Annotated in this window: 50 protein-coding genes, 6 tRNA genes and 3 rRNA genes (2 of these 59 running past the window's edge); 40 read left to right on the top strand and 19 right to left on the bottom strand. The window is 44.4% G+C overall.

What is annotated here, in order from left to right; all coding sequences use genetic code 11:
• From OCU30_RS12390 to glmU, 12 genes are all read left to right on the top strand, one after another.
• Nucleotides 1–575: the 3' portion of a ParA family protein gene (locus tag OCU30_RS12390; RefSeq protein WP_077315252.1), read on the top strand. Its footprint begins 199 nt before the window's first position; 575 of the gene's 774 nt are visible here — the last part of the coding sequence; its start codon lies off the left edge, out of view; the stop codon is at nt 573–575.
• Nucleotides 576–601: 26 nt separating this feature from the next.
• Nucleotides 602–1,483 carry a ParB/RepB/Spo0J family partition protein gene (locus OCU30_RS12385; RefSeq protein ID WP_077315253.1) on the top strand — a complete coding sequence of 294 codons (882 nt, stop codon included), beginning with the start codon at nt 602–604 and terminating at the stop codon, nt 1,481–1,483.
• A gap of 188 nt (nt 1,484–1,671) precedes the next feature.
• Nucleotides 1,672–2,061, top strand: a complete 390-nt coding sequence (locus tag OCU30_RS12380) for a F0F1 ATP synthase subunit I (protein ID WP_077315254.1) — start codon at nt 1,672–1,674, stop codon at nt 2,059–2,061.
• 8 nt (nt 2,062–2,069) lie between these two features.
• Nucleotides 2,070–2,900 carry a F0F1 ATP synthase subunit A gene (gene atpB / locus OCU30_RS12375; RefSeq protein WP_077315255.1) on the top strand — a complete coding sequence of 277 codons (831 nt, stop codon included), beginning with the start codon at nt 2,070–2,072 and terminating at the stop codon, nt 2,898–2,900.
• Between the two features lie 69 nt (nt 2,901–2,969).
• Nucleotides 2,970–3,224 carry a F0F1 ATP synthase subunit C gene (gene atpE / locus OCU30_RS12370; protein ID WP_002540812.1) on the top strand — a complete coding sequence of 85 codons (255 nt, stop codon included), beginning with the start codon at nt 2,970–2,972 and terminating at the stop codon, nt 3,222–3,224.
• Nucleotides 3,225–3,299: 75 nt separating this feature from the next.
• Nucleotides 3,300–3,770, top strand: coding sequence for a F0F1 ATP synthase subunit B (gene atpF, locus OCU30_RS12365; RefSeq protein WP_077315256.1), 471 nt, complete (start codon nt 3,300–3,302; stop codon nt 3,768–3,770).
• Nucleotides 3,771–3,783: 13 nt separating this feature from the next.
• Nucleotides 3,784–4,317, top strand: a complete 534-nt coding sequence (atpH, locus tag OCU30_RS12360; RefSeq protein WP_077315257.1) for a F0F1 ATP synthase subunit delta — start codon at nt 3,784–3,786, stop codon at nt 4,315–4,317.
• 13 nt (nt 4,318–4,330) lie between these two features.
• Entirely contained in the window at nt 4,331–5,872 is a 1,542-nt protein-coding gene (gene atpA / locus OCU30_RS12355; RefSeq protein ID WP_077315258.1) for a F0F1 ATP synthase subunit alpha, read from the top strand.
• A 43-nt stretch (nt 5,873–5,915) separates the two neighbouring features.
• On the top strand, nt 5,916–6,782 hold the full coding sequence (gene atpG, locus OCU30_RS12350) for a F0F1 ATP synthase subunit gamma (protein WP_077315259.1): 867 nt from the start codon (nt 5,916–5,918) through the stop codon (nt 6,780–6,782).
• 34 nt (nt 6,783–6,816) lie between these two features.
• Nucleotides 6,817–8,220, top strand: coding sequence for a F0F1 ATP synthase subunit beta (gene atpD, locus OCU30_RS12345; RefSeq protein ID WP_077315260.1), 1,404 nt, complete (start codon nt 6,817–6,819; stop codon nt 8,218–8,220).
• Between the two features lie 18 nt (nt 8,221–8,238).
• Nucleotides 8,239–8,661, top strand: coding sequence for a F0F1 ATP synthase subunit epsilon (locus OCU30_RS12340; protein WP_077315261.1), 423 nt, complete (start codon nt 8,239–8,241; stop codon nt 8,659–8,661).
• 163 nt (nt 8,662–8,824) lie between these two features.
• A complete protein-coding gene (glmU, locus tag OCU30_RS12335) occupies nt 8,825–10,186 on the top strand; it encodes a bifunctional UDP-N-acetylglucosamine diphosphorylase/glucosamine-1-phosphate N-acetyltransferase GlmU (protein ID WP_077315262.1) in 1,362 nt (453 codons plus the stop codon).
• Between the two features lie 106 nt (nt 10,187–10,292).
• Here the strand turns inward: glmU and fadA are convergent, their stop codons facing one another.
• Nucleotides 10,293–11,456, bottom strand: a complete 1,164-nt coding sequence (gene fadA / locus OCU30_RS12330; protein WP_077315270.1) for an acetyl-CoA C-acyltransferase FadA — start codon at nt 11,454–11,456, stop codon at nt 10,293–10,295.
• Between the two features lie 3 nt (nt 11,457–11,459).
• Entirely contained in the window at nt 11,460–13,655 is a 2,196-nt protein-coding gene (fadB, locus tag OCU30_RS12325) for a fatty acid oxidation complex subunit alpha FadB (RefSeq protein ID WP_077315263.1), read from the bottom strand.
• A gap of 186 nt (nt 13,656–13,841) precedes the next feature.
• On the opposite strand from fadB, the gene OCU30_RS12320 reads away from it, so the two are divergent.
• From OCU30_RS12320 to crcB, 13 genes are all read left to right on the top strand, one after another.
• On the top strand, nt 13,842–14,459 hold the full coding sequence (locus tag OCU30_RS12320) for a YigZ family protein (RefSeq protein WP_077315264.1): 618 nt from the start codon (nt 13,842–13,844) through the stop codon (nt 14,457–14,459).
• A gap of 38 nt (nt 14,460–14,497) precedes the next feature.
• Nucleotides 14,498–15,955: a TrkH family potassium uptake protein gene (locus tag OCU30_RS12315; protein ID WP_077315265.1), complete on the top strand. Its 1,458-nt coding sequence runs from the start codon at nt 14,498–14,500 to the stop codon at nt 15,953–15,955.
• A 9-nt stretch (nt 15,956–15,964) separates the two neighbouring features.
• Entirely contained in the window at nt 15,965–16,489 is a 525-nt protein-coding gene (gene hemG / locus OCU30_RS12310; protein WP_077315266.1) for a menaquinone-dependent protoporphyrinogen IX dehydrogenase, read from the top strand.
• A gap of 504 nt (nt 16,490–16,993) precedes the next feature.
• Nucleotides 16,994–18,534 (top strand): 16S ribosomal RNA (locus OCU30_RS12305).
• A 72-nt stretch (nt 18,535–18,606) separates the two neighbouring features.
• Nucleotides 18,607–18,682: transfer RNA gene (locus OCU30_RS12300), tRNA-Glu, on the top strand.
• A 2-nt stretch (nt 18,683–18,684) separates the two neighbouring features.
• Nucleotides 18,685–18,760, top strand: a tRNA-Lys gene (locus OCU30_RS12295).
• 27 nt (nt 18,761–18,787) lie between these two features.
• Nucleotides 18,788–18,863, top strand: a tRNA-Val gene (locus OCU30_RS12290).
• Nucleotides 18,864–18,867: 4 nt separating this feature from the next.
• Nucleotides 18,868–18,943: transfer RNA gene (locus tag OCU30_RS12285), tRNA-Ala, on the top strand.
• A 323-nt stretch (nt 18,944–19,266) separates the two neighbouring features.
• Nucleotides 19,267–22,160, top strand: a 23S ribosomal RNA gene (locus tag OCU30_RS12280).
• 131 nt (nt 22,161–22,291) lie between these two features.
• Nucleotides 22,292–22,407 (top strand): 5S ribosomal RNA (gene rrf, locus OCU30_RS12275).
• Together the 16S, 23S and 5S rRNA genes with 6 tRNA genes alongside form the textbook arrangement of a ribosomal RNA operon.
• Before the next feature lie 50 nt (nt 22,408–22,457).
• Nucleotides 22,458–22,534: transfer RNA gene (locus tag OCU30_RS12270), tRNA-Asp, on the top strand.
• A 57-nt stretch (nt 22,535–22,591) separates the two neighbouring features.
• Nucleotides 22,592–22,668 (top strand) — tRNA-Trp (locus tag OCU30_RS12265).
• Between the two features lie 614 nt (nt 22,669–23,282).
• Nucleotides 23,283–23,666, top strand: a complete 384-nt coding sequence (gene crcB / locus OCU30_RS12260) for a fluoride efflux transporter CrcB (RefSeq protein WP_077315415.1) — start codon at nt 23,283–23,285, stop codon at nt 23,664–23,666.
• Nucleotides 23,667–24,012: 346 nt separating this feature from the next.
• Here crcB and choV read toward each other — a convergent pair whose 3' ends face one another.
• The 7 genes from choV to OCU30_RS12225 all read right to left on the bottom strand — a co-directional run bounded on the left by choV (nt 24,013) and on the right by OCU30_RS12225 (nt 32,968).
• Complete coding sequence (gene choV, locus OCU30_RS12255) at nt 24,013–25,248, bottom strand: choline ABC transporter ATP-binding protein (protein ID WP_077315416.1); 1,236 nt, start codon at nt 25,246–25,248, stop codon at nt 24,013–24,015.
• Nucleotides 25,245–26,093: a choline ABC transporter permease subunit gene (choW, locus tag OCU30_RS12250; RefSeq protein WP_077315417.1), complete on the bottom strand. Its 849-nt coding sequence runs from the start codon at nt 26,091–26,093 to the stop codon at nt 25,245–25,247. The genes choV and choW overlap by 4 nt, the downstream gene beginning before the upstream one ends.
• A gap of 64 nt (nt 26,094–26,157) precedes the next feature.
• Nucleotides 26,158–27,099: a choline ABC transporter substrate-binding protein gene (locus tag OCU30_RS12245; protein ID WP_077315418.1), complete on the bottom strand. Its 942-nt coding sequence runs from the start codon at nt 27,097–27,099 to the stop codon at nt 26,158–26,160.
• Nucleotides 27,100–27,140: 41 nt separating this feature from the next.
• On the bottom strand, nt 27,141–28,832 hold the full coding sequence (gene betA, locus OCU30_RS12240) for a choline dehydrogenase (protein ID WP_077315419.1): 1,692 nt from the start codon (nt 28,830–28,832) through the stop codon (nt 27,141–27,143).
• A gap of 9 nt (nt 28,833–28,841) precedes the next feature.
• Nucleotides 28,842–30,302: a betaine-aldehyde dehydrogenase gene (gene betB / locus OCU30_RS12235; protein ID WP_077315420.1), complete on the bottom strand. Its 1,461-nt coding sequence runs from the start codon at nt 30,300–30,302 to the stop codon at nt 28,842–28,844.
• A gap of 11 nt (nt 30,303–30,313) precedes the next feature.
• Nucleotides 30,314–30,916 (bottom strand): transcriptional regulator BetI, encoded by a 603-nt coding sequence (gene betI, locus OCU30_RS12230; RefSeq protein WP_077315421.1) that lies wholly within the window; start codon nt 30,914–30,916, stop codon nt 30,314–30,316.
• Between the two features lie 261 nt (nt 30,917–31,177).
• Nucleotides 31,178–32,968 carry an aminopeptidase P family protein gene (locus OCU30_RS12225; RefSeq protein WP_077315422.1) on the bottom strand — a complete coding sequence of 597 codons (1,791 nt, stop codon included), beginning with the start codon at nt 32,966–32,968 and terminating at the stop codon, nt 31,178–31,180.
• Between the two features lie 380 nt (nt 32,969–33,348).
• On the opposite strand from OCU30_RS12225, the gene OCU30_RS12220 reads away from it, so the two are divergent.
• Nucleotides 33,349–34,560, top strand: a complete 1,212-nt coding sequence (locus OCU30_RS12220; RefSeq protein WP_077315423.1) for a multidrug effflux MFS transporter — start codon at nt 33,349–33,351, stop codon at nt 34,558–34,560.
• Between the two features lie 95 nt (nt 34,561–34,655).
• Nucleotides 34,656–34,937 carry an H-NS-like global regulator TsrA gene (gene tsrA / locus OCU30_RS12215; protein WP_077315424.1) on the top strand — a complete coding sequence of 94 codons (282 nt, stop codon included), beginning with the start codon at nt 34,656–34,658 and terminating at the stop codon, nt 34,935–34,937.
• A 41-nt stretch (nt 34,938–34,978) separates the two neighbouring features.
• On the opposite strand, the gene asnC is transcribed toward tsrA, so the two are convergent.
• Nucleotides 34,979–35,452, bottom strand: coding sequence for a transcriptional regulator AsnC (asnC, locus tag OCU30_RS12210; RefSeq protein ID WP_077315425.1), 474 nt, complete (start codon nt 35,450–35,452; stop codon nt 34,979–34,981).
• Nucleotides 35,453–35,610: 158 nt separating this feature from the next.
• Between asnC and OCU30_RS12205 the strand changes: the two genes are divergently transcribed.
• Both OCU30_RS12205 and OCU30_RS12200 read left to right on the top strand, forming a co-directional pair.
• Nucleotides 35,611–36,396, top strand: coding sequence for a class I SAM-dependent methyltransferase (locus OCU30_RS12205; RefSeq protein ID WP_077315426.1), 786 nt, complete (start codon nt 35,611–35,613; stop codon nt 36,394–36,396).
• Between the two features lie 38 nt (nt 36,397–36,434).
• A complete protein-coding gene (locus OCU30_RS12200; RefSeq protein ID WP_077315427.1) occupies nt 36,435–36,866 on the top strand; it encodes a hypothetical protein in 432 nt (143 codons plus the stop codon).
• 53 nt (nt 36,867–36,919) lie between these two features.
• Here the strand turns inward: OCU30_RS12200 and OCU30_RS12195 are convergent, their stop codons facing one another.
• Complete coding sequence (locus tag OCU30_RS12195) at nt 36,920–37,345, bottom strand: universal stress protein (protein ID WP_077315428.1); 426 nt, start codon at nt 37,343–37,345, stop codon at nt 36,920–36,922.
• Nucleotides 37,346–37,507: 162 nt separating this feature from the next.
• Here OCU30_RS12195 and ftnA point away from each other — a divergent pair, with 162 nt between their 5' ends.
• The 4 genes from ftnA to gntR all read left to right on the top strand — a co-directional run bounded on the left by ftnA (nt 37,508) and on the right by gntR (nt 40,726).
• Nucleotides 37,508–38,035, top strand: coding sequence for a non-heme ferritin (gene ftnA, locus OCU30_RS12190; RefSeq protein ID WP_077315429.1), 528 nt, complete (start codon nt 37,508–37,510; stop codon nt 38,033–38,035).
• A gap of 64 nt (nt 38,036–38,099) precedes the next feature.
• Nucleotides 38,100–38,420, top strand: a complete 321-nt coding sequence (gene uspB, locus OCU30_RS12185) for a universal stress protein UspB (protein WP_077315430.1) — start codon at nt 38,100–38,102, stop codon at nt 38,418–38,420.
• Between the two features lie 104 nt (nt 38,421–38,524).
• Complete coding sequence (locus tag OCU30_RS12180) at nt 38,525–39,712, top strand: BaiN/RdsA family NAD(P)/FAD-dependent oxidoreductase (RefSeq protein WP_077315431.1); 1,188 nt, start codon at nt 38,525–38,527, stop codon at nt 39,710–39,712.
• A 6-nt stretch (nt 39,713–39,718) separates the two neighbouring features.
• Nucleotides 39,719–40,726 (top strand): gluconate operon transcriptional repressor GntR, encoded by a 1,008-nt coding sequence (gene gntR, locus OCU30_RS12175; protein ID WP_077315432.1) that lies wholly within the window; start codon nt 39,719–39,721, stop codon nt 40,724–40,726.
• Between the two features lie 79 nt (nt 40,727–40,805).
• On the opposite strand, the gene gntU is transcribed toward gntR, so the two are convergent.
• Nucleotides 40,806–42,152, bottom strand: coding sequence for a gluconate transporter (gntU, locus tag OCU30_RS12170; RefSeq protein ID WP_077315433.1), 1,347 nt, complete (start codon nt 42,150–42,152; stop codon nt 40,806–40,808).
• A gap of 158 nt (nt 42,153–42,310) precedes the next feature.
• On the opposite strand from gntU, the gene OCU30_RS12165 reads away from it, so the two are divergent.
• Entirely contained in the window at nt 42,311–42,799 is a 489-nt protein-coding gene (locus OCU30_RS12165; protein WP_077315525.1) for a gluconokinase, read from the top strand.
• Between the two features lie 102 nt (nt 42,800–42,901).
• Nucleotides 42,902–43,300, top strand: a complete 399-nt coding sequence (locus OCU30_RS12160; protein ID WP_077315434.1) for a YbaN family protein — start codon at nt 42,902–42,904, stop codon at nt 43,298–43,300.
• Between the two features lie 72 nt (nt 43,301–43,372).
• Here OCU30_RS12160 and yjfF read toward each other — a convergent pair whose 3' ends face one another.
• The 7 genes from yjfF to OCU30_RS12125 form a co-directional block, all read right to left on the bottom strand.
• On the bottom strand, nt 43,373–44,374 hold the full coding sequence (gene yjfF, locus OCU30_RS12155; RefSeq protein ID WP_077315435.1) for a galactofuranose ABC transporter, permease protein YjfF: 1,002 nt from the start codon (nt 44,372–44,374) through the stop codon (nt 43,373–43,375).
• Nucleotides 44,367–45,392, bottom strand: coding sequence for a galactofuranose ABC transporter, ATP-binding protein YtfT (gene ytfT / locus OCU30_RS12150; protein WP_077315436.1), 1,026 nt, complete (start codon nt 45,390–45,392; stop codon nt 44,367–44,369). The genes yjfF and ytfT overlap by 8 nt, the downstream gene beginning before the upstream one ends.
• A 9-nt stretch (nt 45,393–45,401) precedes the next feature.
• Nucleotides 45,402–46,913 (bottom strand): galactofuranose ABC transporter, ATP-binding protein YtfR, encoded by a 1,512-nt coding sequence (ytfR, locus tag OCU30_RS12145; protein WP_235861886.1) that lies wholly within the window; start codon nt 46,911–46,913, stop codon nt 45,402–45,404.
• Nucleotides 46,914–46,994: 81 nt separating this feature from the next.
• On the bottom strand, nt 46,995–47,957 hold the full coding sequence (gene ytfQ / locus OCU30_RS12140) for a galactofuranose ABC transporter, galactofuranose-binding protein YtfQ (protein ID WP_077315437.1): 963 nt from the start codon (nt 47,955–47,957) through the stop codon (nt 46,995–46,997).
• Between the two features lie 326 nt (nt 47,958–48,283).
• Complete coding sequence (gene araH / locus OCU30_RS12135; protein WP_077315438.1) at nt 48,284–49,267, bottom strand: L-arabinose ABC transporter permease AraH; 984 nt, start codon at nt 49,265–49,267, stop codon at nt 48,284–48,286.
• 17 nt (nt 49,268–49,284) lie between these two features.
• Nucleotides 49,285–50,799, bottom strand: a complete 1,515-nt coding sequence (gene araG / locus OCU30_RS12130; RefSeq protein ID WP_077315439.1) for an L-arabinose ABC transporter ATP-binding protein AraG — start codon at nt 50,797–50,799, stop codon at nt 49,285–49,287.
• A 75-nt stretch (nt 50,800–50,874) separates the two neighbouring features.
• Nucleotides 50,875–51,885, bottom strand: coding sequence for an arabinose ABC transporter substrate-binding protein (locus OCU30_RS12125; RefSeq protein ID WP_077315440.1), 1,011 nt, complete (start codon nt 51,883–51,885; stop codon nt 50,875–50,877).
• Between the two features lie 373 nt (nt 51,886–52,258).
• Here OCU30_RS12125 and OCU30_RS12120 point away from each other — a divergent pair, with 373 nt between their 5' ends.
• The 5 genes from OCU30_RS12120 to araC all read left to right on the top strand — a co-directional run.
• Nucleotides 52,259–53,962 carry a ribulokinase gene (locus OCU30_RS12120; protein ID WP_077315441.1) on the top strand — a complete coding sequence of 568 codons (1,704 nt, stop codon included), beginning with the start codon at nt 52,259–52,261 and terminating at the stop codon, nt 53,960–53,962.
• Entirely contained in the window at nt 53,955–54,707 is a 753-nt protein-coding gene (locus tag OCU30_RS12115; RefSeq protein ID WP_077315442.1) for an L-ribulose-5-phosphate 4-epimerase, read from the top strand. Before OCU30_RS12120 ends, OCU30_RS12115 begins: the two co-directional genes overlap by 8 nt.
• Before the next feature lie 15 nt (nt 54,708–54,722).
• A complete protein-coding gene (araA, locus tag OCU30_RS12110; protein WP_077315443.1) occupies nt 54,723–56,228 on the top strand; it encodes an L-arabinose isomerase in 1,506 nt (501 codons plus the stop codon).
• A gap of 61 nt (nt 56,229–56,289) precedes the next feature.
• A complete protein-coding gene (locus OCU30_RS12105) occupies nt 56,290–56,811 on the top strand; it encodes a hypothetical protein (RefSeq protein ID WP_077315444.1) in 522 nt (173 codons plus the stop codon).
• A gap of 68 nt (nt 56,812–56,879) precedes the next feature.
• Nucleotides 56,880–57,671 carry the 5' portion of an arabinose operon transcriptional regulator AraC gene (araC, locus tag OCU30_RS12100; RefSeq protein ID WP_077315445.1) on the top strand. Its footprint extends 48 nt past the window's final position, so 792 of the gene's 840 nt are visible here — the first part of the coding sequence; the start codon lies at nt 56,880–56,882; its stop codon lies off the right edge, out of view.

Below are 57,671 nucleotides of genomic sequence, written 5' to 3'. Positions count from 1 at the left end.
ACGCTGCATTTGATGATGTGGTATGTCGGAATACAACAGGACATTATGATTTGATTGCTGCTAACGGTGATGTTACCGCTGCAGAGATTAAGCTAATGGAAGTCTTCGCCCGTGAGGTACGTCTAAAGAATGCAATCTCAGCTGTGCGCGATAGCTACGATTACATCTTTATTGATTGTCCACCAGCCTTGAATTTGCTTACTATTAACGCAATGGCCGCTGCAGATTCGGTATTAGTACCGATGCAGTGTGAATATTTTGCGCTTGAAGGGTTAACCGCGTTGATGGATACCATCAGTAAGCTGGCGGCAGTGGTGAATGAAAATCTAAAAATTGAGGGGTTGTTGCGTACTATGTACGATCCCCGCAATCGATTGTCCAACGAAGTGTCAGACCAATTAAAGAAACACTTCGGTGAGAAAGTCTATCGAACGGTGATCCCACGTAATGTTCGTTTGGCCGAGGCGCCTAGTCATGGCAAGCCGGCGATGTATTACGATAAATATTCGGCTGGTGCGAAAGCCTATCTAGCATTAGCTGGCGAAATGTTACGTCGTGAGCAAGTCCCCGCATAAAGTTTTAATTTAAGGAATTCGTTTACATGTCTAAACGTGGTTTAGGAAAAGGGTTGGATGCCTTGTTGGCCACCAGTTCAATGTCTCGTGAAAACCAACACGAGAGTCCAAACGCTCAAGAAGTCTCTATAGACGGTGAGCTTGCTGAGTTAGCGATTAACAACTTAAAGCCTGGTATTTATCAACCGCGTAAAGATATGTCTTCAGAGGCGTTAGAGGAGCTTTCCGCTTCTATTCAATCGCAAGGTATCATTCAACCTATTGTTGTTCGTCCGGTACAATCGGGGGGCTATGAAATCGTTGCTGGTGAACGTCGTTGGCGCGCTGCTCGTCTCGCTGGATTGAATAAAGTCCCATGTTTGATTAAGCAGGTTGCTGACAATGCAGCCGTTGCTATGGCTTTGATTGAAAATATCCAACGTGAAGATCTCAATGCTATCGAAGAAGCACAAGCTTTAGAACGTTTACAAAACGAATTCAAACTTACCCACCAACAAGTCGCAGATGTGATTGGTAAATCGCGTACGACGGTCAGTAACTTGTTACGCCTCAATCAATTGGCGGATGAAGTTAAGTATTTTGTTGAAACTAAACAGCTTGAAATGGGGCATGCTCGCGCATTATTAATGCTCGAGGGCGAACAACAAGTCGATATTGCCCAACGCGTTGCTAAAAAACAAATGACCGTTAGACAGACCGAGCAATTAGTTAAAAAATGCCTTTCTGATGTATCTGATGACAAAAATGTGGTAGAAGACGTAGAAATTAAACAAATATCACAAAATTTGAGTACGAAGTTAGGAGGTAAAGTCTCCATCGTACGGGGGAAGGGAGGTAAATCGAAACTCACGATTAACCTTGATGAACCTGACAAATTACAACAAGTCATTGCCAAACTAGAAAGCTAAATGACATAATTGAGCCGTATCAATTGTAAAAAATGACTTTTTAAATGAAAAGTTGTCGACTTGTAAGCAAAACTGTAACTTTTTGTGGTATTTGCATTGCCAAGCTTTATGGCAAATGTATACAATTTTCAGCATAGTCTTCGATTTTATTTGTTGTTAATCGAAGCACACTACGCGAGGTAGAATACATGGTAGCTGCGTTAGCTAGACCGGGACGAGAGCTTGCTAAGCAATTGTTATTGATCCAGCTGTGCGCAGTTATGGTTGTGGCAACAGGAATGGCTGTTGTGGTGAATGCTGAATGGGGATTTTCAGCGCTAATAGGGGGTGGCATTTGTGTCATCGCTAATGCTGTATTTGCGTTATGTGCTTTTTTGTTTAGTGGAGCTCGCGCTGCCAAGCGTATCGCGGCTTCGTTCTATACAGGTGAAGTACTGAAAATTCTCATTACTGTAGCGCTATTTTCTGTCGCTTACATGTATATTCAGGTGGAACTTGTTCCTCTGAAAATAACCTATTTGCTGGCACTGGGTGTTAATATTTTTGCGCCAGTATTATTTATCAACAACAAAAAATAGGATGAGTTATGGCTGCGCCAGGTGAAGCGCTAACACCGTCCGGTTATATTGATCACCATTTGGCAAACCTGTCATTGGCTCGTATTTCAGAGCATTATGATTTGGGATGGCAAATTAGTGAAACAAGTTTCTGGAACGTTCATATCGATAGCCTGTTTTTTTCTTTGTTTACAGGACTGATTTTCCTAGTGATTTTCCGTTCTATTGCAAAGAAAGCGACAGTGGGTGTACCAGGCAAGCTACAGTGTTTTGTTGAAATAGTGGTTGAATTTGTCGATCAAAACGTCAAAGAGACCTTCCATGGACGCAATCCTCTTATAGCTCCGCTGGCACTAACTATCTTTTGTTGGATATTGCTGATGAATATCATGGACCTTGTGCCTATTGATTTCATGCCGTATTCAGCACAGCATCTGCTTGGAATTCCTTATTTAAAAGTGGTTCCTTCTGCTGATGTGAATATCACCATGGCTTTAGCTCTAGGTGTTTTTGCTCTGATGATTTTCTATAGCATCAAAGTAAAAGGCTTTATGGGTTTCGTGAAAGAGTTGACATTACATCCGTTCAACACGCCTATCATGATCCCGTTCAACCTTCTTATTGAAGTGGTATCGCTACTTGCGAAGCCTCTATCATTAGGGATGCGTTTGTTCGGTAACATGTTTGCGGGTGAGGTTGTATTCATTCTTTGTGCGGCAATGTTGCCTTGGTGGCTACAATGGATGGGTTCACTACCGTGGGCTATTTTCCATATTCTGGTAATTTTGATTCAAGCATTTGTATTTATGATGTTGACGATAGTATATCTATCAATGGCTCATGAAGACGCGGATCATTAATTTTTTATACTTTATTTTTAAAGCTTTTATTGGGCACTTTAGCCAACAATTCTTATATTGGAGATAGTAATGGAAACTTTACTGAGCTTTTCTGCAATCGCCGTAGGTATCATCGTCGGTCTTGCTTCTCTAGGTACTGCGATTGGTTTCGCGCTTCTAGGCGGTAAATTCCTTGAAGGTGCAGCACGTCAACCTGAGATGGCTCCTATGCTGCAAGTTAAGATGTTCATCATCGCTGGCCTGCTGGATGCGGTTCCTATGATTGGTATCGTTATTGCACTTCTATTCACGTTCGCAAACCCATTTGTAGGCCAACTAGGTTAATCACGTTTTTCCGTAGGCAAAGCGAAGGTTTTGCCATTGATTAACACGAGTCTGTCCAAATAGGGGGTAGCTGTTGTGAATATGAACGCAACTCTGCTAGGTCAAGCAATCGCTTTTATTATGTTTGTTTGGTTCTGCATGAAATATGTATGGCCGCCACTCATTAAAGCGATCGAAGAACGTCAGCAAAAAATTGCCGACGGTTTGCAAGCCGCTGAGCGAGCAAAAAAAGACTTAGATCTAGCACAAGCTAACGCTTCTGAACAAATGAAAGAAGCGAAGCGCACAGCAACTGAGGTCATCGAGCAAGCGAATAAACGTAAAGCACAGATTTTAGATGAAGCACGTGAAGAAGCTATGACGGAACGTCAGAAGATTCTTGACCACGCTGATGCTGAAATTGAAGCAGAACGTAATCGTGCACGCGATGAACTGCGTAAACAAGTTGCAACTCTGGCAATAGCTGGTGCTGAGAAGATTCTTGAGCGTTCTGTCGATAAAGACGCGCATAAAGATATTCTCGACAACATTACTGCAAAACTTTAAGGGTGGGGGCGCTATGTCTACTTTGACTACAATTGCACGCCCCTATGCTAAAGCAGCATTCGATTTTGCGGTGGAGAAGCAGCAGTTAGACCAATGGTCTGAGATGTTGACATTCGCTGCTGAAGTGACAAACAACGAGCAAATGCATGAGCTATTAACAAGCTCAATGTCTGCAAAACAACTTGCAGAAATATTTATCGGTGTTTGTGGCGAACAGTTTGATGAATTCGGTCAAAACCTAATTAAGGTAATGGCTGAAAACGGACGTTTAGACGTCATGCCTGATGTTTGTGTTGAGTTCCATGCTTTGAAAAAAGAGCATGAGTCGAAAATTGATGTAGATGTTATTTCTGCAACAGAACTTTCTGAACAACAAAAAACAGATATTAGCAGCAAACTGGAGCAGCGCCTTGAGCGTAAAGTTCTGCTGAACTGCAGTATAGATGAGACCCTACTAGCTGGGGTTGTAATTCGAGCCGGAGACTTAGTCATTGATAACTCAGCACGTGGTCGTTTAGGCCGCCTGAGCGATGCATTGCAGTCTTGATGGGGATTGGAGCATGCAACTTAATTCCACGGAAATTAGCGATCTAATTAAACAACGTATTGAATCATTTGACGTTGTCACTGAAGCTCGCAATGAAGGTACTATCGTTTCTGTAAGCGATGGTATTATCCGTATTCACGGCCTAGCGGACGTGATGCAGGGTGAAATGATTGAATTACCGGGTGGCCGTTACGCGCTAGCACTTAACCTTGAGCGTGACTCAGTAGGTGCAGTTGTAATGGGCCCGTACGCTAACCTAAAGGAAGGCGATAAAGTTACAGGTACTGGTCGTATTCTTGAAGTGCCTGTTGGTCCTGAATTGCTTGGCCGTGTTGTTAACACGCTGGGTGAGCCTATTGATGGTAAAGGTCCAATCGACGCTAAACTGACTTCTCCTATCGAAGTGATTGCACCAGGCGTTATTGATCGCCAATCGGTTGATCAACCTGTACAAACAGGTTACAAATCGGTTGACGCAATGGTGCCAATCGGCCGTGGTCAACGTGAGTTGATTATCGGTGACCGTCAGACAGGTAAAACTGCGATGGCGATTGATGCGATCATTAACCAGAAAGATTCTGGTATCTACTCGATTTATGTAGCGATTGGTCAGAAAGCGTCTACGATTGCGAACGTTGTTCGTAAACTAGAAGAGCATGACGCTCTACGTAACACTATCGTTGTGGTTGCGTCTGCGTCTGAATCTGCGGCATTACAATACCTTGCACCATACTCTGGTTGTGCAATGGGTGAGTATTTCCGTGACCGCGGTGAAGATGCACTGATTGTTTATGATGATCTATCTAAACAAGCGGTTGCTTACCGTCAGATTTCTCTATTGCTACGTCGCCCACCAGGCCGTGAAGCCTTCCCAGGTGACGTATTCTACCTTCATTCACGTCTACTAGAACGTGCATCTCGTGTTAGCGCTGAATATGTTGAGCGTAAAACAGGTGGTGAAGTGACAGGTAAAACGGGTTCTTTAACGGCTCTGCCTATTATCGAAACTCAGGCTGGTGACGTATCTGCATTCGTACCAACCAACGTAATTTCGATTACGGATGGTCAGATTTTCCTACAGACTGAACTGTTCAACGCTGGCGTTCGTCCTGCGGTTGACCCAGGTATTTCTGTTTCTCGTGTTGGTGGCTCTGCGCAAACCAAACTCATCAAGAAATTGGCGGGTGGTATTCGTACTGCTCTTGCTCAATACCGTGAATTGGCTGCGTTTGCTCAGTTCTCATCGGATCTTGATGCTGCGACGAAGAAACAGTTAGATCATGGTCAGAAGGTGACTGAACTGATGAAACAACATCAGTACGCACCAATGTCTATTTTCGATCAAGGTTTATCAATCTTCGCTGCAGAGCGTGGTTACCTTGAAGATGTAGAATTGAACAAAGTTCTAGATTTTGAAGCCGCATTACTATCGTACGCCCACTCTCAATATGCTGAATTAGCAGAAGAGATTGGCAAGGCGGGTGCTTATAACAAAGAGATCGAAGAGAAGTTGAATAAACTTGTTCAAGATTTCAAGGCAACCCAAACTTGGTAAAGAAGTTGGTGGCAGCAATGCCACCTACTAATGGAGAGTAATGATGGCCGGCGCAAAAGAAATACGTAGTAAAATCGGTAGTGTTAAAAGCACTCAGAAAATTACGAAAGCAATGGAAATGGTAGCCGCTTCTAAAATGCGTCGTTCGCAAGAGTCGATGCGGGCTTCCCGTCCATATGCGCAAACGATGCGTAAAGTGATCGGTCATGTCGCCAACGCGAATCTAGAGTATCGTCATCCTTACCTAGAAGAGCGTGAAGCGAAACGTGTTGGTTATATCATTGTTTCTACTGACCGTGGCTTATGTGGTGGTTTGAACATTAACTTGTTCAAGAAAGCCCTTGTTGATATGAAGTCATGGCAGAACAAAGGGGTTGAAGTTGAGCTCGGTCTTGTCGGTTCAAAAGCAACGTCCTTTTTTGCACAGTCTGGCGCAAAAGTGGCCGCTCAAGTATCGGGTCTTGGTGATTCACCAAGCCTAGAAGACTTGATCGGCTCTGTTGGCGTGATGCTGAAGAAATATGATAATGGTGAATTGGATCGCCTGTACGTTGTGTTTAACGAGTTTGTTAATACGATGGTACAACAACCAACGATCGATCAATTGCTGCCTTTGCCTAAATCAGACAGTGAAGAGATGCAGCGTGAGCACTCGTGGGATTATATCTACGAGCCAGAGCCACAACCTCTTCTTGATGCCTTACTACTACGTTACGTAGAGTCTCAGGTTTATCAAGGCGTTGTTGAGAACCTTGCCTGTGAGCAAGCGGCTCGGATGATTGCGATGAAGGCTGCTACAGATAACGCGTCTAATTTAATTGATGATTTAGAACTTGTGTACAACAAAGCCCGTCAAACGGCGATTACACAAGAACTGTCAGAAATTGTGAGTGGCGCAGCTGCGGTTTAAGCTTAGGTAAAACAAACAGTTTAGAGGATTAACGATGGCTACAGGTAAGATCGTACAGATCATCGGCGCAGTAGTCGACGTGGAGTTCCCACAGAGCGGAGTACCTAGTGTTTACGATGCTCTTAACGTTGTTGAAGCAAAAGAACGTTTGGTTCTTGAAGTGCAACAGCAACTTGGCGGTGGCGTAATTCGCGCAATCGTTATGGGTAGCTCAGATGGTTTACGTCGTGGAATGACAGTTGAAAATACTGGCGCTCCAATTTCAGTGCCAGTGGGTACAAAGACCCTTGGTCGTATCATGAACGTCTTAGGTGACGCGATTGATGAACGTGGTGAGATCGGTGCTGAAAACCAGTACTCAATCCATCGCGCGGCACCAAGCTACGAAGAACAGTCAAACTCGACTGCTCTTCTAGAAACAGGTGTTAAAGTTATTGACCTAATTTGTCCATTTGCTAAAGGTGGTAAAATCGGTCTATTCGGTGGTGCCGGTGTAGGTAAAACCGTAAACATGATGGAACTTATCAACAACATCGCACTGAAGCACTCCGGTCTTTCAGTTTTTGCGGGTGTTGGTGAGCGTACTCGTGAAGGTAACGATTTCTACTACGAAATGCAGGAAGCGGGCGTTGTTAACTTAGAGAATCCAGAGGAATCGAAAGTTGCAATGGTCTATGGCCAAATGAACGAGCCACCAGGTAACCGTCTACGTGTTGCTTTGACTGGTTTGACTATGGCTGAACGTTTCCGTGATGAAGGTCGTGACGTGCTACTGTTTATCGATAACATTTATCGTTACACATTGGCGGGCACAGAGGTATCTGCACTGCTAGGTCGTATGCCTTCAGCGGTAGGTTACCAGCCAACATTGGCTGAAGAGATGGGTGTGCTTCAAGAGCGTATTACGTCAACAAAAGATGGTTCTATCACGTCTGTACAGGCGGTATATGTACCAGCGGATGACTTGACTGACCCGTCTCCAGCGACAACATTTGCTCACTTGGATGCAACCGTTGTATTGAACCGTAGTATCGCATCTATGGGTCTATACCCAGCGATTGACCCATTGGATTCGACATCACGTCAGCTTGATCCATTGGTTGTTGGTCAAGAGCACTACGATATTGCACGTGGCGTTCAGCAGACTCTACAGCGTTATAAAGAGCTAAAAGACATCATCGCTATTCTTGGTATGGACGAACTGTCTGAAGAAGATAAGCGTGTTGTTGCTCGTGCGCGTAAGATGGAACGTTTCCTAACTCAGCCTTATCACGTAGCCGAAGTATTTACTGGCGACCCGGGTATTTATGTATCTCTAAAAGATACACTGAATGGCTTTAAAGGTCTGCTAGAAGGCGATTACGACGATATTCCTGAGCAAGCCTTCATGTACTGCGGCGCGATTGAAGACGCAGTAGAAAAAGCGAAAAAAATGTAAGGCTAATTAGGAGGCGATATGGCAGCAATAACCTTTCATCTGGATGTAGTCAGTGCTGAGAAAAACCTGTTTTCTGGTCTGGTAGAAACATTTCAGGTGACCGGTAGCGAAGGTGAGCTTGGAATTTTCCATGGCCACACTCCGCTGCTGACCGCTATCAAGCCTGGTATGGTGCGTATTGTGAAGCAGCACGGCCACGAAGAAATTATTTATGTTTCTGGTGGTATTGTTGAAGTTCAGCCCGGTACTGCGACAGTACTGGCTGATACGGCGATTCGTGGTGAAGATCTTGACGCAGCGAAGGCTGAAGAAGCCAAACAGCGTGCTGAGGAACATATTAAGAATCAGCATGGTGATATGGACTTTGCACAAGCGGCAAGTGAACTAGCTAAAGCAATGGCTCAAATTCGAGTCATTGAGCTGACCAAAAAACGTCGTTAATGCTTGTTAACAGCGTGATGTAAAAAGAAAGGCGGCCTATGGTCGCCTTTTTGTTTATTTTTTTTATAAATTGACACGTAGGAAATTAACTATTGTAGAGACAGTGGTTAGAATACGAGTGAATATTTTTATTTTTTTAATTAACGTCATACGTAGGTAATTCATGAAATTCAGCGCAGTGATTCTTGCCGCAGGCAAAGGCACAAGGATGCATTCGGCTTTACCCAAAGTACTGCATACTTTGGCCGGTAAACCCATGGTAAAACATGTTATCGATACTTGTAATGGTATTGGTGTCAATAACATCCACTTGGTCTATGGACATGGTGGCGATCTCATGCAGAAAACGCTTGAAAACGAGTCTGTTAATTGGGTTCTCCAAGCGGATCAATTAGGCACCGGTCATGCGGTGAATCAAGCCGCACCTCATTTTTCTGATGACGAAAAAGTACTCGTGCTTTACGGGGATGTACCGCTAATTTCTGAAGAGACATTAGAACGTATGTTAGACGGCCAGCCTGAAGGTGGTATTGGTCTATTAACACTCGTGATGGATAATCCTACGGGCTATGGACGTATTGTTCGTGAAAATGATTCTGTAGTTGCGATTGTTGAGCAAAAAGATGCGACTGACGCACAAAAAGCGATTCAAGAAGTTAATACAGGTGTCATGGTTGCTGACGGTCGTGACTTAAAACGTTGGTTAAGTGGATTAAGTAATGATAACGCACAAGGTGAGTATTACCTGACGGATATTATTGCCGCCGCTCATGATGAAGGCCGTGTTATTCAATCTATTCATCCGGTAAAAGACAGTGAAGTGGAAGGCGTGAATGATCGCGTACAACTGGCTCGTCTAGAGCGAGTGTACCAAGCAGAATGTGCCCACAAATTATTGGTTCAAGGCGTAATGCTACGCGATCCAAGCCGTTTTGATTTACGTGGTGAACTGCAGTGCGGTAAGGATGTGGAAATTGATGCTAACGTTATTATTGAAGGCAAAGTAAGCCTGGGCGATAACGTTGTAATTGGTGCTGGTTGTGTACTGACTGATTGCGAAATCGATGATAATACAGTTGTCCGTCCGTATAGCGTTATTGAAAATGCCACGGTTGGTGAAACTTGTACTGTCGGTCCGTTTGCTCGTTTACGACCAGGTGCTGAGTTACATAACGATGCTCACGTGGGTAATTTCGTTGAAGTGAAAAACGCCACGCTGGGTGAGGGGTCGAAAGCCAATCACTTAGCCTATGTAGGTGATGCACAAATTGGCCAGCGCGTAAACTTAGGGGCGGGTGTGATTACCTGCAATTATGATGGTGCTAATAAACATCAAACTATTATTGGTAATGATGTATTTGTTGGGTCTGATACCCAATTAGTCGCGCCAGTTAAAGTCGCTGATGGTGTAACGATTGGTGCGGGAACGACAGTAACAAAAGACATCGACAATGATGGTGAATTGGTTATCACTCGCGCGCCAGAGCGTCGTATTGCTGATTGGCAGCGACCAGTAAAAAAATAATCGATATGAACGTGTGATTGTCGTGAGTGATCACGCTTAGTCATGAGTTGCGACAATGAACAAAAGCCGTCAATAATGGCGGCTTTTTGCTATTTATCTTCCAAGGTTAGGGACGCTCAAAAATGGTCGCAATACCTTGTCCCATGCCAATACACATAGTCGCGAGACCAAATTGTGCATTCTTTTCTTCCATCACATTGATGAGCGAAGTACAGATACGCGCACCGGAACATCCTAAAGGATGACCGAGTGCAATCGCTCCACCATGCAGATTGATTTTTGTATCGAGTACATCCTCTAAACCTAATGCTTCAATACATGCCAGTGATTGCGCGGCAAACGCTTCGTTAAGCTCGATAGCATCAATATCTTGTAAGGTGAGTTTGGCTCGTTTTAATGCTTTATGAGTGGCGGGAATTGGCCCTAAACCCATAGTAACAGGTTCACATCCAGCGACAGCCATGGATCTTATTATCGCTCGTATAGGGAGATTATGTTGTTTGGCATGTTGCTCGGTAGTAATGAGCATAACCGATGCTCCGTCGGAAATAGCCGAGGAGTTCCCCGCGGTTACGGTGCCTTTATGCGGATCAAACGCTGGTGATAGGGTTTGCATTGTATTGAGCGTTGCATCGTGTCGAATGACTTCATCTGTATTAATTGAGGCGAATGTTCCATCGGTTTGGTGTCCCCATATAGGTAAGATTTCTTTATCAAACTGGTGGTTTTGTGATGCTTGACTGGCTTTTTGGTGTGACGATAAAGCAAATTCGTCTTGTCTAAGGCGTGAGATAGCATAATGCTGAGCGAGAACTTCGGCTGTTAATCCCATCATTGCCGATGCTTTAGAAACTGCATGATTAAGTTGTGGATGAATATCAATACCATGATTCATCGCAACGTGTCCCATGTGTTCAACGCCGCCTGCAAGGCAGAAGTTACTGTCGCCAACCATGACAGATCGCGCTGCGTCATGGAGCGCTTGCATCGATGACCCACATAAGCGATTCACCGTAACAGCTCCAATTTGTTTTGGAAGCTGAGCGAGCAGCGCCGCATTTCTGGCAATATTAAAACCTTGCTCTAGGGTTTGTTGTACACATCCCCAATAAATATCTTCGATCCAATGGGGATCAAGTTGAGGGTGTCTTTGGAGGATCCCTGACATAAGTTGTGCGGAAAGATCTTCAGCACGAATGTGTCTAAAAGATCCTTGCTTAGATCTCCCCATCGGAGTGCGTAGACAATCGACAATCACAATTCGGTTCATCACTCAGTGCTCCTTTTCTATGGATGGAACTGATGGTAAATCTGCTTGATAGCGTTGGTGATAAAAGCGCGAATGTGCTTTTTGCATAGCTTTCAACGAAGCTGGCTGATGATAAAGCGGCCCTAAATCCTGATACTTAGTTAATTGTTGGATAAAAGTATCTAACCCCAATGTATCGAGATATTGACAAGGGCCTCCATGGAAAGGGGGGAACCCTAATCCATAAACTAAAGCGGTGTCGGCTTCTTGTGGGGTGGCGACAATATTTTCATCTAAACATAACAACACTTCGTTGAGCATAGGAATCATCATACGCTCAATGATCTCATCATCTGTGATTGTACTCGTTGATATAGGTAGAGACTTAATCAAGCTGGTGGCATTTTCATTCGGTGTTTTTTGAACGTTGCCTTTTTTATCCGTCGTATAAGCATAAAAACCTGCTTGTGTTTTTTTACCCCATAACTTTTGTTCATAGAGCAATGTTAGTACATCGTGCTCGATGGTATAAAAACGAGTAGGGTATCCTTGGTTCATAACTTGCTGTGCATGATAGGCGGTATCTAAACCTACCACATCAAGTAAATAAGCGGGTCCCATAGGCCAGCCAAAGCGCTCCTCCATAATGGTGTCGATCCTTACGAAATCGACACCATCGCGAATGAGCAGCCGAAACGCTGCGAAATAAGGAAATAAAACGCGATTGACAAAAAAACCTGGGCAATCATTAACGACGACCGGGGTTTTGCCAAGCGACATTGCTAACGACGTTATATGGTCAATGGTTGCTTGTGAGGTTTTCTCACCACGAATGATCTCGACAAGTGGCATGCGATGCACAGGATTAAAAAAGTGCATACCGCAAAAGCGTTCTGGATTATTTAGAGATTTCGCCAGTTCGCTAATTGGAATCGTTGATGTGTTCGACGCCATAATCGCATGTTCAGAAACTTGTGTTTCTATCTCACTAAGCACTGCGCATTTTACCGTCGGATTTTCTACCACAGCTTCAATAATAGTGTCAGCAAGTCGAATATCTTGATACGACAGGGTCGGTTGGATATGAGTTAAAACATGAGCTTGACGAGGCCCATCAATCTTACCTCGAGAAAGCTGCTTATTAAGGAGGCCAGACACTTCGTTTAGGCCTAAGGTTAATGCTTCTTGTTGAATGTCTTTCAGTATGACCGGAATATCATGAGAGGCGACTTGATAGGCAATACCACCCCCCATGATGCCAGCGCCAATCACGGCGATTTTTTTATCAGCTGGTGGAGTTTTATTGAGTGTATAGCGGTTTTTAATAAATTGATCATTGAGAAAGAGCCCGACTAATGCATGAGCAGAAGGAAGTTTTACCAAGGTGACAAAAGATTGGGTTTCTATCTGTTGTGCTTGGTCTCGAGATTGGTTCGCCGCCTTCATTATGGTATCAATCGCTGCTAGTGGAGCAGGATAGTGAGCACCCACTTTCATTTTAACGAGAGATTTGGCCATACTAAAGCTTAATGCCTGCTCTGATTCAGCCAATAACAGAGGTTTGGTTTTACGTGCACGACGTGCTTGCCATATTTCAGGATGCTTGATGGCTTGGGATAAAGTGGTGATGGCAGAGTTGAATAAGGAGTCTGACTCTACAATTGCATCAAGTAGTCCAGCAGATAAAGCTTGATTAGCTGTGAGTTGCTTCCCTTGAGTGATCGCTTCTAACGCGTTATCGACACCAATTAAGCGTGGCAGGCGTACCGTTCCCCCGAAACCGGGAATAATACCTAATTTTGTTTCTGGTAAACCAATCTTGGTCGTTGTATCCCCAATACGGAAATCTGTAGTAAGTACACACTCACATCCGCCCCCCAGTACATAGCCACTCAATACTGAAATGGTCGGTATTGCGAGATCTTCTAAGCGATTAAATACGTGATTAGCATATTGTAGCCAGGCAATGAGCTCTGCTTCAGGGGCGTTAAATAAGGTAAGGAATTGGGTGATGTCTGCGCCAACAATAAAGCTTGCTTTGTTTGAAGTCAGAATCACACCGCGACAGTCGTCATAAGTGTTAATGACATCAAGGGCACTGTTTAAAGACGTCAATGTATTTAAATCCAATTTATTCACAGAACCAGAAGCGCAAAAACATAATTCAATAATGCTATTAGGATGGAGTGTTAAGGTGATACCGTTGTGCTGATAGATCATTATCTTTCTCCGCTTTTGGGGTTAGCAAGACAACACCTAGAATCTGGTTTGACCAGTTCTTATAGTGTGTACGCCTTTTATGGTTTTTTCAATCTAACGGTTACCTTTTTTTAACATCTTCAATCTTATTTATCGGCTTGAGCATGTTACACTTCATTTATCCTATCATTGAGTTTTCATCACCTTATGAGTTTGCAGCCTTTTCTAATTCCAGCGTCACCAGTACGTTTTGAAGAAGAAATAAAAAAAAGTACTTTTATTACCTACTTAGCCCATACTCCGAGCATTGAGGAGGCGAAGGCTTTTGTCGATAGCATCAAGTCTCAGCATAAAGATGCGCGGCATAATTGTTGGGGATTTGTAGCAGGTAGAGCTGAAGATTCTATGCAATGGGGATTTAGTGATGATGGAGAACCATCGGGTACCGCGGGTAAACCTATTTTAGCTCAACTGACAGGCTCCGGTGTGGGTGAACTTACTGCTGTCGTGACTCGCTATTTTGGGGGTATTCGACTGGGTACTGGCGGATTAGTTAAGGCGTATGGTGGCGGGGTCCAACAAGCACTAAAACAATTAAAGACTATTGAGAAAAAAGTGACTACTCACTTAGAACTTAAATTAGACTATCCTCTAATACCTCTAACACAGTCTATAATGGCTCAGTTTGCGGCAGTAGAAGTGAAAGCTGACTATAGTGAAAAGGTAGAGTTAGTGATTGAACTAGAATGTCTTCAGGTTAGCGCCTTTACAGAAGCTCTCGTCAATAAAAGCGGTGCAAAGGTTCTAATAAACCAGCCAAAATAACAAGGAAGCCACTCGCTTAGCTGGGTAGCCATAACATCATGCAGTTTCGTTCTATTATTCGTATCGTCGGCCTATTATTGGCACTTTTTAGTCTTTCAATGTTGGCTCCAGCATTGGTTGCACTTATTTATCGAGATGGTGAAGGTGTTCCTTTTGTTTCTACCTTCTTTATTTTGTTGTTTGCCGGAGGTGTGGCATGGTTTCCAAACCGCCAATATCGACACGAACTTAAATCTAGAGATGGTTTTCTCATTGTGGTTTTATTCTGGGTGGTCATTGGCAGTGCCGGTTCGCTACCTTTCTTATTATCCGATCGTCCAGAAGTGTCTCTTACCAATGCTTTTTTTGAATCCTTTTCTGCCCTAACGACGACAGGCGCAACGGTCATTGTTGGTTTGGATGATTTACCTAAAGCGATTCTCTTTTATCGTCAATTCTTACAGTGGTTCGGTGGCATGGGGATCATTGTACTTGCCGTTGCAATTTTGCCCGTATTGGGAATTGGTGGAATGCAGCTTTATCGGGCTGAAATTCCGGGCCCCGTTAAAGATACCAAAGTCACCCCGCGGATTGCCGAAACTGCGAAAGCGTTATGGTATATCTATTTAAGCTTAACGCTTTCATGTGCGCTTGCGTATTGGTTTGCCGGTATGACAGCTTTTGATGCGATTTGCCATAGCTTCTCGACGATTGCGATTGGTGGTTTCTCGACTCATGACGCGAGCATGGGGTATTTCAACAGTCACACCATCAACCTTATTACTGTCTTCTTTCTCTTAATTTCCGCATGTAACTTTACTTTGCACTACGCAGCATTCTCGTCTGGTGGCGTACATTTAAAATATTATTGGAAGGACAGTGAGTTTCGCTCGTTTTTTCTTATTCAAACAGTATTGTTCGTGTTGTGCTTTAGTATGTTATTGGCTCATGAAACTTATGGCTCGTTCTCGGATACGTTTAATCAGGCGCTCTTTCAAACCGTATCAATATCGACCACTGCTGGCTTTACTACGACAGGCTTTTCCCAGTGGCCATTATTCCTCCCGGTATTATTACTTTTCTCTTCTTTTATAGGCGGCTGTGCTGGTTCGACTGGAGGTGGGATGAAAGTGATACGTATTCTATTGTTAACGCTACAAGGGGTACGTGAAATGAAGCGTTTAGTGCATCCTCGCGCTATTTATCCTATAAAGTTTGGCCATGCTGCTCTACCACAACGTGTTATTGATGCGGTTTGGGGGTTCTTTGCTACTTATACATTAGTGTTTATCGTCTGTATGCTGGCACTAATGGCAACAGGTATGGAAGAACTGAGTGCGTTTTCTGCTGTTGCTGCGACTCTAAATAACTTAGGACCCGGACTTGGCGATGTCGCGGTTCATTTTGCGGACGTGAATGATGCGGCGAAATGGATTCTAGTCGTTTCTATGATATTTGGTCGACTCGAGATCTTCACATTACTTATTTTGTTTACGCCGACTTTTTGGCGAAGCTAAGGATTTCTTTTGAAAACATTGTACCTATACTCGACCCGTGAAGGACAAACACAAAAAATCATTAAGACAATTGCCGAGCAATGTAATCATCAGCAGGCAGATTTTATTGATTTACACGATTACAAAGATGTGGACTTAGCTCAGTACGATAAGGTATTGATTGGGGCTTCTATTCGTTATGGACATCTTAATAAAGCACTATATCGTTTTATTAAACAACATTTAGAGCAACTCCAAGCTAAGAAAGCGGCTTTTTTTTGCGTGAACTTAACTGCACGTAAAGAATCTGAAGGGAAGGATACCCCTGAAGGTAGTCGCTATATTCAGACATTTCTCGAGAAGTCTCCGTGGCAACCGCAACTGATAGGTGTGTTTGCGGGAGCGCTTTATTATCCTCGTTATGGATGGTTCGATAAAATGATGATTCGTTTCATTATGAATATGACGGGTGGAGAAACGGATACAAGCAAAGAAGTAGAGTATACCAATTGGGAAAAAGTGGCTTTATTTGCGTCACAGTTCGACCAATGGTGATAAAAACTAGTATATTTAAAGCGTTTTGACTCTTTTTTATTCGAAAGATAAAAAAAAACCAAAAAATGGAAAAAACCTATTGCCATTTTTTTTGTGAAACCTATAATGCGCACTCACTGACACGGGGAACGTTCTTAAAGAACACAACGAGTTAGTGGGTCATAAGCCTCATTAAATATGATGAGAAAAAGTTTCAAAAAAGTGGTTGACACTGAAACTTAAATCGCTAAAATGACCGTCCGCTTTGAGATGAAATACGAAGCGCAGCTCTTTAACAATTTAAACCTATCAATCTGTGTGGGCACTCGTTGATGATAATCAATAGCTTCTTAGGAAGCACAATTGGTTTCAATGAACTGAGTGACCAATCGAGATTAACTGAGTTAATCTTGGCACAGTCAATTCATTATCATTCTGTTGGAATGATAATAGCTTTAAGATTACATGTTTGTTTTTAAACAAATATTAGTTTTGAAGTCAGTATTCATTGAGCCGAAAAAACTTTAATTGAAGAGTTTGATCATGGCTCAGATTGAACGCTGGCGGCAGGCCTAACACATGCAAGTCGAGCGGTAACATTTCTAGCTTGCTAGAAGATGACGAGCGGCGGACGGGTGAGTAATGCCTGGGAAATTGCCTTGATGTGGGGGATAACCATTGGAAACGATGGCTAATACCGCATAACGCCTTCGGGCCAAAGAGGGGGACCTTCGGGCCTCTCGCGTCAAGATATGCCCAGGTGAGATTAGCTTGTTGGTGAGGTAAGAGCTCACCAAGGCGACGATCTCTAGCTGGTCTGAGAGGATGATCAGCCACATTGGGACTGAGACACGGCCCAAACTCCTACGGGAGGCAGCAGTGGGGAATATTGCACAATGGGCGCAAGCCTGATGCAGCCATGCCGCGTGTATGAAGAAGGCCTTCGGGTTGTAAAGTACTTTCAGCAGTGAGGAAGGGGTAACGTTGAATAGACGTTATTCTTGACGTTAGCTGCAGAAGAAGCACCGGCTAACTCCGTGCCAGCAGCCGCGGTAATACGGAGGGTGCGAGCGTTAATCGGAATTACTGGGCGTAAAGCGCATGCAGGTGGTCTGTTAAGTCAGATGTGAAAGCCCGAGGCTTAACCTCGGAATTGCATTTGAAACTGGCAGGCTAGAGTACTGTAGAGGGGGGTAGAATTTCAGGTGTAGCGGTGAAATGCGTAGAGATCTGAAGGAATACCAGTGGCGAAGGCGGCCCCCTGGACAGATACTGACACTCAGATGCGAAAGCGTGGGGAGCAAACAGGATTAGATACCCTGGTAGTCCACGCCGTAAACGATGTCTACTTGAAGGTTGTGGCCTTGAGCCGTGGCTTTCGGAGCTAACGCGTTAAGTAGACCGCCTGGGGAGTACGGTCGCAAGATTAAAACTCAAATGAATTGACGGGGGCCCGCACAAGCGGTGGAGCATGTGGTTTAATTCGATGCAACGCGAAGAACCTTACCTACTCTTGACATCCAGAGAACTTTCCAGAGATGGATTGGTGCCTTCGGGAACTCTGAGACAGGTGCTGCATGGCTGTCGTCAGCTCGTGTTGTGAAATGTTGGGTTAAGTCCCGTAACGAGCGCAACCCTTATCCTTGATTGCCAGCACGTAATGGTGGGAACTTCAGGGAGACTGCCGGTGATAAACCGGAGGAAGGTGGGGACGACGTCAAGTCATCATGGCCCTTACGAGTAGGGCTACACACGTGCTACAATGGCGCATACAGAGGGTTGCCAACTTGCGAAAGTGAGCGAATCCCAAAAAGTGCGTCGTAGTCCGGATTGGAGTCTGCAACTCGACTCCATGAAGTCGGAATCGCTAGTAATCGTGAATCAGAATGTCACGGTGAATACGTTCCCGGGCCTTGTACACACCGCCCGTCACACCATGGGAGTGGGCTGCAAAAGAAGCAGGTAGTTTAACCTTCGGGGGGACGCTTGCCACTTTGTGGTTCATGACTGGGGTGAAGTCGTAACAAGGTAGCGCTAGGGGAACCTGGCGCTGGATCACCTCCTTAATACGAATGATTATTGCGATGAGTGCTCACACAGATTGATATGGTTTAGACAAAGCAAAAGAGTATCTTAGTGTCCCGTTCGTCTAGAGGCCTAGGACACCGCCCTTTCACGGCGGTAACAGGGGTTCGACTCCCCTACGGGATACCATTGGGTCGTTAGCTCAGTTGGTAGAGCAGTTGACTTTTAATCAATTGGTCGCAGGTTCGAATCCTGCACGACCCACCATTCCTTCCATGGGAATTAAAATACAATGGGCGATTAGCTCAGTTGGGAGAGCACCTGCCTTACAAGCAGGGGGTCACTGGTTCGAACCCGGTATCGCCCACCATAATGGGGCTATAGCTCAGCTGGGAGAGCGCCTGCCTTGCACGCAGGAGGTCTGCGGTTCGATCCCGCATAGCTCCACCATCTTTAAGCACATTGGTGTGCAGTGTTCTTAAAAATGGTGTCTTTGTAAAAAGATACACATTGCTCTTTAACAATTTGGAAAGCTGACAAAATAATCGTATTTAGCGATAAATATGAATTATTTGTAAAAGTTCTCAATGTTTGTTGTATCAATTGATATGAACAAACACCAAACACATTCAAGTGTTCTTGGAAAATCATGCTCTTTTAGTAGAGTGTGTATTCAAAATTGAGTCCGGCAATATCGAGTCTGCAACATGTATAAAAATGCAGACAAACCTTGGTGACTTTGTTCATCAACTCAAAACTTTTTTGGGTTGTATGGTTAAGTGACTAAGCGTACACGGTGGATGCCTTGGCAGTCAGAGGCGATGAAGGACGTATTAACTTGCGATAAGCGTAGATGAGGCAGTAAAAGCCACTTGAGTCTACGATTTCCGAATGGGGAAACCCAACTGCATAAGCAGTTATCGTTGCGTGAATACATAGCGTAACGAGGCGAACCGGGAGAACTGAAACATCTAAGTACCCCGAGGAAAAGAAATCAACCGAGATTCTGGAAGTAGCGGCGAGCGAAACCGGATTAGCCCTTAAGCTTTTTATGCGTCAGGTGAAGTGTCTGGAAAGGCACGCGATACAGGGTGATAGCCCCGTAACCGGCAACGCATTTAAGGTGAAATCGAGTAAGGCGGGACACGTGATATCCTGTCTGAATATGGGGGGACCATCCTCCAAGGCTAAATACTCCTGACTGACCGATAGTGAACCAGTACCGTGAGGGAAAGGCGAAAAGAACCCCTGTGAGGGGAGTGAAATAGAACCTGAAACCGTGTACGTACAAGCAGTAGGAGCCTCCTTTGTGGGGTGACTGCGTACCTTTTGTATAATGGGTCAGCGACTTATATTCAGTGGCAAGGTTAACCGTTTAGGGGAGCCGTAGCGAAAGCGAGTCTTAACTGGGCGCACAGTCTCTGGATATAGACCCGAAACCGAGTGATCTAGCCATGGGCAGGTTGAAGATTGAGTAACATCAATTGGAGGACCGAACCGACTAATGTTGAAAAATTAGCGGATGACTTGTGGCTAGGGGTGAAAGGCCAATCAAACTCGGAGATAGCTGGTTCTCCCCGAAAGCTATTTAGGTAGCGCCTCGGACGAATACTACTGGGGGTAGAGCACTGTTAAGACTAGGGGGTCATCCCGACTTACCAACTCTTTGCAAACTCCGAATACCAGTAAGTACTATCCGGGAGACACACGGCGGGTGCTAACGTCCGTCGTGGAGAGGGAAACAACCCAGACCGCCAGCTAAGGTCCCAAATTATTACTAAGTGGGAAACGATGTGGGAAGGCTCAGACAGCTAGGATGTTGGCTTAGAAGCAGCCATCATTTAAAGAAAGCGTAATAGCTCACTAGTCGAGTCGGCCTGCGCGGAAGATGTAACGGGGCTAAGTAATAAACCGAAGCTGCGGCAATATTCCTTTTGGAATGTTGGGTAGGGGAGCGTTCTGTAAGCCGTTGAAGGTGGATTGAGAAGTCTGCTGGAGGTATCAGAAGTGCGAATGCTGACATGAGTAACGATAATGGGGGTGAAAAACCCCCACGCCGGAAGACCAAGGGTTCCTGTCCAACGTTAATCGGGGCAGGGTAAGTCGACCCCTAAGGCGAGGCTGAAAAGCGTAGTCGATGGGAAACGGGTTAATATTCCCGTACTTCTTACAATTGCGATGGGGGGACGGAGAAGGCTAGGTGGGCCTGGCGATGGTTGTCCAGGTTCAAGTGCGTAGGCTGAGTATTTAGGTAAATCCGGATACTCATTAGGTCGAGACACGACGTCGAGCACCCAAGGGTGTGAAGTCATTGATGCCATGCTTCCAGGAAAAGCCTCTAAGCTTCAGATTGTAAGGAATCGTACCCCAAACCGACACAGGTGGTCGGGTAGAGAATACCAAGGCGCTTGAGAGAACTCGGGTGAAGGAACTAGGCAAAATGGTACCGTAACTTCGGGAGAAGGTACGCTCTATATAGGTGAAAAGACTTGCTCTTGGAGCCGAAAAGAGTCGCAGATACCAGGTGGCTGCAACTGTTTATTAAAAACACAGCACTGTGCAAAATCGTAAGATGACGTATACGGTGTGACGCCTGCCCGGTGCCGGAAGGTTAATTGATGGGGTTAGACTTCGGTCGACGCTCTTGATCGAAGCCCCGGTAAACGGCGGCCGTAACTATAACGGTCCTAAGGTAGCGAAATTCCTTGTCGGGTAAGTTCCGACCTGCACGAATGGCGTAATGATGGCCACGCTGTCTCCACCCGAGACTCAGTGAAATTGAAATCGCTGTGAAGATGCAGTGTACCCGCGGCTAGACGGAAAGACCCCGTGAACCTTTACTACAGCTTGGCACTGAACATTGAACCTACATGTGTAGGATAGGTGGGAGGCTTTGATATGCAGACGCTAGTTTGCATGGAGCCGTCCTTGAAATACCACCCTTGTAGTTTTGATGTTCTAACTTGGTTCCCTTATCGGGAATGAGGACAGTGCCTGGTGGGTAGTTTGACTGGGGCGGTCTCCTCCCAAAGAGTAACGGAGGAGCACGAAGGTGGGCTAATCACGGTTGGACATCGTGAGGTTAGTGCAATGGCATAAGCCCGCTTAACTGCGAGAATGACAATTCGAGCAGGTGCGAAAGCAGGTCATAGTGATCCGGTGGTTCTGAATGGAAGGGCCATCGCTCAACGGATAAAAGGTACTCCGGGGATAACAGGCTGATACCGCCCAAGAGTTCATATCGACGGCGGTGTTTGGCACCTCGATGTCGGCTCATCACATCCTGGGGCTGAAGTCGGTCCCAAGGGTATGGCTGTTCGCCATTTAAAGTGGTACGCGAGCTGGGTTTAGAACGTCGTGAGACAGTTCGGTCCCTATCTGCCGTGGGCGTTGGAGAATTGAAAGGGGCTGCTCCTAGTACGAGAGGACCGGAGTGGACGAACCTCTGGTGTTCGGGTTGTGTCGCCAGACGCATTGCCCGGTAGCTAAGTTCGGGATCGATAACCGCTGAAAGCATCTAAGCGGGAAGCGAGCCTTGAGATGAGTTCTCCCTGGCGCTTTAAGCGTCCTAAAGGGTTGTTCGAGACTAGAACGTTGATAGGCAGGGTGTGTAAGCGTTGTGAGGCGTTGAGCTAACCTGTACTAATCGCCCGTGAGGCTTAACCATACAACACCAAAAAGGTTTTGTAACGGACTCAATATGAGTACTTGAGTGTGTGAGAACGGCTTTTTATAGCCACAAAAAACAGCTTTCCAGATTATTGTTATGGCCCTTTGGGCGATAACAAAAAGAATTTGCTTGGCGACCATAGCATTTTGGACCCACCTGATCCCATGCCGAACTCAGAAGTGAAACGAAATAGCGCCGATGGTAGTGTGGGGTTTCCCCATGTGAGAGTAGGTCATCGCCAGGCTTGAATTTAGACATAGTGCTGCGTGCAGCATTATGGAAAAACCAGTTTGCGGAGCGGTAGTTCAGCTGGTTAGAATACCGGCCTGTCACGCCGGGGGTCGCGGGTTCGAATCCCGTCCGTTCCGCCACTAATTAAAAAACCTCAGATGATTCTGGGGTTTTTTAATATAGAATGTACCTATTTTAGGGGTGTAGCTCCAATTGGCAGAGCAGCGGATTCCAAATCCGCGTGTTGGGAGTTCGAATCTCTCCACCCCTGCCATATAAAATAGCCTCAGTCATTAGACTGGGGCTTTTTTACGTCTGTAGATAAGGCTATGGATGAAAGGGATATTTGTATAGAAGCGCAGCGGATTCGCTTTCCACAAGACAGCGCGTGTTGGGAGTTCGAATCTCTCCACCCCTGCCAGATAACGAAGCCTCAGTCGTAAGACTGGGGCTTTTTTACGTCTCTAGCTTAAGTCTAGGTGAAAAAGATGGGACGCATAGAAGATCAGCGGATTCGCTTTCCATAAGCCCGAGCGTGTTGGGAGTTCGAATCTCTCCACTTCCTTTGATATAAAAAATTCGTCATCAAACAGCTGATCTTTTCTACAGATTTATAAATTATTAACTATTTACCTTATGGTCTCAAATATCGGGCGTATTGATTGATATAGACTATAAAGTAGCGAGAGTTTTTGATCTTTAATAAAAACGACGTTATAAGACCGCTTATCGCGAATTCTCGGGTATAAGTGACTCCTGTCACTTTTTATATTTGTGATGCTTTTCGTATATGGCTACGCAGTTTTGCGGGTTTTTAAAGCAATATTTTTATGCTTATTTGTACGTTTTTTGTTTACAATGGTAAGCAAATATTTCGAGGAATTGATTATGGGACAAATTACCACTTTGCTTTGGATAGCGGCTGGCGGTGCATTAGGCGCTTGTTCACGCTACTTGATTTCTGATTTTACCGTGACTCTGTTTGGTCGTGCTTTTCCTTACGGGACATTATCCGTCAATATTATTGGTTCACTGATTATGGGAATTTTGATGGCATGTTTTCATAATGAATGGTTAAACCCATACCCATGGCGTCAAATTATTGGGCTAGGCTTTCTCGGCGCACTAACCACATTTTCTACGTTCTCCATGGATAATGTCACTATGATGGAGCAGGGGGCATTTTTAAAGATGGGACTGAATGTCGTGATGAATGTGTTTTTTAGTATTTCTGCTGCTTACATTGGCTATCAGTGGTTATTACGCTCATAACTGTCATCTTATTTATCGGGTTAATGTAATAGGATAAATACAGGTGCATCACCTTTAATACTTAGTCTTATGAGCTTGTTATGCTTTGGTTCACCTATCTAAATAGTAAGAATATTTTACAGATGACTGATATCCATGGTCGTCTCATATTCTTTTTATAACAAGTATGACTGGTTATTATGTTCCCTAGTGTTTCACGTGAAACATAGAGTGGGGACATCTTTCGTGACATTACGATCTAAACGCTGGATGTTTCACGTGGAACCTTCTGCTAACGAAAACGAAAAGGGTGACTCAATGAGTCACCCTTTATATCTTCTATCGCTAGATTCGAATTAGTACTACGTTAAGCCGCTTTTACTTTTTTGTTTGTTTTACAGAGATTGATATCACGTTCTGGCTCATCTGTAATATCATTATATTTTCCTAATAGAGCATGATAAAAATCGTGATCATTGAGCGTGCCGACTACACGATTATCTTCGACTAAAACAATAGGGTGCTCGGTTTGATAGCGAATATCGATAGCATCGCGCATAGCGATATCTGGCGTAGTAATCACAATTGTATTGGTATTAAAGATTTTATGGTCTGTTTCAGGTGACCACTCGACAACGTCATAGCCGTGCTTTCCATATACGTCCCAGCTATCTACCGTTTTTTCTAACCAAATATCTTCTCTTTCACATATCTGAACTAAATTACCTTCCAGTTTCAAGTCATGCGCTGAGTTCATTAATGAACGTCCACATAGCACATTTAATGGGTTGGTATGAGCAACAAAGTCTTTAACGTATTGTGTTTCCGGATTTAAAATAATGTCTTCTGGCTTGCTATATTGTATTAACTTACCGGATTCCATAATGGCAATACGCGAACCAAGCTTTAATGCTTCATCTAAATCGTGACTCACAAAAATTATGGTCTTATTGAGTTTCTTTTGCAGGTCTAACAGCTCATCTTGCAGTTGTGAGCGGATTAGAGGGTCTAGCGCTGAGAATGGCTCATCCATTAAAAGAATGTCACTATCCATAGCAAATGCCCGAGCTAAGCCAACACGTTGTTGCATGCCGCCAGATAACTCATGTGGTAATTTATTCGCCCATTCCCCAAGACCAACCATGTCTAATTTTTCCTGAGCACATTGACGGCGTTCGGTTTTAGTTACTCCCTGCATTTCCAAACCAAACGCAACATTATCAACCACACTTAACCAAGGCATCAGTGCGAATTTTTGAAATACCATCGAGATACGCTGGATTCTCAAATCTCGCAATTCTGTTTCACTGCATGTGGCTAAGTCGACATTAGTGTCGTCGTTTTTTATTTTGAGTGACCCACGCGTGATAGTATTTAGGCCGTTAACTGCGCGTAATAGGCTTGATTTACCTGAGCCGGATAAACCCATAAGCACACAGATTTCCCCCTCATTGACGTCTATGGATACGTTATTTACACCGACAACAAGACCTGTCTCATCAATAATTTCTTGGCGTGTTTTGCCTAGGTCTAATAATGTAAGTGCTTTTTCTGGATGTTGACCAAATACAACGTCTAAATTTTCAATGCAGATAGATTTCATGAATGCGTTTCCTTATGGCTAGGGGCTTTACAGAGACGATCAAGAATAATCGCGACAAGTACGATCGCGAGGCCAGCTTCGAATCCTTGAGAGATATTGACAGTATTGAGTGCACGGATGACCGGTTTACCTAAGCCATCAGCTCCAACAAGTGCAGCGACGACGACCATAGATAGAGAAAGCATGATGCATTGGCTCACACCTGTCATGATGCTGGGCATCGCAGCGGGTAACTCTACTTTGAACAGTAATTTCATTCGACTGGCTCCAAAGGCTTTACCCGCTTCTAGTAGCTCTTCAGGAACACGTGTCACGCCGAGATAGGTAAGACGAATTGGTGCGGCAATAGCGAAAATAATCGTAGATATAAGTCCTGGTACGACACCAAGGCCAAACAAAACTAAGGTTGGAATGAGATAAACGAAGGTCGGTACGGTTTGCATTAGATCTAGTATAGGGCGCATTAATGTATACAGTAGCGGGCGGTGTGCGGCCATAATACCAATAGGTACACCGACTAAAATAGAGATACCTGTTGCGGTAAATACCAGCACAAAGGTTTCTAACATTTCATCCCAATAGCCAAGATTTAATATCAGTAGTAAAGCCGCAATAATAAAGGCGACCAAAGGAATACTACGATGAATCCACCAAGCGAGCGCTGCGGTGATAGCGATGGGCATAGCCGCTGGCATCGACTTAAAAATATCCACTAAAAACATGATGACTGTTTCTAGAGAAATGGAGATGGCATCGAAGAACCCTGAGGCATTCATTGTTAACCAATCTACCGTTGACTCCATCCATTGACCGAGTGGGATTTTGTAATCAGTAAAAATATTCACAATTAATCCTTGTTTAATTAATGGGACATGTAAGCCCCATTTTTATTGAGGTGAGAGAGTGAGACTACGCGTTATCTTTCGAACTATTTAGGTAGGAGATAACCGCTGCTTTTGCTGGTTTCCCATCAATGGTTTTGACATTTTTAAGCCATTTATCTAGGTATTCTTCATGACTTTTAAGCCACGCACGTGCGGCGATAGCAGGTTTTTGATTGTCGTTAAGAATTCGCGACATCATATGGTTTTCCATATTGAGATCGAACTTGAGATTAGTAATTAATTCACCGACGTTAGGGCATTGTTGCAGGTAATCTTTACGTACGTTGGTCATGACTTTCGCTCCACCATAATTAGGGCCAAAGTAATCATCACCGCCAGATAGATATTTCATATCAAATTTACTGTTCATTGGATGCGGCGCCCAGCCTAAGTAGGCGATCCATTGATGACGACGTATTGCTCGTGAGACTTGTGAAACCATACCAGCTTCGCTGGATTCGACGAGATTAAAGTCTTTTAGATTAAAAGCATTCTTATCAATCATCGACTGAATAAGTCGGTTGCCATCGTTACCAGGCTCAATTCCATAAATGCGTTCTTTGAATTTATCAGCATATTTGGCTAAGTCAGCAAAAGAATGGACACCAGCATCATAAACGTACTTCGGCACCGCAAGGGTATATTTAGCACCTGTTAAGTTTGGTTGCACAATTTCTACGGTACCAGCTTCGCGGTATTTAGCTATATCACCTTCCATTGTTGGCATCCAGTTACCAAGAAATACGTCAATATCACCACTTGCCATCGATGAATAGGTGACCGGCACAGACAGTAGTTCTGTGTCAGTCTTATAACCGAGTCCTTTTATAATTTCGCTGGCGACAGCGGTTGTTGATGTGATATCTGTCCAACCTACATCGGCAAACGTTACTTTTTCGCAGTTATCCGCATACGCATTCATCGATAATAGGGCGGTTGAAATTAGACTAATGGCTTTGTATTTCATTGTGTTGTCCTTAATTTAATTAAGTAAAGTACTGTGCAGGATTATGCAGATACACGTTTGGGTGTATTGAGTCTTTGAGTGTCCTGCCAGTTGGGTGCTATCCATATAGGCACCTCGGTTGGTGGTAATAACGAACGATCTAAAATTAGGTCTGCAGCACGTTCAGCCACCATGATAGTGGGGGCATTAAGGTTTCCGTTGGGAATGGTCGGGAAAATGGAAGAGTCGACGACTCTAAGGTTATTAATACCACGGACACGACAGTGCTCATCTAAGACAGCAAGCGGGTCATCAGCAGCTCCCATTTTGCAGGTACATGATGGATGGTAGGCACTTTCTACATTGTCTTTTACCCACTTATCAATCTCTTCATCTGTGGTAACGTCTAAGCTAGGTTGTATTTCAGTGCCGCGATAATCATCCAGTGCTGGTTGGGCAAGGATTTCCCGAGTTAGGTGAATACAATCACGCCAGTCTTGAATATCTTGTGGGTGCTGTAGATAGTTAAATTTGATGGCGGGTTTCGCGTTCGCATCGTTAGACGTAATCCACACACTGCCTCGGCTAAGCGGTTTATTTGGGCCTACATGAACTTGAAAACCATGTCCGTCAAAAGCGGTTTGGCCATCGTAACGCATGGCGGCAGGAAGAAAGTGGTATTGCAAGTTTGGCCATTTCAATCCTTTGCGAGAGCGGATAAAGGCGCATGACTCAAAGTGATTGGTCGCACCTAAGCCTTTTTGCGTTAACATCCACTTAGTTCCAATTAGTCCTTTGCTGATGAGACCGAGTTTACTGTTCAGGCTAATAGGCTGAGTGCAACGATATTGAAAATAAACTTCTAAGTGATCTTGCAGGTTTTTACCAACACCTGGTAGATCGTGTACAACATCAACACCAGCTTCTTCAAGAATGTCTTTTGGTCCTATTCCTGAGAGTTGTAGAAGTTGCACGGAACCAATTGATCCTGCGCTCGAAATGACTTCTTTATTCGCACTTACTTGATGTAGGGCGCCATTTTTTTCAAATTCAACGCCAGTTGCAACATTGTCTTCGAGAAGGATTTTACGAGTCAGTACGCCACTAATAACCGTTAGGTTAGAGCGTTTCATTGCACGGCGTAAATAGGCATTTGACGTTGAGGCGCGGATACCTTTATCAACCGTCATATGCATTGGGCCGAAGCCTTCTTGTTGATAGCCGTTATAATCTTGTGTTTGTGGGTATCCCGCTTCTTGGCCTGCATCAATAAAGGCTTGGTATAGGGGGTTAAGTTCCATGTCATTGCCATTACATGTAGCTAATGGCCCATTGCCACCTCGGTAGGTATCTTCACCACCAATCCAACGTTCTGCTTTCTTAAAATAGGGTAGGCAGTTAGCATAATTCCAGCCTGTTGCTCCATATTCTTGCCATTCGTCGATGTCACATGCATGTCCACGCACGTATACCATGCCGTTGATAGAGGAGCTGCCTCCGAGAACCTTTCCACGAGGGCAATGTAGATGACGGCCATCTAAGCCGTCTTCTGCTAATGATTCAAATTGCCATGCATATTTAGGCGTGTTCATTGGATAAGAAAGTGCGGTCGGCATTTGAATAAAAATACTTTTGTCACTTCCGCCCGCTTCTAAAAGCAGTACTGAGAGCTCACCTGATTCGGTTAAACGATCCGCTAACACACACCCAGCTGAACCCGCTCCAATGACAATATAATCATAATCTTTTTTCATAGCCCCTCCTTATTCGTATGCTCCAACAAACTCGTCTAATTCAATGAGCACGCTTTTGGTTTGCGTGTAGTGGTGTAGAGTTTCCATACCGTTTTCACGTCCTACGCCAGACGATTTATATCCACCGACTGGCATTTGCGCAGGAGAATCTCCCCAGGTGTTGACCCAGCAGATCCCAGCTTCAAGTTGGTGAATAACACGGTGAGCTCGAGATAGGTTGTGAGTCACAATACCTGCCGCAAGTCCGTAGTCCGTATTATTGGCGCGAGCAATGACTTCGTCTTCGTCGGAAAATTTAAGTACGGCCATTACAGGGCCAAAAACTTCGTTCTGTACTAATTCCATCTCATCGGTGCAGTCGGTGAAAACAGTAGGAGCCACAAAGTTACCAGTGCTTAAGCCATTTTCAGTAATACGGTAACCACCCGTTAGTAGTGTGGCTTGACTACGTTTAGCCTGTTCGATGAAAGCGAGTACTTTTTCCATATGATCACGGGAAATAAGCGCACCAACTTGCGTATCTAGATGTAGAGGATTACCAATAACAAGTTTTTCTGTGCGAGTTTTTAGCTGGCTAATAAACTGATCGTAAATACTGTCATGAACAAAGACGCGGGTACCATTAGTGCAGACTTCCCCTTGCGTGTAGAAATTGGCCATCATCGCGATAGAGACAGCTTGTTCTATTTTGGCGTCATCAAAAATTATCAGTGGCGACTTGCCACCTAATTCCATCGTGACTGATTTCAACGTTTGCGAACTCGCGCCCATGACTTTTTTGCCGGTACCCACTTCGCCAGTAAAAGAGACTTTCGCAATATCTGGATGTTGGGTCAGCATTTCACCCACGCGGCCATCACCTTGGATGACGTTGAATACGCCAGCGGGTACGCCAGCTTCCGTAAAAATTTCAGCAAGTTTTAGAGCACTTAATGGGGTTTCTTCTGATGGTTTAAAAATCATTGCATTACCCGCAGCAAGAGCAGGGGCAGATTTCCACATGGCTATCTGGATTGGATAATTCCATGCGCCAATACCGGCACAGATCCCCAGAGGCTCTTTACGTGTGTAAAAAAATTGATTAGTCGAGAGGGGTTGTTGGGTGCCTTCTAAGGCAGGAGCTAAGCCTGCGAAGTATTCAATAACATCCGCACCTGTGACCACATCGACACAGTTGGCTTCTTGTAGCGGCTTACCGGTATCAAGCACTTCGAGCTCGGCCAGCTCGTCATTACGTTCACGTAATAGGGCAACGGCTTTAAGTAGGATACGGCTGCGTTCTGTAGCGGTCATGGCAGACCATACTTTAAAACCGGCTTGTGCTGCTCGAATCGCATCCTGCACATCTTGCTCACTCGCTTGCCCAAGTACCGCTAAAGTTTCACCTGTTGCGGGGTTAGTGGTCGTAAATGTGGTCCCAGATGAAGCGAGACGTGTTTCACCATTAATATATAAAGATGCATTTTCCATAACGAATAAACCTACTGAGTTGCTTGCGCGGCATGCGCTAATTGATGTTCTAAATAATCGGAAATAATAAAGCTGGCTTCTTCCGTGTTAATTCCTTGTTGATTCAAAGTTCCTCTTAACCAGAACCCATCGATTAACGCCGCTATACCTTGAGCGACACGTTGCGCTAAGGGCTTGGGAAGCAGAGGCTTAAGCTCGATTAATAAATGAGAAATGAGGCGCTTTTCGTTAATACGTTGTAAGCGCAGTAGCTGCGGGTCATGCATTGAGAAAGACCAAAACGCAATCCACGTTTTTGCGACTTCGCTTCTTGCTTGATAGCCAGAAAAATTCGCTTTGACTATCGCGTTAATGCGGTCTTTATGAGCATCAAGAGGATAATCGGCTAGCGTTGTCATCACCGTTTGCGCGTGTTCACGCAAGATGGCTCGCATCGTTTCTTCAAGCAATCCATGCTTACCACCAAAGTAGTGATTAATGATCCCCGTCGAGACACCAGCTTCACGACTGATCAAAGAAATACTGGCGGCGTGTAACCCGACACGCTCGATCACGGCCATCGTTGCTTTAACGAGCTGAGGCTTACGAATATCCGGCATCCCAACTTTTGGCATAACTATCCCTTAAGTTTTAATTGAACGATTAATTAAGTATAAGATTACGCATCAAATGTTTAGATCTCAAATCTTTTTTCTGATTTTTATGTTGGTTTTATGTGGAATTGATAATTTTTGATAATAAAAACAAATCCTTAACTTTGTGTGTTTTTTTTGTATTTTATGTTAATTATTAGGGGTGATAATGAATAAAATAGGTTTAAAAAAAATCCCTCAGTGTTCAAAACATTGAGGGATTTGAAAGCGGGAGAGAGAAGATTAGTGAGTGTTTGATAATGGTTGAGTGGCGTGTTTTAGCCACGTTTTGACATCACCTTCAACTAACGGGCTTACATCATTCCAAACGATTTCGTGATAGTGGTTGAGCCAATCGATCTCAGTCTGAGTTAGGAGTGAAGTATCAATGGCTCGCGTATCAATTGGACAACGAGTGAGTGACTCAAAACCTAGCATACTCATATCACCACTCGTTGGGATATCAACAACAAGCTCTAAGTTCTCGATACGAATACCGAAGGCTTCTGCGCGGTAATAACCAGGCTCATTAGACAACACCATACCGGGTAATAAAGCAACAGGGTTTGTCCCTTTACCAATACGCTGCGGACCTTCGTGAACATTAAGGAAATGCCCCACACCATGACCAGTGCCGTGATCAAAATCGTAACCGTTAGCCCATAGATATTGGCGAGCCATGATATCGAGGTGGTGCCCACAAGTACCTTTTGGAAAGCGAGCCTGATCGAGGCTAATATGTCCTTTGAGTACTAACGTAAACTGCTGCTTCATTTCTTTGCTTATGTCACCAATGGCGACCGTACGGGTAATATCTGTTGTACCATCGATATACTGACCGCCCGAATCAACCAAGTATAAGCTGTTCATTGGTAGCTTACCTGGTTCTGGTTGGTTCATATGGTTATAGTGACACATGGCCGCATTGCTGCCCGCGGCTGAGATAGTATCAAAGCTCAGGTCGGCTAGTGTGTCGTCTTGTTTACGAAACGCGTAGAGTGTATCTGCAAGAATAGCTTCATCTAATTGCGCTTGGCTCGCCACTTGTTTGTCTAACCAAGCTAGGAAGTTAACCATCGCGGCACCATCACGAATGTGGCAGGCTTTCATACCTGCTATTTCAGTGGCATTTTTCGCCGCTTTTGGTAACGCACAAGGATCTGAAGCTTTGATAATTTTTGCATTGGCATTTTGTAAGGTTAGCATCATCCAAGCATTGCTGGTTGCTGGATCAAGCATGACCCGTTTACTATCTAACTCAAGTAGTTTAGTCATTAACTGATCAGGATGATGTACACGAACATCTTTACCAACGTGTTCGTCAAAACCTTCGGTTAGGCGCGCTGGATCAAGGAAAAACTCAACACTGGCGTCTTTATGAATAATGGCGTGAGACAGTACGACAGGAAGGCGAGCTACATCTAAACCGCGAATGTTTAATAACCAGCAGATTGAATCTAACGCGGTTAGTACCGCACTTTCTGCGTTATTTTTAATGAGTATTTGTGCGATCTTTTGACGTTTAGCATGGCTCTCTTCACCGACTAATTCTTGTCCCATTAAACGCATATCTGAAACAACTGGCGCAGGGCGATCGGTCCATAATACATCGATAGGGTTCGTCTCCATGACCACCAAATCGAAATGATGAGCGAGTTTATTTTGGGCATTCGTCAACCACTGAGCACTATGCATGCGAGGGTCAAAACCAACTTTACTCCCTGTCGGCATTTCAGATATTAACCAATCTAAATAAGGTTCTTCAATGAGATGACGATATTCGAAGAGATCATTAGGAACCTGTTTACCGACTTGTACGGTATAGCGTCCATCCACAAACATTGCAGCAGATGTCGCGGTAACAACCGCGGCGCCTGCCGAACCAGTAAAACCGGTCAGCCAGTGTAGGCGTTCGTTATGTTCGGGAATGTACTCGCCAAGATATTCATCTTCATGAGGAACGATGATGGCATCGAGTTTATGTTGTGCCATCCAGCCGCGTAGGGCTTCAACACGTTGAGCTGTGACTTGCATTGATTATTATCCTTTACTGTAACAGTCCGTATGAAGGCGGAAAGAGGCCATATATATGTGAGAAAATATTTCGCGTCTCTTTAGAAGTACGCGTAGTAATAGAATCCCAGTATCTTCCGCCGTTAGTATGATATATGAAAGTTTTACCAGTGTAGTGAAAGGAACTAGCAGGGTAAATATACAATCTGATTTAGCTCAAATTACGATAAGAATTAATGTTTTGTTGCGAAAATATTGGTATAAAACTGCATGCCTATTCACAATCTGCGCGGATATCGTGATGGTTGCCAATTTGGAACCAAGAGGGTGAAAATAAATCAATATATTTGCGCGTATTATTTCACTATATTCAGCGAAACTCTTTCTATTTAAGGTGTTCTATGCCCACTCTACAACGGATAACTTCACCAGCTCGTTATCAAATGATCTTGTTAACACTCTTAGTCCTATTTAGTCCGTTAGGTATTGATATATATTTACCCGCGTTACCACTGATTTCTGAAACGTTTCACGTGGAACATGCGTTAGCAAAATACACTATTACTGTGTTTTTATTTTCGATGGGATTAGGCCAACTGTTTGCTGGGCCACTTGCGGATCGTTATGGGCGTAGAACAGTCGCATTAGGCGGAATTATACTGTATTGCTTAAGTTCGCTAATGGCTTGGCAAGCACATAATATTGAATGGATGCTCACTGCTCGGCTAATGCAAGGGTTTGGCGCATGTGCGACGTCTGTTGCAGCTTTTGCCACTGTTCGAGATGTGTTTGGCGCGGATAAAAGTGGACGTATGATCAGCTACCTCAATGGTGCTATTTGCTTTATTCCCGCGCTTGCGCCTATTCTTGGCAGTTATCTGACACAAGCTTTCTCTTGGCGAGCTAATTTTTCTTTTATGGTCGGTTATAGTTTGGTGGCAGGTGCTTTCATTTGGCGAGTAATGACAGAAACCAATCCAGCGACAGAGGAAGATAAGCAAAGGCCGACTTTCCAAATGGAACGTTACTGGAGCGTGATTAAAAACCCCGTATTTTTATTTCATGCTAGCTTATGTATGTTGGCAATGGCGGTGATCTTATCTTATGTGACCTCCGCGCCACTCGTACTGATGGAACGTCTTGGTCTCTCCATGAATAGTTTTACGTTTTGGTTTGGTATTAATGCCGCTCTTAATATTGTTGCGTGTATGACCGCACCAAAAATAATGGATAAACTCGGCACGCACCGCGCAATAATTCTTGGGATTATTTTACTAGGTATAGCTGGCGCTCTAATGGTATTGTTGTCAGGTCAACAATCGGCCTTACGGTTTATGCTACCGATATTTATTTCTTCTATCGGTTTTGCATGGGTGTTGGGTGCTTCTGCCGGTAAAGCGCTAGCGCCTTTTGGCGATAGAGCTGGAATCGCCGCCGCCTTATTAGGCTTATTACAAATGAGTGGCTCTGGTTTTATTGTGATGGCAATTCAGTCATTAGATGTCACCCCGTATTGGCATATAACGATTCAAATGTGGTTATTACTCCCAGGACTTGCCATACTCTTTTCTCCCATCGGGAAAAAATGGCACCAATGGGTGCTTGAGCCTTAATTCTAGGTTCGGTAAATTACCATCTCATTTATCTATATCAGTGCGAGTCTTTAAAGGCTCCACTCTTCTACTAATTATATTTGGAACATGAATAAATGTCTTTAACAACCTACGAAATGGCTCGCGTTTTAGAGCAGCTAGACGAGTCTCCAGAAAAGGTCATGTTTGGCAAACTACTGAGTGGATTAGGTAATCAAAGTAGCGAGCGTATTCAGAGCGCAGCAAGACAAGTCCCCGTTAGCGTGTTGAAAGATCTGATTTATCAATTTCAGCAAGTGATCGAGTCGCGTAAACATGAGCAAGTGGAGACACTCGCGAAAGAGCTTGCCGAGCAAGGTATTTCAGTAGAAGAGCTACAACAGTACTTAAATAAATAATGTTATGTGTGGACTATAAAACTTCGGCACTTTTGCAGGTTTTATGGATTCACACTACGGTTGATGGGGTTTTGTAGAGAAATTAACGTTTCTGTTGATTGAACCTCATCAATAGCCTGTAATTTATCGATTAATACATACTGTAATTCTTCAATTGAGCGACACATCAACTTAACAAAAATATTATATGCCCCTGTTGTGTAATAGGCTTCAACCACTTCCTCTAATGCATTCAGCTTCTCTAGCGCTGAATGATAATCTCGCGCCGCATTCAAATTAATCCCAATAAAACAGCACACATCATAGCCAAGCTTTTTGGTATTCACGATCACTTCGGTACCTTGAATAATATCGGCCGCTTTCATCTTTTCGATCCGGACATGTATCGTTGCTGGACTGACATTAAATTGTTTCGCCATTTCTGCGTAGGGTGTGCGAGCATCATCCATTAATATTTTTAAAATGGCTTTATCAAGATCATCGAGTTTAGCGGGAGCAGTTAATGGCGATGTCATATTGTTCTCTTTGTTGAGGAGGATGTTGGCATCTTAGCATTGTGCACTAAAAAAATATCTCCTTCGTTATCAGGTCGTGAACGGTTGCCCTATTAATGGGTATTTATCCTAAAATCCGGTAAACTAAAGCATAGTATCAGTACGATTGGAGCATTCTTTTGCGAATACAATTATTAGCACAAGCTAAGCAGCGCGAGCCTGAGTTAACTGTCTTGGCACAGCGTTGGGGATTAACTCATGATCAAGAGAGTATTTTCGCTTTAGTCTTAACCGAAGAAAGATTAGAACTGCGTAAGTTAGACGAACCTAAGCTAGGTGCCATCGCAGTCGATTGGACGTCAGGCGCAGTGGCTCATCGTCGTAAATTTGGTGGTGGTAAAGGACAATCTATCGCGAAGGCTGTCGGATTAAATAAAGGAGCGACCCCCACCGTTCTCGATGGTACTGGAGGCCTTGGAAGAGATGCTTTTGTTCTCGCATCACTTGGTTGTCGAGTGCAGTTAGTCGAGCGTCATCCCGTCGTCGCAGCGCTACTCGATGATGGTATTGAGCGGGCAAAGCAAGATGCTGATATTGGTGATTGGGTTCGTGAGCGAGTGACTCTTTTACATGCTTCAAGTCATAGTGCTTTGGAGCAACTGATGAATGATGATACGTTTGTAAAACCTGATGTGGTGTATTTAGACCCTATGTACCCACACCCTGAGAATAAAAAGAAGTCGGCGTTAGTTAAAAAAGAAATGCGGGTGTTTCAATCGTTGGTGGGGTCTGATAGTGATGCAGATGCTTTGCTGATACCTGCTTTATCTTTAGCAACGAAACGCGTGGTGGTTAAACGCCCTGATTATGCCGAATGGTTACAAAACCGAAAGCCAACAATGGCAATTGAAACGAAGAAAAACCGCTTCGATGTCTATGTGCTCGCCTCAATGATAGACGCTTAAGTGCGAGACGGAATGTGAGATAAGCTAAGGACAAAACGATGAGTAAAACGTTATGTAAATGGCCTCGTAAAGATATCGAGAGCTCATTCGATGAGCTATGCCAAGTAATTGCCAGTCCTACTTATGTTTGCCGTAGCTGTGCACGCAGCGCTGCAGACCGCTCTTTTCTGTGCAAACCTGTAGCACTACAAGAGAGCAATGGTGTTTTGATAGATAACACCAAGGAGCAGCTAAGTGAATGGAAGAAAACAGCGCAGACAGGCGTTGTTGTCGTAGAGCCAGAAACGTCGTCAATCAAACAGACTAAAAAAGCGCTCAAGCGTCAGAAAAAAGCGACGAAGAAACTTGCCAAACTGGCGAAGCAGCAAAAAAAATGGACTAAGAAACAGAAAAAATTAGCGCGTTCGTTTCAAAAATTACAAAAACAATCCTCGCAATTTATCGAGTTGGAGACAACACCCATTCATTAGTATTCATGATGTTAAGCTGTGGTTGGTTGAGAAATACCAACCACTTCATGATGTCATTCGTTGAATGGCACAACTAAAAGATCCACCGGTGTACAGTTCATTAATTGACGAGTTGATGAAAGCAATTTGCTCCAGAAATCTTGATGATGGCCACAGACCACAAGGTCGATACTAAATTGCTCTATGGTTTCACACATCTCATTACTCAAGTCGCCACTACCGACTAAGGTATGTGTGATTGGATAATCCGCGTATTTCGCCAATTCTCGAAGTTGTTGCAGTGATGATTCCATTGAGTGGTGCTGGGTTTCGACTAAGTTTATATCGATTAAGCCCGTATATAATTCTGCGTAGTTTACATCGATATGAATAAACGAAATGCTGGCATTGAGTGGCTTAGCTAAAGACACGGCTTTATCAATAAGAATTTTACTGTCTTCAGACAAATCGACGGCAACTAAAAAATGTTGATAACTCATAATGCTATCTCCTATAGGGCAATACATTTTAGTCTAGCAGTGAATCACAGATGGATGTTGTCGACGAGATCTCAGATCGTATTCACGGCTAAACTTCACTCACATTACCATATGAACATGTTATAGTTCGATAAATAAACTATCAAAGAGTTAGGAGAGCGTATGTTAGCAAAAGCGATGATCGATGAGCTAAATGAGCAAATTAACCTAGAATTCTTCTCATCCAATCTATACTTACAGATGAGTGCTTGGTGTGAAGATAAAGGCTTCGAAGGCGCAGCAATGTTTTTACGTAAACATGCGCAAGAAGAGATGGAGCATATGCATCGTTTGTTCACTTACGTGAGTGAAACCGGTGCGCTACCTATTTTAGGCACAATTGATGCGCCAAAACATGATTACGCTGGTCTCGGTGAAGTGTTCCGTGAAACCTATGAGCACGAGCAGATGATTACTAAAAACATTAATAAGCTCGCGCACGTTGCATTCACAACGCAAGATTACTCGACGTTTAATTTTCTTCAGTGGTATGTGGCAGAGCAACACGAAGAAGAGAAATTGTTTAAAGGTGTTTTAGATAAACTTGAATTGGTTGGCGAAAACGGCCAAGCATTATTCTTTATTGATAAAGACCTTGCTGACATGGCAAAAAATAATGCGCCTTCTGTTATGGATACGCCAGCAGAGTAGATAAAGACACGCTATCACGCTCATCTTTTTCTGCCGAGTATCCGCAGGGGCTGGGGAGGAGAAGATGATCGTAGATATGTTTTTGTTTGCCTTATGTATTGTGACTATCGTCAATATAGCACGATGTTTAAGCTCATTACGTTCTTTGCTGTATGTGATGAGGCAAGCTCATCCGTTGTTGTACCAGCAAGTGGATGGGCGAGGCTTTTTCTCCGTACAAGGTAACTTTGCGAAACAAATTCGATTATATCATTACCTCAAATGCCGTGAATATCAGCAACATCACGATGAGATTTTTACGGCGAAATGCGATCGAGTTCGATACCTGTTTGCGCTCAATGTTGCGCTAGTGGCGATAACGTTTGTCACGGCAGTGATGATGTAGCGCCGGACTGGAAAAGTTTGGGTTTATCGTTAAAATAGCGATGTATTAAGGAAAGGATGTGCCCAGCACATCCTTTTTTATTTCTTTAATGGGTATAGTGAAGCATGAGTAAGAAAGTCGATGTTGTCGTAATAGGAGCCGGAGCGGCTGGGTTGATGTGTGCGGCCGAGGCGGGAAGACGAGGTCGACGAGTTCTTGTGTTAGACCATGCGAAAAAGCCAGGACGAAAAATTTTAATTTCTGGTGGGGGGCGTTGTAACTTTACCAACTACGACATAACCGCAGGTCATTTCTTATGTGGTAACCCGCACTTTGTGAAATCGGCATTATCTCAATATACCCAGTGGGATTTTATTGGCTTAGTGAGCCAATACGGTATTGATTATGAAGAGCGTGATCATGGGCAATTGTTTTGCCAAGACAGTGCCAAAGACATTGTAAAAATGTTATTAGCTGAAGTGGATCAGCCAACAATTGAACAGCAATATCAAGTGGGTGTGACTCAGATAAACGATGTTGAGAATGGTTTTTCTTTGGCGACCACACACGGTGAAATTGAATGTGAATCTTTAGTGATCGCAACCGGTGGCTTATCGATGCCTAAACTGGGTGCGACGCCATTTGGTTATAAAGTCGCGGAACAGTTTGATTTACCGATCGTTGCAACAAGTGCGGGTTTAGTTCCATTTACGTTGCACAAAGAAGACAAAGACGCGTTTGCTGAATTGTCGGGAGTCGGTGTACCGTCAGAAATAGAAGCCGAAGATGGCACCATCTTTAAAGAATCGCTGTTATTTACCCACCGCGGCCTCTCAGGCCCGGCCGTATTACAGATTTCGTCGTTTTGGAAACCCGGACAAGCCGTCAGTGTCAATCTCGTCCCGGATGTGGATATCGATGCGCTATTAACGTCTGCTTTAGAAAAGCACCCGAATCAGACGTTGAAAACGACGCTTGCCAAAGTACTGCCGAAGCGGCTGGTGGAGGTTCTGATTGAGCGTAAACTGATTACTGACAAGCCTCTTAAACAGTTCCAAGGGCGACAGCTCGCGCAAGTGAGTGGGCAGTTACAAGCGTGGAAAGTTTTACCCAATGGTACCGAAGGTTATCGAACTGCTGAGGTTACCCTCGGCGGTGTGGATACCAATGTACTGTCGTCTAAAACCATGGAATGTAAGACGGTGAAAGGCTTGTATTTCATTGGTGAAGTGATGGATGTGACCGGTTGGCTAGGGGGATATAATTTCCAGTGGGCATGGTCAAGTGGTTATGTGGCAGGTCAACGGGTTTAGGTTGCTATGAGTAAAAAGCGTCGTCCTTCTTTACAAGATGTAGCCGATCAAGTCGGCGTAACCAAAATGACGGTGAGTCGCTACTTAAAAAATGAGCAGCTCGTCTCTGAGGCCACTCGCGCTAAAATTGCACATGCGGTTGAGGTGCTGGGGTATATTCCGAATCGAGCCCCTGAGATTTTAGCGCAGTCAAAAAGTAATGCGATTGGTGTCTTGGTGCCATCGCTAACCAACCAAGTTTTTTCTGAAGTCATTCGTGGTATTGAAAAAGTAACTGAGCAACTGGGCTATCAAACCATGTTTGCGCACTATGGTTATCAGCCAGAGGTGGAAGAGGCGCGAATTGCCTCGTTACTGTCGTATAATATTGATGGCTTGCTGTTATCAGAAAGCCACCATACGGCCAGAACGATACGCATGATTGAAACGGCCGGCATTCCAGTGCTGGAAATGATGGACTCGGCTTCGCTATGCATGCAACAGTGTATTGGCTGGGATAACCGTCAGGCCGCGCAGCAGATGACGGAAGTGATGATAGCTAAAGGGCATCGACATATTGTCTATTTAGGCGCACGAATGGATGAGCGAACACGGCAAAAGATGCAAGGTTATGAGATGGCGATGCGCGCCGCAGGATTGACGCCAGCTTCCATTACGACCGATAGAGCATCATCATTTTCTTTGGGAGCCGAGCTGTTACATAAAAGTTTGGCAGATTATCCCAAGGTAGACAGTGTGTTTTGTACCAATGATGACCTAGCGGCAGGCGTGGTTTTTGAGTGTCAAAGGCAGGGGATTCATGTTCCTCATGACATGGGCGTAGCCGGGTTTCATGGACACGATGTCGGCCGTTCAATGACTCCCAAGTTGGCGAGTGTGATAACGCCAAGAGAACAAGTGGGACAATTGGCCGCGAAGGAGTTAATTGGGCGCTTACATGGTTCGCCTTGTGAACATCAAGCAATTGACCTTAGTTATCATATTGATGTCGGTGAAAGCTTACTGTCTAATTAATATCGTATCGTGCACTCATTGTATCCACATTAAGGCCCAGCATAATGCTGGGCCTTAATGTGTGTTTATTGCTCGCCTATTAGGGCAAAAACAAAGAGACGAGGATGGCGACGATAGCCCCTGTTGTACCAATAATGGTTTCCATCACTGTCCAGGTTTGGAGTGTCTGCTTTTCAGATAGGCCTAAGAAACGGTTGGCTAACCAAAAGCCTGAATCATTCACATGGGAAAGGACAATGGCCCCCCCTCCAATCGCAATAGTGACGGCAGCGAGTTGTGCCCCACCTAAGTTTAACGGCTCGAGCATCGGAGTAATCAGACCGCATGCAGTTAACATCGCCACTGTCGCTGAACCTTGAATAACACGTACAGCAGCCGCCAAAATAAAGGCAAGCACTACAATGGGTAAGCCAGTTTCTGTCAGCATATTGCCCAGCGCACCACCCACACCAGAGTCAATAAGTACCTGTTTAAATACGCCACCAGCCCCAGTCACAAGAATAATGACACCGGCTGGCTGTAGTGCACTACCACAGATTTCCATGATACGTTCTTTTGGTACGCCGCGGCGAATACCCAGCAAATAAAAAGCGAGTAGGCAGGCTAATAAAATAGCGGTAAACGGGTGACCAATTAACTGCAACCAGCCATTCAGTGTTGAATCTGGGTCAATGAAGCGAGCCACAATGGTTTTTAACCCGATGAGTAATAGCGGGAAAGCAATCATACTAATGGCAAGACCGAAGGAAGGAGCAACACCACCGACACGTTCTTGTTCCGTTGTCTGGGCATGCTCTGGCAGGTCTACGTGCACCTTTTTCGCAATGAGACTACTAAATACTGGGCCCCCGAGGATCATGGCGGGAATCGACGCTAATAAACCAATACCAATCATATAACCAAAGTTCGCATCGAGCTGTGAGGCAACCAAAATTGGGCCGGGAGCTGGGATCAAGAATGCCTGACAAGTGGCAATACCTGCCAGTAACGAGATACCAATTTTGATTACACTACCGCCACCTCGTCTAACAACGGCGAAGGCAATACCAATCAACAGAACCACCGCAACATCAAAGAATAATGGCAAAGCACAAATGAAGCCGGTAAAGGTCATCGCCCAATGCGCTTTGTTGGTACCAAAGCGGTTGAGCAGAGTGTAAGCAACTTGGTCGAGCGCGCCGGTTTCTTCCATAACACGGCCGAACATTGCACCAAGCGCGACCACGACCGCAACAAAGCCAAGGGTTCCGCCCATGCCTTTTTCAATCGTCGCGGCAATGTCTGCGGGATCCATCCCTGAGGCTAGGCCTGCAATAAAGGAGACTAAGATAAGCGCGACAACAGCATGCAGCCTTACCTTCATGACGAGAAATAGCAATAAAGCGATTGAGCCTATTGCGGTGTAAATAAGTGATAAGTCGGACATAGGGGTACCTTTTGAGGGTTTGTTAATGCGTTCACATTTCTTTTAGTTATGCGTAACATGTTACGGGTAACGTGATAGAGTGGAAATCAACAAGTTCCGGAAATGAGAGTGAGGTCAATAAAGTGACTAAAGAAAAAAAAGGTAACAGCTATCTATTTATGGGTGTATCTAGCTGTGGGAAATCATCGATTGGTGCTGAAGTCGCAAAGCGTTTGGACGCAAAATTTATTGATGGAGATGACCTACATCCCAAAGCCAATATTCTCAAAATGAAATCGGGGCAGCCATTAAATGATGATGATCGCTCACCTTGGTTAGAACGGATTAATGATGCGGCCTTTAGTATTGAAATGAAATCCGAAGAAGGCGTTATCGTATGTTCTGCATTGAAGCGTCGTTACCGCGAACAAATTCGCCAAGGTAACCAAAAAGTCACGTTTATTCATCTGCATGGTGACTTTGAATTAGTCAAACAGCGTATGCTCGAGCGTGCTGATCACTTTATGCCTGTCGAGCTACTGAAAAGTCAGTTTGATACCTTAGAGATGCCAGAATCGAGTGAACAAGATGTCGTAGAAGTTAGTATTGATGGGTCATTTGAAGACGTTGTTGAGCGGTGTATCGATGTGATTCAAGCACGGAAATAAACTGACCACACCACCTTACTGATGGATTCGAGAATACAAGTGGTTCCTAAGGGCAACCGCTTCATCTATACTCTGAGTGAATTTCTCGGGTAGGTGATAGCCATGCGGTTATGGATGTATAAGATCATTGCGGTGGTGAGTTTATTACTTGCCTTCGCAGGAGTATTACTGCCAGGTTTGCCGGCGACTGAGTTTGTGATTTTAAGTGCTTGGGCATCGGCGAAAGGTTCGCCGACCATTTATCGATTCTTGATGTCGAAACCATTCTTTCGTGACATGATTTTCAACTGGCAAAATGGCAAGATTATTTCACGTCGTAACAAATGGCTTTCTACGCTGTCGATATCTGTATGTTTTGGTATTTTGATGATTCATAATACGCCATTGTGGATTGTATTGAGTGCGTCTGGTGGGATGTTAATTGCGTTGTGCGTTATTTGGCGACGTCCAGAATCCATTGAACAAGTACAAAATAAACCTGCTTTGCCGGAGCAGAAATAAAAAGCCCCTCTGGAAAGCGGACTCAAATACCAGAGGGGAAAATTGAAAAGGCAAATAGGATTCGAGCACTGACTAGCTCGGCGCAGGAACCTTGTTATCCGAACGAGCAGTCTGTACTACTTTCCGTCTTTCACTGATCACAATCAGTAAACGCTGCATACCAATGAAGGTAAATAATAAAATCCCCACAATGATTTTGGTCCACCATGAGCTTAATGTACCGTCAAAGGTGATATAGGTTTGGATCAACCCCTGGATGAGTACCCCAAAAAGAGAGCCAAATACGGTACCAACCCCACCAGATAATAACGTCCCGCCAATCACCACAGCAGCAATGGCATCGAGCTCAACTCCGACTGCGGCCAGTGGATAACCTGCTGAGGTATAAATAGAAAATACAATCCCAGCCAGTGAAGCTAAAAGCGTTGATAAGGTATAAATACCAATCGTCGTCATTCTTACTGAAATACCCATAAGTGACGCTGAAGTAGGGTTGCCTCCCACGGCATAAACGTTATTACCAAAGCGTGTACGGTGGGCTAATAGCATGCCGATGGCAACGACAACTAACATAATAATGGCGATTAAACTTAGGCGACCCCCGCCCCAGATATGCCATGAGGCGCGCGATAACGCGTGGAATGTCGGATGCTCAATGGGAATGGACTGCTCCGAAATCAGAAAGCTTGTCCCACGTAAAAAGAACATCCCCGCCAATGTGACGATGAAGGAGGGAATCTTGAGTGTATCGATGATCCATCCCATGAACGCCCCAAATAAGGCGCCAGCAAGCAAGGTGATCAACATCGCCGTATATGGATGAATACCATGGCTAATCAAGGTCGCCATGAGCACGCCGGTAAAAGCAATCACAGACCCTACGGATAAATCAATGCCACCCGATAAGATAACAAAGGTCATGCCGACGGCAAGAATGCCGAGGAAGGCATTATCGGTCAGGATGTTACAGATAACCCGAGTGGTCATGAATGCGGGGAATTCCAACATACAAAGAAAGTAGCCAATCAGGAAAACACTGATGGTAATAAACAGTGGGAAATGACGTTTAATCATTCTTCATTCTCCCTTTAATAGCGCGAATCACAGCCGGAGATTGCAACACCAGCACAATGAGTACCACGATGGCTTTCACGATTTGATTCCATTGTGGTTGATAACCAGATAATAGAATGCCCGTATTAATACTTTGGATGATATAAGCGCCAATGAGAGCGGTGAATAAGTTAAAACGGCCCCCCATGAGTGATGTGCCGCCAATGACCACCGCTAAGATGGCATCCATTTCTAGCCACAAACCCGCGTTATTCGCATCGGCGCCTTGAATATCGGCGGCGACAACGATGCCTGCAATTGAAGCCATGATGCCACTCACGACATACACAGACATCACTATTGCAGGGGTGTGAATGCCAGCATTTTTGGCGGCTTTAATATTGATACCAACCGACTCTATGAATAAGCCAAGCGCCGTTTTTTTGGTAAGCAACCAAATTGCGAGGGCGGCAAATACCATAAGCCATACTGGGGTTGGAAGGTATAAAAATGAGCCACTCCCTAGCCAAGATAAAGTGTCGTTGGTAAAGGTAATCACTTGTCCTTTCGTGATGAGCTGAGCAATGCCTCGCCCGGCGACCATCAAAATAAGCGTGGCAACAATGGGCTGAATTTTGAATACAGCCACTAAGAACCCGTTCCATAGTCCACATGCGGCGCCAGAAGCTACTGCGCATATTAAGATAAAACTAGGTTCGTAGCCTTGTGAGGCTAAGCTTGCCATCACAGCGCCACTAATTGCCATGACTGCACCGACCGAGAGATCAATTCCCCCAGTTGCGATGACTAGTGTCATACCAATGGTTAGTAGGGCAACGGGAGCACCACGATTTAAAATATCGATGGTACTACCAAACAAGCGCCCATCCTGAATATTGATAGAGAAAAAGTTGTCTGCGATAAGGCTATTGACGATCAGTAATAGCACCAATGCCGCTAATTGTGGCGTCCCCTTCGGCATATGAAATGATCGTTTCTTATGCGATCCGGATTCAGACGTAGGATTTAAAACACTCATAATATCGCCTTAATTTGCTATCGCTTGCATGATGGCTGGGACAGAAAGTTCTTCAGAAGAAATTTCAGCGACTTGCTTGCGATCTTTTAATACCATGACTCGATCGGCATACCCGGTGAGTTCTTCGAGCTCTGATGAAATGACTAATAACGCGAGGCCATCAGCACAGAGACTTTCTATTAAACGAATGATTTCTGCGTGTGCCCCGACATCAATACCGCGGGTAGGCTCATCGAGAATCAAGAATTTCGGTTTGGTCAGTAGCCATCGTGCAAGTAAGACTTTTTGTTGGTTACCGCCTGAAAGGAATTCGATCGGTTGTTCGATATTGGGGGTTTTAATCGCGAGCTGTTTAACAAAGCGTTCCGCGATTTCTGCCTGCTCCTTGGTTGAAAGAGGCTTGAACCAACCACGTTGTGCCTGTAGCGCTAATATGATGTTTTCACGGACTGAAGCTGCGCCAATGATACCATCAGTTTTACGATCTTCTGGACAGTACCCAAGACCGAGGTGTGAGGCTTGGCGTGCACTTTTTATAGAGACAGGCTTGCCATGCAATTGACACTCGCCAGAGTCACTAGGTTGTATCCCAAAGATGACTTGTGCGGTTTCTGTTCGGCCTGAGCCGAGTAGTCCGGCTAAGCCGACAATTTCCCCAGCATGAATTTCCATATCAAAGGGGTCTATGGTGCCTTTCTTGCCAAAGTCTGATAGCTTAATAACTGAGTTACCTTGCCATTTGGTTTTGCCCGCACGCTGCATAGCGTTACCGTCAAGTTCGTGACCGAGCATCATTTGCACGAGTTCAATTTGCGGTAACTCTGCTGTTTCACGAGTTCCCACCAATTGACCGTTACGTAATACAGTAATGCGGTCGCTGACTTCATACACTTGATCGAGAAAGTGCGTGATAAACACGAGGCTGACACCCTGTTGTTTAAGATCACGCATGATATCAAACAGCATTTTCACTTCATTGCCATCTAAGCTGGCGGTAGGCTCATCTAATATCAGAATCTTCGCAGACATTGAAATCGCCCGCGCAATAGCGATGACTTGCTGTATTGCAACGGAAAATTGATTGAGAGGTAAGCTGACATCAATGTTCAAACCATAGCTTTCCACAATCTCTTGCGCTTTAATAGCCATCGTTTTTCTATCGACAAAGCCGAATTTTTTCGGCTCGTGCCCAATGAATAAATTATCCATAATGGACATATTGGGGAGAAGGTTAACCTCTTGATATACGGTACCAATTCCCAGTTGTTGCGCATCGGCAGTGCTTTGTGGCGAGACAGTTTGCCCCTCCAACCGAATGTCACCAGAGTCCTTTTGATAAACACCAGTCAGTGTTTTGACTAAAGTTGATTTACCCGCACCGTTTTCACCTAAAAGTGCCATTATTTCGCCTTTACGTAGCGAAAAGTCGACATTTTCTAAGGCTTTTACACCGGGGAAAAATTTGCAAATGCGTTTTGCATCGAGCAATAAATCAGTGTGTGACGTTTCTGTAGACATCATTCTTCACTCCGTTGTGATACCCATACTCAAGGGAGTATGGGTATAGAACTTTCCTAGTAACCTTTACGTTAATAAAGTCGCTTAATAACCAAGGTTTTCTTTGAGTTTTAGTTCTTTGTCGGCATCTTTAGGCAAGAATAATGTTGATTTTGTCACTATTTTTTTCGGTGGAGTAATGCCTTTTTCTTTATAAGCAACCAGCGCATCAAAAGCAGGGCCTGCCATATTTGGTGTTAATTCAACAGTGGCGTTACTTTCACCTTTTTTCATTGCTTTGAAAATATCAGGAACCGCATCGATAGAGACGATTAAAATATCTTTTCCAGGTTGTAAACCTGCTTCTTTTATTGCTTGAATGGCACCAATTGCCATATCGTCGTTATGTGAAAAAACGGCACAAATATTCTTTCCATCATTTTCGGCTTTAATAAAACTCTCCATGACTTCTTTACCTTTACTACGAGTAAATTCGCCAGATTGAGTTCGAACAATGTGGATGTTTTTCGTATTTTCTATCGCTTCGTGGAAACCTTTTTTACGATCGAGAGCGACGCTTGCGCCAACCGTCCCTTGCAGCTCGACGACGTCACAGTTTTTACGATCTTTCACTTTACTGATTAGCCAGTCTCCAGCCACTTTGCCTTCCAAGACGTTGTCAGCGGTAATCGCCGTCATATAAAGAGACTTATCTTTGACACTGATGCCACGGTCAAGAAGAAAAACGGGAATGTCATAATCTTTGGCTTCTTCTAGGACAGGGCCCCAACCAGTTTGTACCACAGGCGCAATAAAAATCGCATCGACGCCTTGTGCAATAAATGAGCGTACTGCTTTGATTTGGTTTTCTTGTTTTTGTTGAGCATCGGATATTTTTAAGTTGATGTCTCGTTTGGCTGCTTCAGTTTTGGCAACAGACGTTTCTGCCGCTCTCCAACCTGATTCAGACCCTATTTGCGAAAAACCTACAGTAAGGGATTGCGCCATAAGCGAACCAGACATCAATAATGAACTGATTGCTACAGCTGTAGAAAGTTTTTTAAACATATTGATGTTCCTATTTTTGTTAACGGATTTATTTCACGGATTTAAATTAAAATATATATCTATTATTAGTATGCGTTAGAAAGCATATATTTATAATTATTTCAGGTAGTCGAGATTAATCACATAACATTTTTAGTAGCGGAATTATCCATTTTAATAGCAAGTATTTTTACATCTTGTTCACAAAAAAATAGGATTGATTTATTTTTGATATTAAAATAAATATTTAATTTAATTATAGAAATAAATAATGAAGAATAATTGATATAAAAAAAGAGCCTAAATATTATTTAGGCTCTGTAAAATAAAAAGACGGGAGATTTTATTTAACGTTTTTTCTGTTTATAACGGTCAAAAATAACCGCAGCTAGTAAAATGCTACCACGTACAACATATTGTGCGAATGGTGACATATTAAGTAGATTCATGGCGTTTTCAACAGTACCTAAAATAAGCACACCCGCAATGACGTAGGAGACTTTACCAATACCGCCTTTCAGTGACACACCACCCAAGACACATGCTGAAATCACCACGAGCTCAAAGCCAACAGACGTCATGGGTTGTCCACTGGTCATACGGGCAGCCAGAATGACGCCAGCGAGTGCGGAAATAAAACCAGAGATAACAAAAATCCACATCTTCGTTTTAACAACGCTTACCCCAGCCAAACGTGCTGCTTCTTCATTGCCGCCAATCGCTAAGGTGTTTCTACCATAAACGGTGCGGTTAAGTAGAAAGGCAAAAATGATGAAAGCGGCGATGGTTAGCCATACGGGAGTAGGGATACCGAACAATGATGAGTTACCCAGAGAGAAGAAGCTCTCTTCAGTAATACCAACCGCTTTCCCATCCGAAATAATATAGCCGAGACCACGGGCGATCTGCATGGTAGCAAGCGTGGTAATTAGTGCGTTAATTTGTAATTTAGCAATGATAAACCCATTGAGTAAACCAAATGCGACCCCTGAGAGTAATCCTGCGCCGATACCGAGTGCGACACTGCTGGTGGCATTAATGGCCACTGCTGTGACGACACCGGAGCAGGCGATAACGGATGCTACCGACAGGTCTAACTCGCCACAAGCAAGGCAAAACAACATGGCACAGGCGACCATGCCACTCATGGAAATAGCCAGCCCTAGGCCTTTCATATTAATAAAGGTGGCAAAGTAAGGAATAAATAAGCTACAGAGTAGGAATAAGACGGCGAACACGATTAACATACCAAACGTGTCCCAAATCCCCGCCAGACTTATTGAACGTTTTTTGTTAGCATTTTCTTGTGAATGAGAAGTTGATACTGACATATCTAGAATCCTTGTATTTAAGCTGCGGTCTGATCCTTGCCTATCATGGCAAGGCGCAGTGCGGTTTGTTCGTTAAATTCATCGCGTTGTAATTCACCAGAAATCGCGCCTTCTTTCATCACAAGTAGGCGATCTGAAATGCCTAGCACTTCAGGTAAATCACTCGACACCACCAAAACGGTGACGCCATTTTCCGCTAACTTAAAAATTAACTCGTAAATTTCAGATTTGGCTCCGATGTCGATACCACGAGTGGGCTCATCGAGTAAGATCACGCTCATGGCAGTAGATAGCCAGCGACCTAAAATCACTTTTTGTTGGTTTCCCCCGGAAAGATCACCGATACGTTGTTCTAATGACGATGTTTTAATATTGAGCGACTTACGTTGTTTTTGAGCATTTTCGCCTTCCCACTTAAAATCAATCAGGCTTTTGAAGCGTAAATTCCAGCGGCGGGCGCTAATATTCGTATTTTCGGCAACGGATAAAATAGGCACGATCCCGTCAGCCTTACGATCTTCTGGGCATAACGTAATACCGGCACGAATCGCATCTTCCGGACTTTGTACTTTGAGTGGTACTCCATGGTGATAGAGTGTGCCGTTAGTATATTTCTCAGCGCCGAAAATCAAACGTGTCAATTCAGTACGCCCAGCACCGACCAAGCCAAATAATCCTAAAATCTCTCCTTGTTTAATATCCAAAGAGACTGGGGCAGTAAGGCCATGACCTTCTATGTTTTCAAGACGTAAGCCACTTTCACCGAGTGGTCGTGAGCGATAGTTATAAATATCATCGATTTCTCGACCAACCATCAACTCGACTAACCGGTCATGGGTCAGTTTGCTAAGGTCGTGGAATGTTTCTACATGGGTGCCATCTTTGAAAATAGTTAAAGCATCACAGAGGTGGAAAATCTCTTCCATGCGGTGCGAGACATAAAGAATAATTTTTCCTGAATCACGCAGTTCGCGAATCACTTTAAATAGGTTTTCAATCTCACGTTGCGACAAACTACTGGTTGGTTCGTCGAAGGCAATAATTTGTGCGTTACGGCTAAGTGCTTTCGCAATTTCGACCATCTGCCATTGCCCAATAGAAAAATCTTTAAGCGGGTAGGAGGGATCAAAGTATTCGCCTAAGCGTTCTAGTTGTTCACGTGCTTTTTTATTGAGTGTGTCAAAATCGACACGACCATTATGAGTCGGGAATTGTCCTAGGAAGATATTTTCCGCCACACTGAGCTCAGGAACGAGATTGAGCTCTTGATAAATGATTGCAATGCCTTGGTCTAAGGCGTCATTTGCATTGGTAAATGTATAGTCTTTACCATCAATATTGAAATGTCCTTCAGTCGGCTGGTGTAAGCCACTTAAGGTTTTTAAAAGAGTTGATTTACCTGCGCCATTTTCACCCATAAGGGCATGTACGCTTCCGCTATTGGCTCTAAAACTAATATCAGTTAGCGCTTTTACGCCTGGAAAGTGTTTAGAAATGTTACAAAATTCGAGGTATGAAGGGGCGTTATCCATGACCTTCTCTCCTTGGTTGCATGGCGGTCACCGTAGTGACCGCCAAAAACGCATTTATAATTATGAGGGCGAGATTTATAGGCCTTTTTTCGCCAGTTCTGCTTTGTAATTGTCACGAGTGATAAGGACGACATCCGTTACCTCAACGAATTTTTTCGGTTCAACCCCGTCTTTCACCCATTTGTAGAGTGATTCAATACTTTTGTAGCCATGTACATCTGGGCTAGGAAGTAGCGAGCCGTAGAACCCTGTTGGTTTTGACTTCGCCAGTTCATTCACCGCATCCACACCGTTAATACCAATACCGATAACGTTCTGAGCATTGAATCCTTGGCCTTCAGTTGCACGTACGCCACCAAGCACGGTGTTATCGTTCATTCCGACAATCAGCCATTGTTTAACATTTGGGTATTGCACGAGTAGGGAGTTTGCTGCGTCCAATGCGCCAGGGATATCATTAGTTTTCGTTGGAACGCGGTGGATATTCTCTGCAGGGAATCCTGATTCTTTGATTGCCTTAATTGAGCCATCAACACGGCGGCGAGCGGTATCAAGCTCATCAGCTGTGATTGCCATAACCGCGGTATTTGACTGATCCCAGCCGCGTTTTTTCATTTCTTTGACGAGTTCATTGCCTTGGCGTTGACCAATTTCGCTGGCTGCCATCATGACTAAAGGCACCTGTTTCATTGGTTTGCCTTTCGCATTCAAGAATTGGTCATCCACAGTCACAACTTTTAACCCATAACTTTTTGCTTTCGCCATGATGGCAGGACCTAACTTTGGATCCGGTGTACAGATAACGAATCCTTTAGCACCACTCGCTGCAAGAGTATCGATAGCGTTTAACGTTTTTTCACCATCAGGGACGGCCATTTTGATCAATTTAAAATCGAGATCTTTGCTCGCTTTTTCGGCGAAAGCCCATTCTGTTTGGAACCAAGGTTCCTCTGGTTGTTTAACTAAGTAGCCCAGCTTTAAAGTGTCATCATCGTCGGAGCCGAAGAGAGAAAAGGCGCTAGCTGAAGCACTGAGTAACGTAAGTCCCGTGAGGGCGGTCGTCGCGAGTAGAGTTTTTAGTTTCATAATGTTCATCCGCTGATTTGTATTTATATATATGTGTAGGTACGTCTTTATTATTTACAGTGATTATGAATTCATGAAGTGATTAAAATCACAACAAATGAAAGTAGCGGATTTATCCATTCAGTTAGTTTGTGAATATATGAGGTAGATCTCAATAACATCTTTTTTGGGGGCGAATGATGCATTTTCATGACTTTTATAATCCATTTTTTTTGTGATCTCGGTCTTTTTTTATTTTTTATGGTTTTTTTTAGCTAGCGCACGCTTTGAATGTCGTGACAGATTTATCCATGTTTGTAGCGGCTTGATTCATGGCTGTATATGACCTATGCGGGTATAACATCAAACAATTCCGAACCTTTATGGAGCAGTCATGGAAAATATCTCTGCAGATCAGGCACACGTCATTGGTCTAGATTTTGGCTCAGACTCAGTACGAGCCCTTTTAGTTAACGCATCAAACGGTGAAGAAATTTCTTCAGGTGTGACTTATTATCCACGTTGGATGGAAGGGAAATACAATAATCCTGAACATTCACAATTTCGTCATCACCCAAAAGATTACATCGAAGCCATGACGTCGGCTGTGCAAGAAGCTTTATCTCAAGTCTCTGATGCTATTGCACAATCTGTTGTGGGTATCGGTGTTGATACCACAGGTTCTACGCCAGCTCCTATTGATAAAGACGGCAATGTTCTGGCATTGCGTCCTGAATTTGCTGAAAACCCAAACGCAATGTTCGTGTTATGGAAAGATCATACCGCGGTAGAAAAAGCGGATCTGATTAATGAACTCGCCCATGGCAGTGATTTTCCAGATTACACACGTTACATCGGTGGCATTTATTCTTCAGAGTGGTTTTGGGCAAAAGCAGCATTTGTCAGCGAACAAGATGCAGCAGTCGCAGAGCAAGCCTACAGCTGGGTTGAATTATGTGATTGGATTCCAGCACTAATTGCTGGTAATCAGCACCCTGATAAATTCCGTCGTGGTATCTGCGCGGCCGGACACAAAGCCATGTGGCATGAGAGCTGGGGCGGTTTACCTGACGAACAATTCTTGACGGCGATTTCTCCAACTCTGGCTGGTCTACGTGATCGCATGTTTGATGAAGTCTTTACCGCTGATCAAGAAGCGGGTCGTTTGTCTGCTGAGTGGGCAAGTAACTTTGGTCTACCTGAAGGCATTGCCATTGCTATTGGTGAGTTTGACTGTCATACCGGCGCCGTTGGTGCAGGGGCAGGAGCTCACGACTTAGTCAAAGTGATTGGTACGTCTACGTGTGACATTTTAATGGTGGACCATGAGCAAGTTGGTGACCGTACCATCCATGGTATCTGTGGTCAGGTGAAAGGCAGTGCCTTACCAAACCTTACCGCGCTTGAAGCCGGTCAGTCTGCGTTTGGTGATATCTATGCTTGGTTTAAAAATCTGTTGGCATGGCCACTTCGCCAATTAGCGGAAAAAGATCCCTCACAAGCTGATGCACTACAGGCATTTGAAGATAAGCTCATTCCGCTACTCACTGAAGCAGCCGAGCAGTATCAGATGCATAACCATTCCCCACTAGCAATGGATTGGCATAATGGCCGTCGTACCCCTTATGCCAACCAACGCCTCAAAGGTGTCCTTGCTGAGCTGAACTTAGGCAGTGAAGCCCCTGCAATTTTTGCGAGCTTGGTTGAGTCAACGGCACATGGTGCAAAAGCGATTGTTGATTGTTTTGTCGACCAGGGGGTTGATGTTAATCGCGTTTTGGCCATTGGTGGTATTTCTCAAAAATCCCCTTACGTGATGCAAATGTGTGCGGATGTGATTGGCCGCGATATTGCTGTGGTTCGTTCTGAACAATGTTGTGCGTTAGGTGCGGCTATTTTTGGCGCGGTTACCGCAGGTATTTACGCCGATACGGATGCGGCGCAAAAAGCGATGGCGAGCCCTATTTATAAAGTGTTCCAGCCTAACCAAGCAGTACAAGCGCAACGCGCTCAGCGTTACGGCACTTACAAAGCGCTTGGTCAGCATATCGAACAAATCGAAGAGTATCATCAATCTCAGGAGCGTAACGATGACTGAATCAGCGACCCTTAATCGTACATCTCAAGAACAAAGTGAGCGTCTTCGCGCGCTACGTCATCAAGTATGGCAAGCGAATATGGATCTGCAGCGTCATAACCTAGTGACGTTTACTTGGGGTAACGTCTCGGGCATTGATCGTGAATCAGGTCTAGTCGTTATTAAACCAAGTGGTGTCGATTACAGCGATTTGTCGGCCGACAATATGGTAGTACTTGATTTGGAAGGCAATGTTGTAGAAGGGGAAATGAATCCTTCTTCAGATACGCCAACTCACTTAGAACTGTACCGTGTTTACCCAGAGATTGGTGGTGTGGTGCATACCCACTCAAAGCATGCCACTTCTTGGGCTCAAGCAGGTAAACCGATTCCTGCATTAGGCACGACACACGCTGATTACTTCTATGGAGATATTCCGTGTACACGTGCGTTGTCTGATGACGAAATTAAAAACGATTACGAGCTCAATACCGGTGTGGTGATTGCAGAAACGATTGGTGATAACGATCCTCTGGCTATCCCAGGCATCATCGTCAAAGAGCACGGCCCATTCAGTTGGGGAAAAAATGCGGATAAAGCGGTCTATAACGCTGTCGTCATGGAAGTGGTGGCAGATATGGCATTGCAAACTCTACAAATTAATCCGCAGATTGACCATTTAAATCCGGCGCTACTGGATAAGCATTACCTACGTAAGCATGGCGCCAATGCCTATTACGGTCAGTCCTCTTCTAATAACGAATAAGCAAAAGGTAACATCATGAAAGTATTTAACGAAAAACAAATTTGGTTTGTAACAGGCTCTCAACACCTTTACGGACCTCAGGTACTGCAGCAAGTGGCGCAAGATAGCGCAGCGATTGTTGCTGGTCTTAATAAATCTGACACTATCTCAGTACCTATGGTTGAGAAAGGCATTGTTAAAACCTCGGACGAAATCCAAGGTGTTTGCCGTGCAGCAAACAACGATCCAAACTGTGTTGGCTTAGTGCTTTGGATGCACACCTTCTCGCCAGCGAAAATGTGGATTGCTGGCCTGTCACAGTTGAATAAGCCTTTCCTACACCTACATACGCAATTCAATGCGCAATTGCCGTGGGATTCTATTGACATGGACTTCATGAACCTGCACCAAAGTGCACACGGTGACCGTGAGTTCGGTTTCATTGGTACACGTTTAGGTATAGATCGTAAAGTTGTGGTAGGTCATTGGGAGAGCCCTCAGGTCCATTCTGAAATTGATAGCTGGTGCCGTGCTGCTATTGGTACACAAGCAGGTCACGATCTGAAAGTGGCACGTTTTGGCGACAACATGCGTAATGTAGCGGTGACTGAAGGTAATAAAGTTTCTGCGCAAATTCAGTTCGGTTACGAAGTGAATGCCTACGGTCTTGGTGAATTAACCGAAGCGGTTAATGCAGTTTCTGCTGGTGAAGTTTCTAGCTTGCTCGATGAATATGCATCGGCTTACCAAATGGATCAAAAGCTGTTACAAGACCCAGAACTGCTGAAAATCATGCAGCGTGAAGCGCGTTTAGAAGCAGGGATGGAAAGCTTTTTGAAATCCGTTGGTGCGAGCGCATTTACAAATACGTTCGAGAACTTAACGGGTATTGATACTCTGCCAGGTCTTGCGACACAGCGTCTAATGGCGAAAGGCTATGGCTATGGCGGTGAGGGTGACTGGAAAACATCCGCAATGACACACATCATGAAAATGATGGCGAAAGGTCTTCCTGGCGGTACCTCATTTATGGAAGATTACACTTACAACTTTGGTGGCCCACGCGATCAGGTGCTTGGTGCCCATATGTTGGAAGTATGTCCATCGATCGCTGCAGAGAAACCACGTTTAGAAATTCATACACATACCATCGGTATTCGTAGTGAAGTGCCGCGTTTGTTATTCTCGGGCCAACAAGGTGAAGCATTAGCTGTTTCCGTGATTGATTTGGGTAACCGTTTCCGTATGCTGGTCAACAAAGTTGATGCGGTGACTCCACCTGCCGATTTACCAAAACTGCCTGTTGCTCACGCATTGTGGGAGCCACGTCCTAACCTACAAACGGCAGCGGCTTCTTGGATTCACGCTGGTGGTGCGCACCATACGGTATATACGCAAGCTCTGTCTCTTGACTCATTGGGTGACTATGCTGATATGCTTGGTATTGAAATGTCGGTTATCGATGAAAGTACCAATGTACGTTCATTTAAAAATGAACTGAAATCAAACAGTGTTTATTATCGCATGAACTCTGGCATCTAATAGTCTAAGTTAAAGCTCCCTAATGCCTGATTGGGGAGCTTTGCTGAGTTGAGGTTGTAGTATGACAAATGATGACACCAGTCGAGCCGCAGGCTATCTCATCACTCACCAGCAGTGGCATTTAACGGTATCTGATTTAGAACCCACTATTTTTCGCGTTTTCTATGGTAATAAGCCTGTTTTTAAAGGCAGTTTATCAATACTCAATAACGGTGAGTCGATCGCGTTAGGTAATATAAATTGGAATTTTCGTCACCGCTCTGGACGTATTGAGCAATGGTGCCAAATGAATCATGAAGACAAACTCTCGATGAATATGAATTATTATTTCGAGGATGGCTCTTTAGTGGTTGAGTATTTAGCGAGAAATAGCATACCAACACGGTTGGATGTTCGTCATGATATTGAATCTTCTGAACAATCTCATTCAGAGCAGCTCAATCCGGAATCACCAACGATTACACATCACTGGCATCGCCGTCGACATGGCTTACCGAGTGAATTTCTAGTTAACTCTTCTGTCACAGACTTCTTTAGAGAGGCTTTTTCCGCCACTCAGTGGATTGTTTTAGAAAAAGTGTGAACTGGTAATTCGTAAACCATTGACGTGCGACATACACTAGCGAATTACAAATCAGCGAAGTCTTGGGTATGCAAAACACCGATCCTCTAAAGCCGGGTTATAATTTTGACGCTCACCTCGTCGCCGGACTGACCCCTATTATTGAAGGGGATGAACTTGATTTTACCATCGACCGCCCAGGCGGTATGAAAGGGTATATCATCAATTTAACCAGTAAAGGTGAAGGTACTATTTTTTCCGGCGAGCATGCGTTTAATGTGCGAGCTGGTGACCTACTGTTGTTTCCTCCTAGCGCCGCGCATTTTTATCAGCGAAGTGCGGACAGTGCCTCATGGTTTCACCGGTGGATTTATTTTCGTCCACGTGCCTTTTGGAATGATTGGTTAACATGGCACACAGAAATTAATGGTGTTTACACAACACGTGATTTACCGAAAAACGTCACGGATGCCATCGAAGATTTATTTATCGATATTGAGTACACAGCGAAATCTGATCTTCCTTATCGTAACGACTTGGCCAGTAATTTACTCGAGCAGTTATTGATCCGGTGTAAGTCTGTTCAACCAGATGTTGTCACGAAGCCGCTTGATCCACGAGTGATAGAAGCGATGAACTACATGACGCAGAACCTTAATCAAGACTTTACGCTAGAGGATGTTGCAGCACATGCATGTTTGTCACCTTCTCGTCTAGGTCACTTGTTTCGCGATGAAACTAAAATGACCATGACTCAGTGGCGTGATGATCAACGCATTAGCCGCGCCAAGCAGCTATTGGTGACGACGCATTATTCTGTCAATCACATTGGGCGGATCGTCGGGTATTCGGACCCTCTGTATTTTTCACGCGTATTTAAG

The sequence above is a fragment of the Vibrio palustris genome, from assembly GCF_024346995.1.
Classification (GTDB): Bacteria; Pseudomonadota; Gammaproteobacteria; order Enterobacterales; family Vibrionaceae; genus Vibrio; species Vibrio palustris.
Note: the sequence above shows the minus strand (reverse complement) of the source record. Positions and strands in the feature narration are given on the sequence as shown.

What these genes read in the sequence shown, in the direction of transcription:
- atpG (WP_077315259.1), top strand. Translation starts at nt 5,916, where the DNA reads ATGGCCGGCGCAAAAGAAATACGTAGTAAAATCGGTAGTGTTAAAAGC.
- OCU30_RS12125 (WP_077315440.1), bottom strand. Translation starts at nt 51,885, where the DNA reads ATGAAACTAAAAACTCTACTCGCGACGACCGCCCTCACGGGACTTACG.
- OCU30_RS12315 (WP_077315265.1), top strand. Translation starts at nt 14,498, where the DNA reads ATGCAGTTTCGTTCTATTATTCGTATCGTCGGCCTATTATTGGCACTT.
- crcB (WP_077315415.1), top strand. Translation starts at nt 23,283, where the DNA reads ATGGGACAAATTACCACTTTGCTTTGGATAGCGGCTGGCGGTGCATTA.
- OCU30_RS12380 (WP_077315254.1), top strand. Translation starts at nt 1,672, where the DNA reads ATGGTAGCTGCGTTAGCTAGACCGGGACGAGAGCTTGCTAAGCAATTG.
- OCU30_RS12165 (WP_077315525.1), top strand. Translation starts at nt 42,311, where the DNA reads ATGGGTGTATCTAGCTGTGGGAAATCATCGATTGGTGCTGAAGTCGCA.
- OCU30_RS12340 (WP_077315261.1), top strand. Translation starts at nt 8,239, where the DNA reads ATGGCAGCAATAACCTTTCATCTGGATGTAGTCAGTGCTGAGAAAAAC.
- gntU (WP_077315433.1), bottom strand. Translation starts at nt 42,152, where the DNA reads ATGTCCGACTTATCACTTATTTACACCGCAATAGGCTCAATCGCTTTA.
- OCU30_RS12225 (WP_077315422.1), bottom strand. Translation starts at nt 32,968, where the DNA reads ATGCAAGTCACAGCTCAACGTGTTGAAGCCCTACGCGGCTGGATGGCA.
- atpD (WP_077315260.1), top strand. Translation starts at nt 6,817, where the DNA reads ATGGCTACAGGTAAGATCGTACAGATCATCGGCGCAGTAGTCGACGTG.
- gntR (WP_077315432.1), top strand. Translation starts at nt 39,719, where the DNA reads ATGAGTAAAAAGCGTCGTCCTTCTTTACAAGATGTAGCCGATCAAGTC.
- ytfT (WP_077315436.1), bottom strand. Translation starts at nt 45,392, where the DNA reads ATGAGTGTTTTAAATCCTACGTCTGAATCCGGATCGCATAAGAAACGA.
- OCU30_RS12120 (WP_077315441.1), top strand. Translation starts at nt 52,259, where the DNA reads ATGGAAAATATCTCTGCAGATCAGGCACACGTCATTGGTCTAGATTTT.
- OCU30_RS12115 (WP_077315442.1), top strand. Translation starts at nt 53,955, where the DNA reads ATGACTGAATCAGCGACCCTTAATCGTACATCTCAAGAACAAAGTGAG.
- atpH (WP_077315257.1), top strand. Translation starts at nt 3,784, where the DNA reads ATGTCTACTTTGACTACAATTGCACGCCCCTATGCTAAAGCAGCATTC.
- uspB (WP_077315430.1), top strand. Translation starts at nt 38,100, where the DNA reads ATGATCGTAGATATGTTTTTGTTTGCCTTATGTATTGTGACTATCGTC.
- tsrA (WP_077315424.1), top strand. Translation starts at nt 34,656, where the DNA reads ATGTCTTTAACAACCTACGAAATGGCTCGCGTTTTAGAGCAGCTAGAC.
- OCU30_RS12160 (WP_077315434.1), top strand. Translation starts at nt 42,902, where the DNA reads ATGCGGTTATGGATGTATAAGATCATTGCGGTGGTGAGTTTATTACTT.
- OCU30_RS12180 (WP_077315431.1), top strand. Translation starts at nt 38,525, where the DNA reads ATGAGTAAGAAAGTCGATGTTGTCGTAATAGGAGCCGGAGCGGCTGGG.
- asnC (WP_077315425.1), bottom strand. Translation starts at nt 35,452, where the DNA reads ATGACATCGCCATTAACTGCTCCCGCTAAACTCGATGATCTTGATAAA.
- atpB (WP_077315255.1), top strand. Translation starts at nt 2,070, where the DNA reads ATGGCTGCGCCAGGTGAAGCGCTAACACCGTCCGGTTATATTGATCAC.
- OCU30_RS12105 (WP_077315444.1), top strand. Translation starts at nt 56,290, where the DNA reads ATGACAAATGATGACACCAGTCGAGCCGCAGGCTATCTCATCACTCAC.
- yjfF (WP_077315435.1), bottom strand. Translation starts at nt 44,374, where the DNA reads ATGATTAAACGTCATTTCCCACTGTTTATTACCATCAGTGTTTTCCTG.
- atpA (WP_077315258.1), top strand. Translation starts at nt 4,331, where the DNA reads ATGCAACTTAATTCCACGGAAATTAGCGATCTAATTAAACAACGTATT.
- fadA (WP_077315270.1), bottom strand. Translation starts at nt 11,456, where the DNA reads ATGAACCGAATTGTGATTGTCGATTGTCTACGCACTCCGATGGGGAGA.
- choV (WP_077315416.1), bottom strand. Translation starts at nt 25,248, where the DNA reads ATGAAATCTATCTGCATTGAAAATTTAGACGTTGTATTTGGTCAACAT.
- araA (WP_077315443.1), top strand. Translation starts at nt 54,723, where the DNA reads ATGAAAGTATTTAACGAAAAACAAATTTGGTTTGTAACAGGCTCTCAA.
- betI (WP_077315421.1), bottom strand. Translation starts at nt 30,916, where the DNA reads ATGCCAAAAGTTGGGATGCCGGATATTCGTAAGCCTCAGCTCGTTAAA.
- araH (WP_077315438.1), bottom strand. Translation starts at nt 49,267, where the DNA reads ATGTCAGTATCAACTTCTCATTCACAAGAAAATGCTAACAAAAAACGT.
- ftnA (WP_077315429.1), top strand. Translation starts at nt 37,508, where the DNA reads ATGTTAGCAAAAGCGATGATCGATGAGCTAAATGAGCAAATTAACCTA.
- atpE (WP_002540812.1), top strand. Translation starts at nt 2,970, where the DNA reads ATGGAAACTTTACTGAGCTTTTCTGCAATCGCCGTAGGTATCATCGTC.
- OCU30_RS12200 (WP_077315427.1), top strand. Translation starts at nt 36,435, where the DNA reads ATGAGTAAAACGTTATGTAAATGGCCTCGTAAAGATATCGAGAGCTCA.
- betA (WP_077315419.1), bottom strand. Translation starts at nt 28,832, where the DNA reads ATGAAAAAAGATTATGATTATATTGTCATTGGAGCGGGTTCAGCTGGG.
- betB (WP_077315420.1), bottom strand. Translation starts at nt 30,302, where the DNA reads ATGGAAAATGCATCTTTATATATTAATGGTGAAACACGTCTCGCTTCA.
- ytfR (WP_235861886.1), bottom strand. Translation starts at nt 46,913, where the DNA reads ATGATGTCTACAGAAACGTCACACACTGATTTATTGCTCGATGCAAAA.
- araG (WP_077315439.1), bottom strand. Translation starts at nt 50,799, where the DNA reads ATGGATAACGCCCCTTCATACCTCGAATTTTGTAACATTTCTAAACAC.
- fadB (WP_077315263.1), bottom strand. Translation starts at nt 13,655, where the DNA reads ATGATCTATCAGCACAACGGTATCACCTTAACACTCCATCCTAATAGC.
- OCU30_RS12245 (WP_077315418.1), bottom strand. Translation starts at nt 27,099, where the DNA reads ATGAAATACAAAGCCATTAGTCTAATTTCAACCGCCCTATTATCGATG.
- OCU30_RS12220 (WP_077315423.1), top strand. Translation starts at nt 33,349, where the DNA reads ATGCCCACTCTACAACGGATAACTTCACCAGCTCGTTATCAAATGATC.
- OCU30_RS12385 (WP_077315253.1), top strand. Translation starts at nt 602, where the DNA reads ATGTCTAAACGTGGTTTAGGAAAAGGGTTGGATGCCTTGTTGGCCACC.
- OCU30_RS12195 (WP_077315428.1), bottom strand. Translation starts at nt 37,345, where the DNA reads ATGAGTTATCAACATTTTTTAGTTGCCGTCGATTTGTCTGAAGACAGT.
- glmU (WP_077315262.1), top strand. Translation starts at nt 8,825, where the DNA reads ATGAAATTCAGCGCAGTGATTCTTGCCGCAGGCAAAGGCACAAGGATG.
- OCU30_RS12320 (WP_077315264.1), top strand. Translation starts at nt 13,842, where the DNA reads ATGAGTTTGCAGCCTTTTCTAATTCCAGCGTCACCAGTACGTTTTGAA.
- ytfQ (WP_077315437.1), bottom strand. Translation starts at nt 47,957, where the DNA reads ATGTTTAAAAAACTTTCTACAGCTGTAGCAATCAGTTCATTATTGATG.